We start from the raw sequence: 54,288 nt of genomic DNA on the forward strand, positions 1-54,288 counted from the left end.
CCCGGTTCGACGACCATCTCGCCGCCCAGCTGCTCGCGCAGCGCATCGTGCTGCTCGGCACGCAGGTCGACGAGGTGTCGGCCAACCGCGTGTGCGCGCAGTTGCTGCTCCTGTCCGCCGAGGACCCGCGCACCGACATCAGCCTGTACATCAACAGCCCCGGCGGCTCCGTGCACGCGGGCCTGGCCATCTACGACACGATGCGGCTGATCCCCAACGACGTCTCGACCCTGGCCATGGGCTTCGCGGCCAGCATGGGCCAGTTCCTGCTCTGTGTCGGGACGCCCGGCAAGCGTTACGCCCTGCCGAACGCGCGCGTCATGATGCACCAGCCGTCGGGGGGCATCGGGGGCACCACCGCCGACATCGAGATCCAGGCGGAGAGCCTGGAGTTCACCAAGCGGACCATCGAGCGGATCACCGCCGAGCACACCGGCCAGACCCCGGAGACCGTCTCCCGGGACGGCGACCGGGACCGCTGGTTCACGGCCGAGCAGGCCAGGGAGTACGGGATGGTCGACCGGGTGGTGGAGTCGCTCGACGACGTCCGCCCGGTCGCCGCCCGGCCCAGGATGGGGCTGCGGTGATGGGGACGTACACGATTCCGAACGTCGTCGAGCGCACCCCGCAGGGCGAACGGTCCTACGACGTGTTCAGCCGGCTGCTGGCCGAGCGGATCATCTTCCTGGGGACGGAGATCGACGACGGGGTCGCCAATGTGGTCATCGCGCAGCTCCTCCATCTGGAGTCGTCGGCCCCGGAGAGCGAGATCGCGGTCTACATCAACTCCCCCGGCGGCTCGTTCACCTCGCTGATGGCGATCTACGACACGATGACGTTCGTCCGGGCGCCGATCTCGACGTTCTGCGTCGGGCAGGCGGCGTCCACGGCGGCCGTGCTGCTGGCCGGCGGGGACCCGGGGCGGCGGTTCGTGCTGGAGCACGCGCGGGTGCTGCTGGGGCAGCCGGCCACCGGTGGAACGCGCGGCACGGCGTCCGACCTGTCGCTGCGGGCCAAGGAGATGGTGCGGATCCGTTCCCAGGTGGAGGAGGTGCTGTCCCGGCACACGCACCACGACGTGGCGACCCTGCGGGCCGACATGGACCGCGACAAGGTGTTCACCGCCGAGGAGGCCGTGGCGTACGGCCTGGCCGACGAGGTGCTGGCCCGGCGCCTGGTGGGGGTGTAGGGCGCCGGGCGCCGGTCACGCGGCCAGGCAGAGCCCGTTGTGCGCGGAGCCGGAGACACCCCGGGCCGTGGTGGCGGTCCGCCGGCCGGTGACGCGGACCAGCTCTCCGTGGGCCCGGGTCAGCAGGTCGCCGAGGCCGAGACCGAGCGCCTGGGCGGCGGCCGCGAGGACCTCCGACGATGCCTCCTTGCGGCCCCGCTCCACCTCCGAGAGGTAGGGCATGGAGATCCGGGCCGTGTCGGCGACGTCCTTCAGCGTCCGTTCCTGGGCGAGCCGCTCCCTGCGGAGCACGTCGCCGACGAGGTCGCGCAGCAGCGGCTCTCTGGGCGCGGGGGCCGGGTCCGGCGGCGGGCCGGGTCGCAGGGGGATGACGCGGGCACGGTTCGGCGCTGGGGTGGTCACCTCTTGATTGGTCACCTCCTCAGCCTAGGAATTCCGCTCGCCAGGGGAAGGGAGCGGAGTTCCGCCCTGAGTGAAGGCGCTCCGGGGGCGTGGCCGGGACTGCCGCACGGGCCGCGTGGCCGTACCATCGGACGTACGAGTGACGACCGGTGCGCACCGCGGTTTCGAACCTTTCGGAACATGGTGGGCATGGGTTCGCGTGACCTGGGTACCCGCAGGGCTCAGGCACATGTCGGCCGTGACGTCCGTGGGGAGAGGTAATGAAGACCGCCGTGATCCGGTCGCAGGCGCAGGCCGCGGAGAAGCGCACCGAGGCCGGGACGGGTGACGGGATTCTGCGGGAAGTGGCGGATCCGCGCGCCGTCGCCCCGCGCGACGCCAGGGAGCTGTCCCGCCAGTTCTTCCGTCGCATGGCGGAGCTGGAGGAGGGCACGCACGAGTACCAGTACGCGCGCAACACCCTCATCGAGATGAACATGTCCCTCGTCCGGTTCGCGGCCGGGCGGTTCCGCGGTCGCGGCGACGACATGGACGACGTCGTGCAGACCGGCATGATCGGCCTGATCAAGGCCATCGACCGGTTCGAGCTGTCCCGCGAGGTCGAGTTCACCTCCTTCGCGCTGCCGTACATCGTCGGTGAGATCAAGCGTTTCTTCCGGGACACCACGTGGGCCGTGCATGTACCGCGCCGGCTCCAGGAGCTGCGGGTCGAGCTGGCGAAGGCCCGCGAGGAGCTCGCCAGCCGGCTGGACCGGGAGCCCACGGTGGGCGAGCTGGCCACGCTGATGAACATCACCGAGCAGCAGGTCGTCGAGGGGCAGATCGCCGCGAACGGGTACAACTCCTCGTCGCTGGACGCCGCCCTCACCGGTGACGGCCCCGAGTACGGCGAGGCCGTCCTGGCCGACTTCATCGGCGTCGAGGAGGAGGGCCTGCGCCTCGTCGAGGACTTCCACTCGCTCGCTCCGCTGATGGCCGAGCTCAGCGAACGCGACCGGGAGATCATCCACCTGCGGTTCGTGGAGGAGGCCACCCAGGCGGAGATCGGCGAGCGCCTCGGCTGCTCGCAGATGCACGTGTCCCGCCTGATCAAGCGGATCATCACCCGTCTGCGCGAGGGCATGCTGGGCGAGCTCGGCTGCGCCTGACGGCCTGACGGGACGGGCCCGCCGTGGCCGGTCAGCCGGCGTCGAGGTGCAGCACCGCGCACACACGCTTGCCGACCGGCACGCGTTCCACACGGACGTCCCGCGCCAGCGCGCGGACGATCTCCAGACCGTGCCGGCCGACACGATCGGGGTTGCGGGGGAAGACCCGGGGCAGGCTGGCGCTGCTGTCGTAGACCGACACCGTGAGCGAGGTGTCCGTGCCCTCCAGCTCCAGGATGTACGGCCCCTCGCTGTGCCGGTCCGCGTTGGTGACCAGTTCGCTCACCACCAGCAGCACCGCGCCGTCGGCCCGCTCGTCGATCGTGGCGCACCATTCGGTCCTGAGCTGCTGGAGGAAGTGCGCGGCGAACCTCCGCGCCTCCGCGATGCATCCCGGCTCGCCGGTGAAGTGTGCCGCCCGCCGCAGCGGTTCCACGGGTACGTCGAAACCAGTCGGTACCACTGCCCCGTCCAGGTGATGGGTCATGCTCGTTTCTCTCCGCGAAGCCGGGCCGGCCGGACGAATCTGCACCAGTCCTGGTACCCCGACTCCCGCGACACAGTCCACCTGATCGGTGTTCGCTCCGTGGGGCGGGGAACCCGGGTTCTTCCGGGGTTCGGCGGAAGGGGCGCCATGAACGGACTGACGGCGGTGCGGAGCCTGACGACACTGCCCGTGGTGACGCTGGGCGGCGATGCCGTGGCGCACGTCAAGGACACGGTCTTCGACACGGCGGCCGGGCGGATCGCGAGCTTCACCCTCACCGGCCGGACCCTGATGTCGGGCCCGCTGCCGCAGGATCTGCCCTGGCAGGCGGTGCACTGCCTGGGCCGTCACGCGGTGATGGTCCGCGACGAGGGGGCGCTGTGCGACCTGCCCCGGTCGGTGGCGCGCCGTGACGCCCTGCGCGGACGGCTGCTCGGGGCGCAGGTGCTGACCGACGGGGGCGACATGGTGGGCACAGTGCTCGACGTGCTGGTCGAGGGCGGCACCAGCGGCCGGCTCGTCGCGTTCCGGCTCGCCGCGCACCGGGAGCTGGTGCATGGCTCCCGGCACCGACGGCACCAGGTGTACGTGCCGCGGGGCGAGGCCCTGAGCCTCTCCGGCCGGACGCTGGTGATCCCGGCCCACGCGACGACCTACGTCACCGACGATCTGCCGGCCTTCGCCGCCCGTGACGGCGTCCGCCACGGCCGCGGGAGGGGCGCGGTCCGATGATGCTGTTCTCACGGGTGCGCGGGCTGCCCGTCCTCACCCCTGGCGACGCGGACCGGGTCGGGGCGGTGCGCGCGCTGACGGTCGACGCGGCGTCCGGGGAGGTCACGCATGTCCGGATACGGCGCGGACGACTGCGCAGGGAGGCCGTGGTGGCCTGGGCCGACCTGGGCGCGGTCGGCCCGGACATGCTGATCGCGCGCCCGGTCGGCGACCCGGCCGATGTCCCGCCCCACCGCGACCTGGTGGGGAGCAGCGTGCTCACCGAGTGCGGCGAGGCGCGCGGCACCGTGCTCGACGCGGCGTTCGATCCGGCCACCGCCCGCATCGAGGCGGTCCTGACGACGTTCGGCGAGCTCCCGGCCGACCGCCTGCTGGGCCTCGGCGACCACGCCCTGGTGATCCGGACGGGCCAGGGGCATCACGGTTAGGAGATGTCGTTGGGATCTTGCCGGGGGCGCGGGGTCCGGCACGCACCGGACCCCGCCCGGCTCGGCTGTGAGGCGCCGTCGCCCGAAGCCGGCCTGATCCAAACGACACCCCCCAGGGGCTCTCGGCGGGCGGGGCGGGCCGGGGCTGCTTAGCGTGCAGACGTGAGCTCACGCACCCCTTCCGGCCGTCCGGTCGCCCGTCACGGCTGGGCGCAGGCCCTCGCCACGGTACTCGGCGCGCTGATCGCCATGGGCGCGGTGGCCGCGTCGGGACTGTGGGCGGCCGGCGCCGCGGACCTCCCGGCCGGTTCCTTCCCCCAGGTGGTCGCGGCGACCGTGGTCACGGCCGTCGGCGGGACGGTGGAGCTCTCCGGGGACGTCGGCGGCCTGGCCGGTACGGAGGGCGGTCTGACGGTCATTCCGCTGTCCGTCACCCTCACCGGGGCGCTGGTCATCGGCTGGGGCTTTCTGCGCCCTCTGCGGCACCGGGCGGTCGCCGGCGCGCCCGAGCTGGCCGGGTGGGCGGTGAGGATCGCCGCGCTGTGGCTGCTCGCGCTCCTCGGTCTCGCGCTCGCCGCGCGGCACACGTACGAGCTCTCCCTCGGGGACGGCCCGCTCGGCGACCTGGGTGACCTGTTCGGGATCAGGCCGGTGGTGGGGTTCTCCACCGACGTGCCGCCGACCGTCCTCATCGGCCTGCTCTGGCTGGCGGGCGTGCTGCTGGTGTCGTTGCTGGTGTCCCGTGGCGCCCCGCTGCCGGCCGGGCTGCTGCGCTTTTGGACGTCGGTGCGTCCCGCGGCGCACGCGATGGCGCTGCTGTTGTCGGCCGCCGTCGTCATCGGCCTCGTCATCGCGCTGGTCGTCGCCGCCACCCGGGGGCATCCGGCCGAGACGTTCGCCGTGATCCTGCTGGGGCTGCCCAACGTGGTCTGGCTGGCGCTGACGATCGGGCTCGGTGCCACCTGGGACGGCAGGGTGGAGGGGCCCTTCGGGCTGCCCATGCCGCATGTGCTCGACGAGGTCCTGCGCACACCGGACGTCTCCACCCTGAACCTGGGCACGCTCACCGAGCACGACGGCGGGAGGTGGTGGTGGCTGCCGGTGGTGGTCGCGGTGCTGCTGTGGGCCACCGCGTTCGTGACGGCGGCCCGTTCCCCGGCCCGGGCCTGGCGGCACGCCGTGCACATGGCGGTGGCGCTGGCGCTGACCGTGCTGATGATCTGCCTCATGGTCCGGATCTCCGCGCGGTTCGGCCTGTCCGTACTCGGCATCGGCGATCTGGGCGAGGGCTTCTCCGGCCAGGTGCTGCTGAGGCCTCGCCTGTGGAGCGCCCTGGGGCTGGCGCTGCTGTGGGGTCTGGTCACCGGGTTCGCGGGGGCGTTGGCGGCGCGAGTGGTACGCCGGCGGGGCAGCACCGTGACCGACCGCTGACCTGGTGACGCCGGCGGCCCCGGCACCGGCCGTGCGCCGGGGCCGGCACAGGCCGTCAGGTCCGGCACGGCGCTCTCGTGCGTCTCGTCGGGCCGCCCGCCGGCGAGGCGTGGCGGTGGGTCGTCGAGGACGCTGCCGCTCAGCGGGGCGCCGCGACGTGGTGTCCGTCCGGATGCCCGGCGTGGCCGGGGCGGAGGGTGTGGTCAGGCGACCGGGACGCCGAGGACGCGGGCGGCGCGCTGCATGCGCAGGGCGTCCACGGACTCGGCCAGCAGTTCGTACTCGGTGGTTTCGTCACCGGTGGCGACGCGTACCATCCGTCCGGCGGCGAGCGTCTCGGCCACCTCCTCCTGCCGGGCGACGTCGCCGCACCAGGTGCGCAGTACGGCGGGTACGTCGGGCACGTCGTCGGCGACGGGGACGAGCGCCCCCTGCGGTAAGTGCTCGGCGTCGGGCTGCGGGTCGAGGCGCTCGGCGATCCAGAGGGCACGGTCGCGCAGCCACCACAGGGCGAGGGCGAGGGTGGGCGCCCGGTAGGTGCCGAGCGGTACGCCGATGCGCCGGCCGTCGCAGACTCCGTACGCGGTGACATGGCACAGGAATTCGTCGTGCACGTTCCCTCCCCCGCTGCGTTGCTCGCCCGCCGGGTCGGGCCGGCTGCCCGCCTCGTGGCTCGCGTGCTGTGCGTGAGGGCGCCGTAGCGCGGTGTGAAGCGCTCTCGCTGTCGAGTATGTTCACCGCTGAAACACTGTCACCATGTGTTTCCGGCCAGTCTCCTGGCATATTCACGGCCGTCGCTGGCCGAAATGGTACGGGTGTGGCCGACGGGCCGCACATGACCTCGGAGGTAATCGACCGCGGCCGGGCGGCGCGGGCAGGATGCGTGTACCGGGTCGCCACGACCGGGATCCACTGTCCGGCCAGCAGACACGACCTCCCTGGGGGAATTCGCCATGACCACAGCCGCCCACCGCTACGACGCCGTCGTCGCCCGTTACTTCGAGGCCTGGAACGCCGATGGCGCCGAGGCGCGTGCCAAGGCCGTCGCCGACGTGTGGACCGCGGACGGCCGTTACACCGACCCGCTGTCCGACGCCGTCGGCCACGAGGCGATCACCGCGGTGATCGCGGCGACGCACGAGCAGTTCCCCGGCTTCGCCTTCCGGCTCGTGGGGAACGTCGACGGCCACCACGACACCGCGCGTTTCTCCTGGGAGCTGGTGAACCGGGCGGACGGCTCGGCCCCCGTCGCCGGCTCGGACGTGATCACGCTCGACGCCGAGGACCGTGTCCGCGCCGTGTACGGCTTCCTGGACCGGGTGCCCGAGGGGGCGTGACCCGGCGGGCCGGGCGGCACCACGGCGCCCGGCCCGCACCGGTGCCGCTACTGCTTGACGACCGCGTCGATGCGGGCCAGCTCCTCCTCGCCGAAGTCGAGGTTCCGGGTGGCCGCGACGCTGTCCTCGAGCTGCTGCGGGCTGCTCGCGCCGACCAGGGCGGAGGTGAGGCGACCGCCGCGCAGCACCCAGGACAGCGCCATCTGCGCCAGGGTCTGGCCGCGCGAGGCCGCGATCTCGTCGAGCGCGCGCAGCCGGCCCACCAGGTCCCCGGTGACGGCGTCGGTGTTCAGGAAGGGGCTGTCGCTCGCGGCCCGGGAGTCCTCGGGGATGCCGTCGAGGTAGCGGGCGGTCAGCAGACCCTGCTCCAGCGGGGAGTAGGCGATGGAGCCGACCTGGAGCTCGTCCAGGGTGTCCATCAGCCCCTCGTCCTCCGGACGGCGGTCGAGCATCGAGTAACGGGGCTGGTTGATCAGCAGCGGGGTGCCCAGCTCACCGAGGATGCGGGCGGCCTCGCGGGTCTGCTCGGCCGAGTAGTTGGACACGCCGACGTACAGCGCCTTGCCCTGCTGGACCGCCGAGTGCAGCGCGCCCATCGTCTCCTCCAGCGGAGTCTCCGGGTCGAAGCGGTGCGAGTAGAAGATGTCGACGTGGTCCAGGCCCATGCGGCCCAGGCTCCGGTCCAGCGAGGACAGCAGGGACTTGCGCGAGCCCCATTCACCGTACGGGCCCGGCCACATCAGGTAGCCGGCCTTGGTGGAGATCACCAGTTCGTCGCGGTACCGCCCGAAGTCCGACTTCAGCGCCTCGCCGAGGGCGGACTCGGCCGCGCCCGGCGGGGGCCCGTAGTTGTTGGCGAGGTCGAAGTGGGTGACGCCCAGGTCGAAGGCGCGGCGCAGGATGGCGCGCTGGGTCTCGGCCGCACGGTCGGGACCGAAGTTGTGCCACAGGCCCAGCGAGAGCGCGGGGAGCTTCAGGCCGCTGCGTCCGGTGCGCCGGTAGGGCATGTCCGCGTAACGGTCGGGGTGTGCGGTGTACAACACGACTCCAGAGGGGGTTGGCACACGTCTCGGCGGTTCCGTCGAACCGCCCGTCCACTCTGTCGTGACCTGCGGGCAGTGGTCCAACAGAAGAATCCGATGGGATTCAGCGGATACGCTTCTCAATCATGGAACTGCGTCACCTCCAGCACTTCGTCGCCGTGGCCGAGGACCAGCACTTCACCCGCGCGGCGGAGCGGCTGATGGTCTCCCAGTCGGGCCTGTCCGCCTCCATCCGCGCCCTGGAGCGCGAGCTGCAGACCCCGCTGTTCGTCCGGACGACCCGCAGGGTGACGCTCACCGAGGCCGGCCGGGCGCTGCTGGCGGAGGCCGAGCGGATCCTCGCCCAGGTGCGGGCCGCGCACGAGGCGGTGGCCGCGGTGCAGGGCGTGCTGCGCGGCACCCTCGCGCTGGGCACCGAGCAGTGCATCGCCGGGGTGAACGTGGCGGAGCTGCTCGCCACGTTCCGGCGGCTCCACCCGGACGTGGAGATCCGGCTGCGCCAGTGGGGCTCGGCCGCGTTGGCGGAGGAGGTCGCCGCGGGGCGGCTGGACCTGGCCTTCGCCTACCGGACGGAGGCGGACCCGGAGCAGCTGCGGTCCGTGCCGCTGACCAGCGAGCCGATGACGGTGCTCTGCCACCCCGGCCACCGTCTCGCGCGCGCCGGGGCGCCGCTGACCCCGCGCGATCTCGGCGACGAGGTCTTCGTCGACTTCCACCCGGACTGGGGTCCGCGCCGCGCCACCGACGCCGCCTTCGCCGCCGCGGGCGTACGGCGCACGGTGGCACTGGAGGTGAACGACGTGCACAGCCTGCTCGACCTGGTCGACGAGGACCTGGGCGTCGCCGTCGTGCCGCGGCACTTCCGGCACAAGCGGGAGGCGCTCACCGCGCTCCCGCTGAAGGACACCGGGGAGGCGGTGTACGAGACGGTCGCCCTGGTGCCGTCACCGCGGGCGACGAGCCCGGCGGCGCGGGCGCTGATGACCCTGTTGGATCTGGACGACGGGGGCGCGTGAGGCGCGCGGATGCGCGAGGGTGGAGGCATGCATGCCAAGGACATCCTCATCGACGGCTTCGGCCGCGTCCGGGAAGAGGTCCACGCCGCCGTCGAGGGCCTCGGACCCGGCGAGCTCGACGCCCGGCCCGGCCCCGACGCGAACTCCGTCGCCTGGCTGGTCTGGCACCTCACCCGGGTCCAGGACGACCACGTCGCCGACGCCTTCGGGCTCGATCAGGTGTGGCTCTCCCAGGGCTGGGAGAAACGCCTGGACCTCGGCCTGCCCCGCCACGACACGGGGTACGGCCACACCTCGGCGAAGGTCGCCGAGGTGCGGGTCGACTCCGGTGACCTGCTGACCGGCTATCACGACGCGGTGCACGAGCAGACCCTGGGGGCGCTGCGCGCACTGGCCGCGGGGGACCTGGAGCGCGTCGTCGACGAGGGCTGGGATCCTCCGGTGACCCTGGGCGTACGGCTGGTCAGCGTCCTGTCCGACGATCTGCAGCACGTCGGACAGGCCGCGTACGCGCGGGGGCTGATTCAGAGCACGCGCTCGTAGCCGGGCAGGACGACGTCCCGGATGAGCGCGTTCCGCTCGTCGAAGGGGAGGAACGCGCTTTTCACGGCGTTCACCGTGACCGTGCGCAGATCCTCGGCCGTCCAGCCGGCCTGCTCGACCAGCAGGGACATCTCCCGCGTCATGGTGGTGCCCGAGACGAGACGGTTGTCGGTGTTGAGGGTGACGCGGAAGCCGAGGTCCTTCAGCGCGGTGATCGGGTGCCCGGCGATCGAGGTCGCGGCGCCGGTCTGGAGGTTGGAGGTGGGGCACATCTCCAGCGCGATCCGGCGGTCGCGGACCCAGCCGGCGAGGCGGCCGAGCTTGCCGTCCACGATGTCCTCGGTGATGCGCACCCCGTGCCCGACGCGCTGGGCGCCGCACACCTGGAGCGCCTGGTGGATGCTGGGCAGGCCGTGGGCCTCACCGGCGTGGATGGTGAACGGCACGCTCTCGCGGCGCAGGTGCGCGAAGGCGTCGAGGTGGTCGGCGGGCGGGAACCCGTCCTCGGCGCCGGCGATGTCGAAGCCGACGACACCGGCGTCCCGGAAGGCGACGGCCAGATCGGCGGCCTCGCGGACGCGGTCGAACATCCGCATGCCGCAGAGCAGGGTGCCGACCCGGACGGGCGTCCCGGCGGCGGCGGCCTTGGCCATGCCGGCGGCGAGGCCCTCCTGGACGGTCTCCACGACCTCGCTCATCGTCAGCCCGCCCCTGGTGTTCAGCTCGGGGGCGTAGCGCACCTCGCCGTAGACGACCCCGTCGGCGGCCAGGTCGAGCACGTACTCCTCGGCGGTGCGCAGCAGGCCCTCGCGGTTCTGCATGACGGCGAGGGTGTGCTCGAAGGTGGCGATGTAACGGACCAGGTCACCGGAGTTCGCGGCCTCGACGTACCAGGCGGCGAGCTCGTCGGGGTCGGTGGTGGGCAGGGTGTGACCGACGGCCTCGGCCAGTTCCACGACGGTCGCGGGACGCAGACCGCCGTCGAGGTGGTCGTGCAGCACCGCCTTGGGGAGGCGGCGGAGAGCTTCGGCGTCTATGCGCGTAGATGACATGTGCGGTCGTTCCTCAGCGGATCGTTCGGCGAGAGGGCGGGGCAGATCAGGGGGTGACGGGCTGGAGCAGGTCCCAGCGGTTGCCGTACAGGTCCTGGAAGACGGCGACCGAGCCGTACGGCTCGTGGCGCGGCTCCTCCAGGAAGGTCACGCCGGCGGCGGTCATGCGCGCGTGGTCGCGGGCGAAGTCGTCGGTGTGCAGGAAGAAGCCCACGCGCCCGCCGGTCTGGTCACCGACCCTGGCCCGCTGGGCCTCCCCTTTGGCGCGGGCGAGCAGCAGCCCCGTGCCGGTGTGCCCGGCGTCCGGCTCGACGACGACCCAGCGGCCGCCGTCCGGCCGGGGCGCGTCCTCGGCGAGCCGGAAACCGAGCGCCTCGGTGTAGAAGCGGATCGCCTCGTCGTAGTCGTCGACGACGAGGGTGACCAGGGGGATGCGTCTCATCGTGACCTCTCGAAAGGGGATTGACCGGAGAGGTTATACGTAAAACCACCGGGTTCGCCAGTCCCGCTCCGAGGAGGCTCCCGGAGCGGGACCGGCGAGGCGGCTACGGATACGCGTAGGTGTTCAGGGCGGTGACGGCCGCCGCCGGGTCGCCGAGGTCGTAGCGGTCCACGGCGAGGTAGTTGGGCTTCTTGCGGGCGGCCGGCCGGCAGAACCGGCGGGCGCGGTCGGCGAGTTTGGAGTTGTCCGTGCCGGCCGTGGAGGCGATCGCGGTGTCCCGGAAGTGGTTCATGACGAACAGGGGGCGGAAGCCGGGTTCGGTGCGGGTCAGCGGGATGTTGGTGCCCGCGTCGTACCACCGGCTGTAGCAGGACCAGTCGGAGGCGCCGACGCCCGGGCCCATGGACCAGTGGTTCTCGACGGTCCACTCGCGCTGGTACATCACGCCGAAGGTGTCCCGGGTCGTTCCGGCGGCCCGGTCGGCGGCACGGCTGTGGTCGGTGAGGATCAGCAGCCGGTGTCCGGCGGCGGTCAGCTCCCCCATGGCCGGCCAGCCGCGCTCGCGGACACCGGTGCGGTCCGGCCGGTAGAGCACGTCCGACAGCCCCTGGACGCGGGCGAGTTCGGCGCGCAGGACGCCCGGGTCGACGTAGTCCTCCAGGAAGACGGTGACGAACTGATCGGGGTGGGCGCGCAGGAAGTCGACGATCCGCTGGAGGTCCACCCACAGGGCGACGGGCCTGCTGACCAGGGTGCAGCTGTTGTGGCAGAGGATCGCACCGTCCGGGGTCTGATGGATGTCCAGCATGAATCCGCGGACACCGTCGGCGAGTTGGCGCTCGATACCCCGGTTCTGGTTGGGGAAGAGATCGATGAAGGGCGGGGCGAAGCCGCCGTCGACGCCGTTGGCGTAGGCGTTGTGGGCGGTGAGGAAGGTGACCTGGTCCAGGGTGCGCCGGTCCTGCGGCGGCAGGGGACGGGTCACCGGGTCGACCGGGGTCAGGTACCAGGTGGCGAGGTCGTCCGTGCCGCTGCCGACGGCGAGCGGGGCGGGATGGTTGGCACCGGAGGGTTTCGGGGCGACGGCGAGGCGGCGGTCGGTGCCGGGGACGGTGAGCGTGAACCGGTCCGCGCCCACGGAGGTGATCTCCCAGCGTGCCTCCGGGCTCGCGCAGGCGACGGTCCGGGCCCGATCGCCGGTGCGGCCGAGGCAGGTGCCGGGGCTGTCGGTGTTCTCCAGGGTGCCGTCGGCGCCCAGGTTCCACTGCTGACGGTCCTCGTCGCCGCGCGGTCTGTGCTGCTCGACCGCCCCGAAGATATCGGCGGCGTTCAGCCCCGTCGTCGCGCTCTGGACGTAGTAGGCGCCGGGCGACGGAGCCGCCGCGGCGGGAGCGGGTGCCACGACCGTCGCGGCCAGCGCGGCGGCCGTGACGGTCGTGGCGAGCAGGGCGTGGGGGGTGCGCATGGTGGCTGCCCTTCGTCCGAGGGACGGCCCGCGCACGTGCGGTGCGCGGGCCGCGGCCCGGGGGGTCCTAGGTCAGGTGCATGACACCACGCCGAGCGGCCGGACGTCAGCAGTACAGGTTGCCGCCGGGTGACGTTCCGAGGATCTGGGTGAACTGCTGGTACTTGCTCACCCTGCTCTGCACCTGCGCCGGGTTCCGGCCGTCGCACTCGAGGGAGCCGTTGATGCTGCGGATCGTCTGGCCGAAACCGGCCTGGTTGACCATGGCGTTGTGCGGGGTCATGCTGCCCGGGCCGGACTGGGTGTTCCAGTACCACAGGGCCGTCTTCCAGGCCACGGCCGCGTCGTTCTGCACCAGCCAGGGGTTGCCCAGGAGGTCGATGCCGAGCGCGTCGCCCGCCGCCTTGTAGTTGAAGTTCCAGCTCAGCTGGATCGGCCCGCGCCCGTAGTACGCGGCCTGCCCGGCCGGACAGCCGTACGGCTGCCCCCAGTCGCAGTAGTGCGGGTAGTTGGCGGTGTTCTGCTCCACCACGTGCACCAGACCGCCGGTCTCGTGGCTGGCGTTGGCCAGGAAGGCGGCGGCCTCCTGCTTCTTCACCGTGTCGCTGCCGGTGTTGGCGAAGCCGGGGTAGGCGCTCAGCGCGGCGGTGAGCCCGCTGTAGGTGTAGAAGGGGTTCCGGTTCGGGAACATCTGGTTGAACTGCGCCTCGGTCACGACGAAATTGCCGACGGGCGCCCCGGGGCCGTTGTCACAGGCGTACGGCTCCCAGTACCAGGTGCTGATGATCGGGTCGTAACCCGGGTTGGCGTGCTCGGCCCGGTACGCCCTGCCGTCGGTGTAACGCACGATGTCACCGGCGTTGTACGACTTCCCGGCCACCCAGTTCGGATAGCTGGAGCAGGTGGCGGCGGAGGCGGTGGCGGCGGGGAGCAGCACCGGCGCGCTGCCGGCGAGGACGAGGGCGGCGGTCACGGCGGCGATGCGTCTTCTCGACAAGGGAACAACTCCTTTGCGGAACACGGCCGCTCCCGGGCGAGGACATGCCCGAGCGGGGCCTCGCCCGCACATGCCGGCGGGGCCGGTCACGGCAGTGGGGGCGGCCGTGGTGGGGGGTGTGGAGGCACACTCAACCGCTTTGGTCTGTACCAGTCAAGGGTTTAGACCAGTCACCGTGACGCGGGCGCGCAGGCCGGCCCGCGGCGGTCGGCGCCGGGACGGAATCCGGGACCGCGGGGAACCCGACGGATCCCGCGTCGGGGCACGGACGCGCACCCCCGCGCGCGACACGGGGAGGGCGCTGCGGCGACACCGGAGGACGGCATCGGACCGGACCCCTCCCAAGCCCTACACATAAAGGGGAAATAAGGGCAGAATGAACTAACGCGGCTCTTACCGCATACCGCACCAGACGCGGTCAGGCCTGCTAGTCAAAGGAGACGACTCATGGCCAACGTCTCGCACCCGCGCGGTGACATCACGAGCCACCCCGATGCTCCCGAGATGCGGGAACGGTACGACCGTATGCTCGGCGGTCGTGACGTGGCCCTCGTGGACGGACCGGTGTTCCTGCTCGGTCTCTACTGTGCGGTGTCCCCGTGGATACTCCACTACACGACGAGCCAGCCCGCGCTCGTGGCCCACAACCTGATCGTGGGCATCGCGATCGCTCTGCTCGCCATGGGGTTCACCGCGGCCCCTGCGCGCATGTACGGCCTCAGCGGGGCCATGTGCGCCCTGGGTCTGTGGATGATCGTCTCGCCGTGGATCGTCGGCACCAACCCCGACGCCGGCGTCATCTGGAACAACATCGTCATCGGCGCCCTCACCCTGATCCTGGGCACGGCCTGCGCCGCCACGGCCGCCAAGAGCTCCCGTCGTTCATAGGAAGGCCACGAAAGGAGCCGAGCGCCGGTCCGCGTCGAGCGCGGGCCGGCCCTTTCGTGTCCGGGCGGGACTGTCCCGGCGGCCGGGGGGCATACGCAGTGCAGCGGAGGCCATGAGAAGAGGGGCGAGATGGAGATCGACGGCATCATCAGCGCCATCGTCATCGGTATTGTCATCGGCATCCTGGGCCGGCTCGTGGTCCCGGGTCGTCAGCGCATCGGAGTCCTCTGGACGATTCTCGTCGGCATCGCCGCCGCGCTGATCGGTTCGGCGATCGCGACGGCCTTCGGGGTGGCCGACACCAAGGGCGTCGACTGGGTGGAGTGGCTGATCCAGATCGGCCTCGCCGCACTGGGAGTGGCCGCGCTGGACCGCGCGAAGACCGGCCGCTGACGGGAATCCGGCGGGCCGCGCGGCCCGCGCCGACACCGCTCGCCGGGTGCCGTCGTACCGCTTCGCCCTATCGCACGGGCGCGTACACGTACGGCGTGGTCGTGGTCAGAGGGGTGAAGCCGAGGCGTTCGAGGATGGGCCGGCTCTGGCCGGAGGCGTCGACCTGGAGGTAGCGGTAGCCCCGGTCCGCGGCGACGCGGGCCCGGTGGGCCACCAGCGCACGGTAGATCCCCCGCCCCCGCCAGTGCCGTACCGTGCCACCGCCCCACAGCCCGGCGAACGGAGTACCCGGCACCAGCTCCATACGTGCCGCGCTCACCGGTTCGTCGCCCGCCAGGGCCACGACGGCGACGACGGTGCCGGGGTCGGCGGTGAGCCGGTCGAGCAGTTGCCGGCGAAACCGTGAGGCGTCGGCGCCGAACGCCTTCCCCTGCACATCGGCCACCAGGTCGACGCCCGCCCGGTCGGTGACGGGCACGATACGGATGCCCTCGGGCGGCTCGGTGTCGAGGGTGAGGCCGGTGACCTCGCCGACCATGAGCGTCTCGGCCGGCTCGGGGGTGAACCCGGCCGCCACGAGCCGCTGCCCGAGATCCACCGGCAGGTCGTGTCCGTACAGCTTCCACTCGAACTCGCGGCCGAGCCCGGTGAAGTACGCGACCTGCTCCGCGATCGCCGCGTCCGCGTCCGCCGTCCCCAGGGCGGACCAGACGACGCCGTTCCAGCCGTGTGCGGGGCCCTTGTGGCGCACCACGGCGCCGACGCGCTCGACCTCCGCACCGGGGCCGTCGGGCCGCGCCCCCTCGCGCATCTCACGGTCGAACAGGGTCAGTACAGCAGCTTGATCCATGTACCGGACTCCATCATGGAGGGATACCCGGGGCAACGGGATTACCGTTGCTCTCGGTCAAGCGTGGCGAGGAGGCCGGACCATGGTCGTGCGGGACGAGGAACTGCCGTATCTGCGGCGCTGCGTGGAACTGGCGGCCGAGGCGCTGGAGTCCGGTGACGAGCCGTTCGGTTCGGTGCTCGTGGCCGGGGACGGCACCGTGCTCGCCGAGGACCACAACCGCGTGGCCTCCGGGGACCGCACCCGGCACCCCGAGTTCGAGCTGGCGCGCTGGTCGGCGGCCCGCATGTCCCCCGCAGAACGGGCCGCGGCCACGGTGTACACCTCCGGCGAGCACTGCCCGATGTGCGCCGCCGCCCACGCCTGGGTGGGCCTCGGACGCATCGTGTACGTCGCCTCCTCCGAGCAGTTGGCGTCCTGGCTCACCGAGCTGGGGGTGCCCGCCCCGCCGGTGCGGACACTGCCCGTCACCGAGATCGCCCCGGGCGTGACCGTGGCCGGACCCGTCCCCCGGCTGGCGGACGAGGTCAAGGAGTTGCACCGGCGGTTCCACCGCGGACGCGGCTGACCCGCGGGGCCGATCGTTTCTCCGGGCGGTTCAGCCGTACGTCCACAGGCGGGCGCGGCGGTACAGGGCGACTCCGCCCAGGAAGAGCGCGGCACCGGTGCCGAGGACCGGGAGCGTCCGGTCGGCGCCGGTGTCGGCGAGGGCGGCGGTGTGCGGCGGGGCGGCGTGCGGCGCCGGGTCGGGGAGGGTGCGCGGCGGCGCGGCGGGCTCGGGTCCGGCCGGGCGGTCGGGCCGCTCGCCGGAGGTGTTCGTGGAGGTGTTGCCGACCGACGCGTTGCCGGCGCCGACCACGTTCACGCTGTTCCCGCTGACCTCGACCGGAAGATCCACCGGCAGCTGCACCCCGTTGCCGGACACCACGCCCGGCGAGTCGTACGTCCCGCTCCCGGCCGTCGCGCCGGCGGAGGACTCCGTGGACGCGGCCTGCCCGGCCGTGTCCTCGTTGACGCAGGTGTTGCCCGCGGCGGGGTTGAGCAGACCCGCCACGTTCACGGTGTTCCCGCACATGTTCACCGGGACGTGCACCGGAAGCTGGATGGTGTTCCCGGACGCCACGCCGGGCGAACCGGCCGCGACGCCCTCCGCCCCGGCATCGGCGTACGCCGGCACCGCCACGGCCATCGCGCCCGACGCCGCGGCGACGGCGATCACACCGTTTCGGGTAACCCGTCTCATCGGTTCCCTGCCTTCCGGACATGGTCGCGGGCGTTCGCCCGCACCGGACAGAACGCGGTTGTGGCATCCGGGTTATGGCTCATCCGTATGCCACGGCCGGTTCACCCCATCGGGCGTCCCGGCGCTCGAACCCCGGGCAAAGGCCGCCGAACTCGTGGTGGCCGAACACCGGACCGGGGCGCCCGGCGGGCCGTCGCGGGGCCGACGGGCGGGAGCCCGGGGGCCCGCTTATGGTGAGCGAGGGCGCCGGTCGGGGCGTCCCTGGAGGCATCGATGCTGGCCAAGTTGTCCAAGCGACCCTCGGTCCGGCGCTGTGCGGTGCGGCCCTCGGTCCGGCGCTGCGCGGCCACCGGGGCGGTCGGGCTGGCCCTGCTGGGTACGGGGCTGACGGCCACCGGCCGGGCGGATCCCGACCTCGACCGGTTCTACGACCAGAAGATCACATGGGCGGCCTGCGAGAGCGCGGACCTGCCGGAGGACATGCAGTGCGGGACGGTCACCGTGCCGCTCGACTACGCGAAGCCCGACGGGGGCACCCTCGAACTGGCCCTCGCCCGCTACCGCGCCTCCGGCGACCCGCGGGGCTCGGTGCTGCTGAACTTCGGCGGCCCGGGCGGTTCGGGGGTGATGGGACTCGCCGGCGGCCGCGAGGACTTCCTGGGCCTGACCGAGGACTACGACGTGGTCTCCTTCGACCCGCGGGGCGTCGGCCGTTCCGCACCGGTCAGCTGCGGCACCGACGCCACCGGTCAGGCGCTGGAGGCCACCGACGGCGAGGAGACGGCGGATCCGCGCGACACGCTGCGCAAGCTGCGCGAGGTGGCCGCCGAGTGCGCCGGGCACTCGGGCCCGGTCCTCGAGCACATCGGCACCGTGGACGTCGCACACGACCTGGACGTGATGCGCCAGGCGCTCGGTGACAAGAAGCTCAACTACCTGGGATTCTCGTACGGGACCCGGCTCGGCGCCGTGTACGCCGCCCGGTTCCCCGAGAAGGTCGGCCGCATGGCGCTGGACGGCGTGGACACGTTGACCGAGCCGCTGGCCGAGCAGGGGCTGGCCAGCGCCCGGGGCCAGCAGACCGCGCTGGACAACTTCCTCACGTGGTGCACCGAGGAGCTCGCCTGTCCGTTCGGGCAGGACGCTCGCGCGGCCCGCCCGCAGGTCGTGGAGCTGGTCGACTCGCTCGACGAGAACCCGGTGCCGACCGATTTCGGTTACGAGTTCACCGGTCAGGACCTGGCCGGCGCCATCGGGCAGGGCCTCTACACCAAGGAGATGTGGCCGCTGCTGCAGCGGGCGCTCGCCCAGCTGATGGAGGACGGGGACACGCGCGGGGTGGAGGCCCTCGCGACCGGAGGGGTGACGCTGCCCGTGCCGCAGCGGGCCGACCACCCCCTCGTCGACGAGGAGGAAGTGCCCCTGGACAACCTGCCGGCGGCGCTGATGGCGGTGAACTGCGCGGACGACCCCGACCGTCCGGACGCCGGACGGCTGACCCGGGACCTGGCCCGGCTGCGCAGCGCCTACGAGGAGGCCTCGCCGGTGTTCGGCCCGTACCGGCTCGCCCAGGTGGTGCTCTGCTACGGCCGCCCCAAGGGGACCGACTACATCCGCGAGCAGGTCAAGGACCTCGACACGCCGAAGATGCTGCTGGTCGGCACCCGGGGCGACCCGGCCACGCCGTACCGCTGGACGGTGGAGACGGCCGAGCGGCTCGGCCCCTCCGCCGTGCTGCTGGACAACCGGGCCGAGGGACACACCGGCTACGGGGTGTCCGAGTGCGTCCACCGCAAGATCGACGACTTCCTGCTCTACGGCTCCCTGCCGCGCAGCGGCAGTTCCTGCGGATCCGAGGACGACGGCCGCGTCTGAGCGGCCGCCCGGGCCCCGGAGACGCGCGGACCCCTTTGCCCCGAATGCCCTATTGGCGAATTCGCCCTATGGTGCTGTCGTGACTCCGCTCCCCCACCTGAAGGAGGGGGGCTCCCAACCCGAGGGTTGCGGTCCAGCCCGAACCGGTCCCTTCCGGGACGAAAGGAACGTAACAGGCCAGGGAAGCGATTCCCCCACCGGCTGAAACCGGTGGTCCCCTCACTAGGAGACTGATGGAGCACGATCTGAGTCCCGCGGCCCTTGCCGAGCTTCGCCGCCCGCGCCCCTACCCCGCGGTGTCCGTGCTGACACCGACGCACCGGCGCGAGCCCCTGAACACCCAGGACGCCGTCCGGCTGCGCAACGCGGTGGCCGAGGCCAAGAAGAAACTGGAGGCCGATCCCGCGGTCACCCGGGACCGGCGCACCGACGTGGCCCTGCAGCTCGACCGGGCCCTGACCGAGGTCGACCTGGCGCACTCCGAGGACGGCCTGGTCATCTTCGCCGCGCCGGGCGAGCACCAGGTGTGGTCGCTCGCCCGCACCGTGCCCGAGCGCATCGTCCTCTCCGACACCTTCCTGACCCGCAACCTCGTCTCCGCCCACACGGCGGAACGGCCGTTCTGGGTGCTGTCCGTGTCCGCCGACCGGGCCACCCTGTGGAGCGGCGGCGTGGACCGGGTCACCGAGGAACGTGCCGGCGGCTTCCCGCTGATCCGGGAGGAGCGGAACTTCGACCCCGAGCGGCAGGAGCAGGTCGGCGACCAGCCGAGCAACTTCCGGGACGAGGACACCCGCCGGTTCCTGCGCGACGCGGACACCGCGATGGCCAAGCTGCTGCGCGGCCACCCGCGGCCGCTGTACATCACCGGTGAGCCCGCCGCCCTGTCCCTGCTGGGCGAGGCCGGCAGTGTGGCCAAGGACGCCGTGCAGGTTCCGCACGGCGGGCTCGCGCACGGCACGCCCGAGGCGGTGTGGCAGGCGGTGCGGCCGGTGCTGGAGGCCGAGGGGCGCAGGAGCACCGAGGACGTGGCCCGGTCGCTGGAGTCGGCCCGGGGGCGCAAGGAGTTCGCGGCCGGGGTCGACGAGCTGTGGCAGAGCGCCCGGGAGGGCCGGGTCCGGCTGCTGGCCGTGGAGGAGAACTACCGGATCACGGTGCACGACGCCGGCGACCACCTGGTCATCGCCGAGGACGGTGACCTGGACGCCCGCGCGGACATCGTGGACGAGATCGTCGAGCAGTGCCTGGAGACCGGCGCCGAGGTCCGCTTCGTCCCGGACGGCGCGCTCGGGGACGCGGACGGGATGGCTGCGGTGCTGCGCTACTGAGGACGGGGCGACCCACCGGTCACCTGCACGCAAACACTTGTCCGTCGAACGCGCGAGTGGGTGGTGGCAGGTGACCGACGGGGTGCCATATCACTTGCGTACCATGGGAGTTGAGACGTCGATAGCGCCTCTGACGTATTCCTCCCGGTAACCCGGTGAAGACGGTGGCATATGCCGTAGGCACCGCCTTATCGTGTGTCGCCGAATCCCTTACAGGCCGTCGCGGGCTGTGCCACAGTCGTAACGGTCCCTCCCTCCGCCTGAAGGCCGTACCGTCCCCGCATCGGAGTGCGTCATGCCGTCCCACCTCTCCGCGGACCACCCAGCCGCCCAGCCGCCAGGACGCGGCCCGGTCGACGCGCTGATCTCGCAGACCCGGCGGCTCAAGGGCGACGTGGACGCCGTACGCCGTGACGCACCGGCTGACGCGGCGGACCCGCGGGAACGCTGGCGGCGAGCGCTGTACGACCTGGCGCTGCATCAACTGGACGATCTGAGCGGGCACTTGACACAGCTGCGGGACGATCCACTGCCCGCGCCGCGGCACGACCCCCTGCTCGGCCCGGTCGGCAGCGCGGAATGGGACCTGCTCACGGACGAGGTGCGCTGGTCGGGGGAGCTGTACCGGATCCTGGGCCGCGACCCGGCCGCCGCCCCGCTCACCCTCGACGAACTGCCCTCGCTGGTGTTCGAGGAGGACCGGCCCAGGCTGACCGCGATGGTCACGGACTGTCTCGTCGACGCCCGGCCCATCGACGGGGAGTTCCGCGTCGTACGCCCGGACGACGGCGTACGGACCGTGCACATGATGGGCGAACCGGTATTCGGTGCCGACGGCAGCACCGCCTCGATGTGGGCGGTGCTGCGCGACGTCAGCGAACTGCGCCGCTGCCGGCGGGCGGTGAGCGAGACCCGTGACTCGCTGCACCACCAGCGGTACGCCGCCGCGCGGACCGAGCACCGGCTCGCGGTCGAGCTGCAGGAGGCCGTGCTGCCGACGTGGCACGGCCCCCTGCGGCTCCCGCAGACCGGCCCGGGGACCCTCGACCTCGCCGCGGCCCACCTGCCGCCGTCGACGCACGCGCGGATCGGCGGCGACTGGTACGACGCCCTGGAACTGTCCGACGGCACGACGCTGCTCAGCGTCGGCGACCTGACCGGGCACGGTGTCGGCGCGGCCTCGGGCATGGCGATGCTGCTCGGCGCCGTGCGCGGCATGGCGATGACCGGCACCGCGCCGGGACCGCTGCTGGCCTGCCTCAACCGGTTACTGGACACCACCGCGCAGCCGGCCCTGGGCAGTGCCGTCTGTCTGCGCTACCGGCCCGAGACCCGCTCACTGCTGTGGGCGCAGGCCGGGCACCCCGCCCCGCTGCTGTTCCGCGGCGGGACGGGGCAGGTGCTGGACGCGCCGGACGGGGTACTGCTCGGCGCCACCTCGGGCGCCTCCTACGGACAGGCCGAGGAGGCCCTCGAAGCCGACGACGTACTGCTGCTGCACACCGACGGGCTGGTGCCCGGGCAGGCCGGAACCGCGGCCGTACACCGTCTGCTCGAACTGGCCCCGCGCTTCGCCGCCGCCCGCACCGCACAGGACTGCGTCCGGGCGGTCGCGGAGGAGTTCGGCGAGCGGGAGCGCGACGACGCCGCCTGTGTGCTCGTCGCCCGGGTCGCCCCGTAACGGGCCTCGCGGGACCGGGCCGCCCTCACGCCCGGGCGCTGCCGCCCTTGCCCCGGGGCCTGGGCAGCACCAGTTCGATCTCCTCCCTGAGTTCCTGGATCCTCGGGTACGAGGCGTACTCGGCGGTGAGCCGGTACATCTGGCGCAGCCGGTCCCAGGTGCGGCGCGAGGAGTTCTGCCCCATCGACACCAGGGCCAGACGCGCGAACCGGTCCGCCTGTTCGGGATCGTCGGCGATGAAGCACGCGGAGGCCATGGACAGGAAGTCGAAGATCTTCGACCGCTGCTGTGCCTCGACCCGCAGCGCCAGCGCCTTGTCCGCGTAGTGCCGGGCGTGCGTGGCCGCGTCCGGCTCGAACTCCGCGAGCGTCCGGTACGCCAGGGCCTGCATGCCGTACAGGTCCGCCTCGTTGAACAACTGCATCCAGTTCGGCGGAGGCACGTCCCCCCTGTCGGAGACGAAGAGGTCCTCCGCCTGTCCCAGGGTGCGGCGCATCGCCTGGCCCTTGCCCATGGACGCCTGCGCCCAGGCCTCGATGGTGTGGAACATGGCGCGGGTGCGCGGCAGCACCTCCTCGCCCGAGCCGGACTGGGCGAGCTTCATCAGGTCCAGCGCCTCGTCGGGCCGGTCCAGGTGCACCATCTGGCGGGCCGCCCGGGACAGGGCCTCACCGGCGCGCGGCCGGTCACCGCCCTCCCGGGCCGCGTGGGCGGCGATCACGAAGTACTTCTGGGCCGTGGGTTCCATGCCGACGTCGTGCGACATCCAGCCGGCGAGGACGGCGAGGTTGGCGGCGACGCCCCACAGGCGCCGCTGGAGATGGGGTGGGTGGTGGTAGGCGAGCATGCCGCCCACCTCGTTGAGCTGTCCGACCACCGCCTTGCGCTGGAGACCGCCGCCCCGGGCGGCGTCCCAGGCGCGGAACACCTCCACGGAGCGCTCCAGTTCCTCGATCTCCTGCGAGCCGATCGGGGCGGCCTCGTACCGGTCGAACGAGGCGGAGTCGGCGCGCAGGGGGTCGTCGAGTCGGGGAGCGTCGGCGGTCAGGGCCGGATCGGTGTGCAGCCAGTCGTGCATGGCGCTGCTGAGTGCGGAGCCCGCGGTGAGCGCGGCACCCGCGCCCACCAAGCCGCGTCGGTTGAGCATGAGGTCCATTCCCGTGAATTCGGTGAGGACCTCGGCTGTCCGCTCGGGCGCCCACGGCACTCCGTCGGGATGTTCCGCACTCCCGGGGCGTGGCCGTTTCCCCGTACGCCCGTGCCGGACCAGACCGAGATCCTCGATGGTCACGACACGGCCGAGACGCTCGGTGAACAGAGCCGCCAGCACCCGCGGTACGGGATCGCGCGGGATCTCTCCCATGTCGATCCACCGCCGCACCCGGGAGGTGTCGGTCGCCAGCTGGGGGTGGCCCATGGCCGCCGCCTGCCGGTTGACCAGCCTCGCGAGTTCACCCTTGGACCAGCCGGCCAGGCCGAACAGGTCCGAGAGCCGGGTGTTGGGTTGTCCGCTCACGTCAAGCCCCCAGGTTCTCGGCTGAGTTGACAGTAGCCCGGTGCGGGTTGCCGGGCGACTATTCGCCAGGGTTCGCCAGGGTGCGCCAGATGGTGTGCCAGGGGGCATCGGGTGTCGAGTAGGAACGCGCCACCACGACCCCGTCGCCGCAGGGACATTCCCCCAGGGTGCGACCGGGCGGCAGGGCCGGGTGGTGCGTTGACGTCGCAGGCACACGAAGGGATCTGTATCACCCATGTACGCAGCATCGTCCTCCGTGTCCGCCCCGCCCCGGCCGCTGCGCCCCCGTCCGTCGGACAGCGGCCCCTACCTCGCCCCCGCGCGCCCGGCGAACCCCGTGCTCGGCGCGGGCAACGTACGGCGCACGGCGGGACCGGGCACCCAGCCGCTCAGCGGGAGGCTCGACCTGTCCGGCCCGCAGGGCGCCCAGCTGCGCACGGCGATCGCGTCGGTGCACCGCATCTGCCCGGAGTTCGCTCCGGTCCAGGTGCTGCGCCGCTCCGGCCGGTCCGTCCTGCTGGTCGGTACCACCGGCCGGAGCACCGCGGTCGCGAAATGCTTAGTGGACCACTCCCCCGCGTGGAGTGAGCGGATCCGTCACGAAATAGCGGCATACCGCTCGTTCGTCCGGCACCGCCCGCCTGTGCGGGCGCCCCGGCTGATCGCGGCGGATCCGGACAACGGCACGCTGGTGATCGAGCGGTTGCCCGGCAGGGTGGCGGCGCTCCAGCGGCACCCGGTGGAGGCACCGCCGCGGGCGGACATCAGGGCGGCGCTCGGCGCGATCTGCCGGCTGAACTCGTGGCGGCCGCCGGCCGGGACGTTCGACGCGCCGCTGGACTACGCGGCCCGTATCTCGCGCTACCACGAGCTGGGCCTGCTCACCGACCGGGACCTGGGCGACCTGCAGAAGCTGCTGCACGGCATCGCGCTGGCGGCCGGGCGGCAGGGCATGGGCCAGTTCTGCCACGGCGACGCCCTGCTGTCGAACATCCTGATCTCACCGACCGGTCCGGTGCTGGTGGACTGGGAGCACGCGGGCTGGTACCTGCCGGGCTACGACCTGGCGACGCTGTGGTCGGTGCTGGCGGACGCGCCGGTGGCGCGGCGTCAGATCAGCCAGATCGCCCAGTCGGCGGGGCCCGCCTCACGGGACGCCTTCCTGGTGAACCTGATGCTGGTGCTGACCCGGGAGATCCGTACCTACGAGACGGCCGTACAGCGCTCGATGCAGGACACGTCCCCCACGGTCCCGTCCGGCGAGGAACACCGCCTCCTCCTCCGCCGCCTCCACGACGACTGCCAACTGGCCCGCCAAGCCGTACGAGCAGCGGTGGGCACCCGCTGACCCGGCTGCGGGCAGTCGTGCCTCCCCCGGTGCCCGAACGGCCCGGGAGGTACCCCCAGGGCGGCACGGGTGGGCGCAGCGGCACCCCGCAAACGCCGGGCTGCGCAACACCCCCGCCCCGCACCATTGGCATACACCACTGACGCACCGCAGGCCCCGGCCTCACCGCCACGAAACTCCCGCACACCCCGATTGACAAGGTAATTCACGCCTCCCTGGGCATGATTGACGGATTATCGGCCGACCGGTACGACTGACGCACCGCTCGGCCCCATCCGGCGCCCCGTGCCCGATCGTCCCAGGAGGCTGCATTGCGAGAACCCGCCACCGAGCCCGGCCGCGCGGCCGGGCCGTCGAGACGCGCCACCCGTGGTGCCCTCTGCGCCCTCGCCGCAGCCGCGCTGACGCTGCCGCTCCTGGGCGCCGCACCCACCCCGGCCCCTCCGAGCAGCACCCGGCTGCAACACGCGTTCGCCACCGCCGCCGCCCGGTACGACGTACCGCAGAGCGTGCTGCTCGGCGTCTCCTACCTCCAGTCCCGCTGGGACGCCCACGGCGGCGCACCGAGCGTGACCGGCGGCTACGGGCCGATGCACCTCACGGACGCCCGCACCGCACTCGCCGCCTCCGACCACCACGCCTCCGGCGCGGAGGACCCGCGCGGTGACGAGGCCCGCCCGCCGAAGCATCCCGGGGCACGAGCGGTACGGACCGAAGAGCTTCCGGGCCGGCTCACCACGCTGCCGGAAGCCGCCCGCCTGACCGGCCTCAGCCCCGAACGCCTGCGCGAGGACCCGGCCACGAACGTGGCGGGCGGTGCCGCCCTGCTGGCCGAGGCCCAGCGCCGGCTGGGCGGGCCGAAGAGCGACGACCCCGCGGACTGGTACGCGGCGGTCGCCCTCTTCTCCGGCGCGGACGACACCGCGTCGGCGGCGGCGTACGCCCATGACGTGTACGAGGTGATCCGCGCCGGCGAGGCACGGGTCACGGACGCCGGACAGCGGGTCGCCCTGGACGCCCGCCCGGGTCTCGCACCCGACACCGCGGCGCTGGAGCGCGCCGGACTGCGCACCGCCTCCGCCGCCGGCACGGAGTGCCCGAAGACGGTGTCCTGCGAGTGGATCCCGGCGCCGTACGAGGAGTTCGGCGACGGCGACTACGGCAACCACGACCTGGGGAACCGGCCCGCCTCGCAGCGCATCCGGTACATCGTCGTCCATGACACGGAGGGCGCCTGGGAGGGCGTCCTCGACATGGTGCAGGACCCCACCTATGTGTCCTGGCAATACAGTCTGCGCTCCACGGACGGCCACATCGCCCAGCATGTGAAGGCGAAGGACGTGGCCTGGCACGCGGGCAACTGGTACGTCAACGCGGGGTCGATCGGTCTGGAGCACGAGGGATTCCTGGCGGATCCCGACGCCTGGTACACCGAGGCGATGTACCGGTCCTCGGCCCGGCTGGTGAAGTACCTCGCCAAGAAGTACGACATCCCGCTGGACCGGCAGCACGTCCTCGGCCACGACACGGTGCCGGGGACGACCACCGCCACCATCCCGGGCATGCACACCGACCCCGGACCGTACTGGGACTGGCGGCACTACTTCGAACTGCTGGGCAGGCCCTTGAAGGCCACGGCCGGCAAGCACGCGGGCGTCGTCACGATCCGGCCCGACTACGCCGCCAACCGGCCGGTCCTCACGGGCTGCGAGACCGCGGGCGAGCCGTGCGCCACACACGGGTCGAGCGCGGTGCGACTGTACTCCGACCACGACGAGAACTCCCCGCTGATCAGGGACATCGGTCTCGGCTCCGCCCCGACCACCGGGGTGAACGATCTCTCCTCCCGGGTCTCCACGGGCCAGCAGTACGCGGTCGCCGACCGCTGGGGCGACTGGACCGCCATCTGGTACCTCGGCCAGAAGGCCTGGTTCGAGAACCCGGAGAAGCACCCCACCGCGGTGCCCGCGAAGGGCAAGGTCGTCACCCCGAAGAAGGGCCTCGGTCCGGTGCCGGTGTACGGGAGGGCGTACCCGGAGAAGGCGGCCTACCCGGAGGGCGTGCCGGCCCAGGCGGTGTCGCCGCTGCCGTACACGGTGCTCGAGGGCCAGGAGTACGTGACCGGGGGCAAGGTACCCGGTGAGTACTACTACGCGGTGACCTTCGACGAGGCGTCCCACCGGGTGGTGCGGGGCAAGGACCTGTACTACGAGATCCAGTTCGGCCACCGGGTCGGCTTCGTCCGGGCGGCGGACGTGACGGTGAAGTCCTCGTAACGGCGCGGCGGACGTGACGAGAGGGCCGGGTTCCCCAGCACGGAATCCGGCCCCTTGTGTCAGCCCTGCTGGAACAGCTCCGCGGGGAGCGGCTTGAGGAGGGCGTACAGGTCGTCGGTGATGGGGCGGTCCCAGGCGGCGATGGTCACCAGGACGTTGTCGCTGCGGTCGAACTGCACGCAGGAGATCCGGCCCTCGGAGAGTTTCACGCGGCGCACGATCAGCAGGTTGTCGCCCTGCATCACCGGCACGTCCTCGGTGCCGACGACGGTGATCTCCTCGTCGTTCTCCAGCGCCAGCAGCAGCTGCCCGACCTCGAAGGGGATCTCGCCCTCCGGGATGTCCCGGGCCGGGGAACCCTCGGGCAGATTGCCGATGACCATCGCGGGGCCACGGCCGCCGAACAGGTCGTAACGCAGGAAGACGCCCTGGCAGCTTCCGTCGGGGGCGGGCAGCAGTCCGGCACCCAGATTGCCGGGCCAGTCGCCCGGGTCCATGGCCAGAACGTCGAAGTCGGGCCCGGCGGGCGTGGCACTGCGGCGGCGGAGGAACGACATGCCGCCATGGTACGTGCCCGGACCCGGGTACGGACGGTCGGGCGACACCCGCCCCGGCTACCCGGACCGCCGGTTCCGCTCGTGGTGGCGGGCCACCCGGGCGCGGTTGCCGCAGGAGGGCTTGCACCACTCCTGACGCGGGTGTTCCTTCAGGAAGTAGCGCACACAGCGGGGGGCGTGGCAGGCGCGCAGGCGCTCGCGGTCGGGGCTGGTGAGGAATGTGATCGCGGCCTGGGCGAGTACGGCGGTCAGGTCGTGCCCGCCGTCCGGGACGGGCCACCGGCGGATGACGGGCCCGGCCCCGTCGGCCCATCGCAGGACGGGGACGGTGGGGGTACGGGCGGCCGCCGCGTTCAGCCGGCGCAGGGCTTCGGGGACGGGCAGGAGGCGGGTCGCGTCCGCGGGGCTCGGTTCGTCCGGGCGGACGGCGTGCGCGAACAGGGTGCGGACGGCGGTGCGCAGGTCGCGGACGGCGGTGAGGTGCCGGGCGTCGGCGGCGAAGTGCTCCGCACCGGGGAACGTGTCCGGGTGCGCGCGCACCCAGCCGGTGAGTCCGGCGGGCTCGGTCAGGTCGTCGGTGACTCCGCCGTTGCCGTCGTGACGGATGGTGAGGACCAGGTCCAGGGCGAGCCGGGCGTCCGTGGTGATCGAGTCCCGCATGCCACTAATGATAGGGCCGCCCGCACCCATTAACCCCCAGCTGCGGGCAGTCGTGCCTCCCTCAGTGCCTGAACGGCCCGGGAGGTGCCTCCAGGTCGGCCCGGCCGCCGGCACCCCGGGCCGCGTCCAGGGGGCGTACCGGCCCACGTGCACGATCCGCAGCAGGGCCTCGCGCCGGCGTGCGGCGTCGAGGGCCCGCTCCAGGGCGCGCAGACCGTCGTCCGAACCGTCGACCGCCGCGACGACCGGCTGGATGTCCATGGTTCCCCGCCTCCGGGACACGGCCTTCGGCCTTCGCCCCCGGCCGGCCTGACTCAGGTGCGGGCCGGGCCGGGGCGGCGCTTCGGATCGCGTATCCGGAAGAACGCGCGGAACACCCCCCCCCGCGGCGGCGACGCCGCTCACGTCAGGTCGAACTCCCCCTCCCGCGCTCCCGACACGAACGCGCCCCACTCGGCGGGGGTGAAGATCAGGGAAGGGCTCTCCGGGCTGCCACTGTTGCGCATGGCGATGAAGCCCTCCACGAAGGCGATCTGGACATCGCCCAGGCCTCGGCTGCTGGACTGCCACTGCGCGTTGCTGAGGTCCAGGTCCGGCTTGTCCCAGCCCCTGAGCGGGCGCTGCTGGGTGGTGCTCTCGGCCACGTCCGTGCTCCTCCCGATTACCGTCGTCCGCGGGCCAGCCTAGCGATCGGCCCCCGCCCCCGACAGGCCGCGAAGAGTACCTTTCCGCGAGGACGCCGGGGCGGGCGGAGCAAACCGGGCCGGCGCGCTTTGAACCCACGGCGGCGTGCCGACGTACTGGTGTGGGCGGGCCCGCTCACCGGGCCCTGTTCGCCATGCCATCGCAGGACCGCACGGAAGGACCCTCCGGGTGTCGCTCTTCATTCGCCCCCGCCGGCTGCCGGACACCACCGAGGGCGGAGCGGACCGGGGCGGCGACCCGGCCGCGCCCGAGGAGAGTGCCGGGAGCGCACCGCCGGTCGTCACGCCACCGGGCTGGTTCGGCTGGCGGCACCGGTGGCCTCGTACGGCGCGCGGTGTCACCGTCGGAACGACCGTTCTCGCCGGGGCGCTGGTGCTCTTCGCGCTTCTCGTGCCGAACCGGGTGGAACGCGTCAACGTCAACGCGTTCGTCCGGCTGCCCGTCGAGGGCATCCTGCTCGTCACGCTGCTGCTCGCGCTGCCGGCGAGGCGGCGGCGGATCGCGGCGGGGGTCTCGGGCGTCCTGCTCGGCCTGCTGACCGTCCTGAAGTTCGTGGACATGGGCTTCTACCAGGTGCTGGCCCGGCCCTTCGACCTGGTGCTCGACTGGATCCTGCTGGACGACGCGACGGACTTCGTCCGGGAGTCGTTCGGCCGGGGCGGACAGGTGCTCGCCGTGGCCGGGGTACTGGTGCTGTTCGTGGCCCTGCTGGTGCTGATGACGCTGGCGACGGTGCGGCTGACCGGTCTGATGACCCGTCACCGTCCCGTCGCCGTCCGGACGACGCTGGTCCTGGGTGTCGCGTGGGTCACCTGTGTCACGCTGGGCGTGCAGATCACCGGTGTGCCGGTCGCCACCAAGGGCACCGCGGAGATGCTGGGCAACCGGGTGGAGGCGGTGCGGGCGGGACTGCGCGACGCGCGGGTCTTCGAGGAGGAGGCCGCCGTCGACGCCTTCGCGAGGACGCCGCCCGAGCAGTTGCTCACCGGGCTGCGCGGCAAGGACGTCCTGTTCACCTTCATCGAGAGCTACGGCCGGGTCGCGATCGACGACCCGGCGATGGCGGGCCCGATGGACGCGGCGCTGAAGGACGGCACCCGGAGGCTGGCGGACGCCGGCTTCGCCTCCCGCAGCGGCTGGCTGGAGTCCCCGGTGACCGGCGCCGGCAGCTGGCTCGCGCACTCCACCTTCCTGTCCGGGCTGTGGATCAAGAACCAGCAGCGCTACCGCAGCCTGACCACCAGTGACCGCACGACCCTGACCAAGTACTTCCGCGAGACCGGCGACTGGCGGACCGTCGGCATCGTTCCCGGGGTGCGGCGGGCCTGGCCGGAGGGCCGGTTCTTCGGCCTGGACCACATCTACGACTCCGAGCACCTCGGCTACCACGGCCCGTACTTCAGCTGGACCCCCGTGCCCGACCAGTTCAGCCTGGAGGCCTTCGAGCGCCTGGAGCACGGCAGGAAGGACCGCGAGCCGATCATGGCGGAGATCATCCTCGCCTCCAGCCACAACCCCTGGTCCCCCATCGCGCACATGATCGACTGGGACGACCTCGGCGACGGCTCGGTGTTCCACGGGGTCAAGAAGGAGGGCACGAACCCGACGGAGGTCTGGAAGGACCCGGAGAAGGTGCGCACCGAGTACCGGCGGGCCGTCGAGTACTCGCTGAGCAGCCTCACCGAGTGGGTCGAACGGTACGGCGACGAGAACACGGTCCTGGTCTTCCTCGGCGACCACCAGCCGGTGCCCACCGTCACCGCCGGGAGCACCAGCAGGGACGTGCCGGTCACGATCGTCGCCAAGGACCCGAAGGTGCTGGACCGGGTGGCCGGCTGGAACTGGACCGACGGCCTCAAGCCCGCGCCCGACGCGCCGCGCTGGGGCATGGACGAGTTCCGCGACCGCTTCATGACGGCGTACGGACCACAGGGCGGAGGCTCCGCCACGCCGGCCCCGTGAGGCACGCCGACGCGGGGAAAGTACAGGCCGTGCTCTTGCCCCGCAAGGCGTGGCCTGACTTACTGGTCCGGGTGGATCGACCGAATGATCGGTCGCCCGGATTGACGTGGTTGCTCGACCGGTGAGGAGAACGTCCTGATGACGGAGGCGGCGGAGCTGCTGGACCCGGCGGAACGGCTCGACCTCGAGGGCCTGCGGGCGCTCCAGCTGGAGCGGCTGCGGAGCTCGTTGCGGCACGCGTACGAGCGGGTGCCGTTCTACCGGGAGTCCTTCGACCGGGCGGGCGTCCACCCGGACGACTGCCGTTCGCTGTCCGATCTGGCCCGTTTCCCGTTCACCACCAAGGCGGACCTGCGGGAGAACTACCCGTACGGCATGTTCGCGGTGGACCGCGACCGGATCCGTCGTCTGCACGCCTCCAGTGGCACCACCGGACGCCCCACGGTCGTCGGCTACACGGAGGGTGACCTTTCCATGTGGGCCGACATGGTGGCCCGCTCCATCCGCGCGGCGGGCGGGCGGCCCGGGGACACCGCACATGTGGCCTACGGCTATGGTCTGTTCACCGGTGGCCTGGGCGCCCACTACGGCGCCGAGCGGCTCGGCTGTACGGTGATCCCCGCGTCCGGCGGGATGACGTCCCGCCAGGTGACGCTGATCCAGGACCTCGAGCCCGAGATCATCATGGTGACCCCGTCCTACATGCTCACCCTGCTCGACGAGTTCGAGCGGCAGGGTGTCGACCCGCGCTCCACCTCGCTGCGGGTGGGAATCTTCGGCGCGGAGCCGTGGACGGAGCGGATGCGGCAGGAGATCGAGGAGCGGTTCGCGATCGACGCGGTCGACATATACGGGCTGTCGGAGGTGATCGGACCGGGCGTCGCGCAGGAGTGCGTGGAGACCAAGGACGGTCTTCACATCTGGGAGGACCACTTCTTCCCGGAGGTCGTCGACCCCTTCACCGGCGAGGTCCTTCCGGAGGGCGAGCGGGGTGAACTGGTCTTCACCTCGCTCACCAAGGAGGCGATGCCGGTCGTCCGGTACCGGACACGGGACCTGACCCGTCTGCTGCCGGGCACCGCCCGGGTGTTCCGGCGGATGGAGAAGGTCACGGGCCGCAGCGACGACATGGTGATCCTGCGCGGGGTGAACCTCTTCCCCACGCAGATCGAGGAGATCGTGCTGCGCACACCGGGCGTGGCGCCGCACTTCCAGCTCCGCCTCACCACCGAGGGCCGTATGGACTCCCTCACCGTCCGCGCGGAGGCCCGTCCCGGCGCGGACGCCACGACGCGGGACGCGGCCGCCCGGTCGATCGTGGCGGCCGTGAAGGACGGCATCGGGGTTTCGGCGGGCGTGGAGATCGTCGACCCGGAGACGCTGGAGCGCTCGGTGGGCAAGATCCGGCGGATCGTGGACCTGCGCGAGAACCGGGGCTGAGAACCGTCCGGACTACTCGGCGGCCACGATCCGCTCGACCGCGGCCGTCACCAGCCGTTCGCGCTCGTCCGGGGTGAAGACGTCCGGCAGGGTGAGCTGTTCGACGATCAGCCAGTTCAGCGCCAGGTACAGCAGCTTGACGGCCATGGCGTCGCCGGGGAGACCCGTCCCCTCGTGGTAGCGGACGTTGGCCTCGATGTCGGCGTGGACCCGCTCGGTGAGCACCTCGCGGAGTTCGGGGCGGCGGGTGGCCTCCAGCCGGAGTTCGAGCAGGGCGAGGTATCCGGTGCGGAAGGCGGCGACACGGCCGACCACTTCCCGCATCAGCCCGGCGTAGACCTCCCGGTCGCGCCCGGCGGCCCGCTGCCGGGCGATGATCTCCTCGTCGGGCTGGAGCCGCTCGTAGACCCGGGCGCCGGCCTGGGTGAGCAGGTCCTCGCGCGAGGCGAAGTAGTTCGACGCGGTGCCGACGGGTACGGCGGCCTCGGTGTCCACCGCCCGGAACGTCAGCCCCCGGGCGCCCTCGCGGGCCAGCACCTCGATCGCGGCGTCCACCAGGGCGGCCCGCCGCTGCTCGTTCCGTCTGACCACTGTCATCACTCCGCTCGCAGCACACCCCACCACACCACTTCAGTCAGAGTACTACGCCTGGAGTCATCCGGTGGCGCGTCACGCCTCCCCGGTCTCCAGCACCGCCATCGCCGCGTTGTGTCCCGGCACGCCGCTCACCCCGCCGCCACGGACGGCGCCGGCGCCGCACAGGAGGACATTGGCGTGCCGGGTCTCCACGCCCCAGCGGCCGGTGCCGTCCTGGGCGTGGAGCCAGGACAGATCGCGGTGGAAGATGTTGCCGCCGGGCAGTCCGAGGTCGCGTTCCAGGTCCAGCGGGGACCGGGCCTCCAGGCACGGGCGGCCGTCGGCGTCGGTGGCCAGGCAGTCCGCGAGGGGTTCGGCCAGATGGGCGTCGAGCTGGGCGAGCGTCGACTTCAGGAGTTCCTCGCGTACGGCGTCGTTGTCCCGCTCGAACAGCCGCGCGGGGGTGTGCAGTCCGAACAGGGTGAGGGTCTGGTAGCCCTGGGCGGCCAGGTCCGGGCCGAGGATCGTGGGGTCGGTGAGCGAGTGGCAGTAGATCTCGGAGGGCGGGACGTCGGGCAGCTCACCGGCGGCGGCCCGGGCGTGCGCGGCGGCCAGTTGGCCGTACCCCTCGGCGATGTGGAAGGTGCCGGCGAACGCCTCGCGCGGGTCGACGGAGCTGTCGCGCAGCCTGGGCAGCCGCTTGAGCAGCATGTTCACCTTGAGCTGGGCGCCCTCGGCGGGCGGCGGGGGCGTGTCGCCGGTGAGGGCCGCCAGTTCCCGCGGGGAGGCGTTCACCAGGACGTGCCGCGCGGCGGCGACGCCCTCGCCGTCGGCGGTGCGGTGGGTGACCTCGGCCGTGCGGCCGTCGGTGTCGATGCGCACCGCCCGGTGGCCGGTGGCGATGACCGCGCCGGCGGCGCGGGCGGCGTCGGCCAGGGCGTCGGTGAGGGCGCCCATGCCGCCGACGGGGACGTCCCAGGCGCCGGTGCCGCCGCCGATGACGTGGTAGAGGAAGCAGCGGTTCTGCTTCAGCGTGGGGTCGTGGGCGTCGGCGAAGGTGCCGATGAGGGCGTCGGTGAGGACGACGCCGCGCACCAGGTCGTCGGCGAAGCGCTCCTCGACGGCGATGCCGAGGGGTTCTTCGAACAGGGTCCGCCAGGCCTCCTCGTCGCCGACCGTGCGGCGCAGTGCGTCGCGGGTGGGCAGCGGTTCGGTGAGGGTCGGGAAGACGCTGCGGGCGACGCGGCCGGTCATGTCGTAGAAGCGCCGCCAGGCCCGGTACTCGCCGTCGGAGCCGGTGAGCCGGGCGAACGCCTCACGGGTACGCCGCTCGCCGCCGCCGACGAGCAGCCCGGTGGGCCGTCCGTCGCGTTCGACGGGGGTGTACGAGGAGATGGTGCGGGTGATCGGCCGGAAGTCGAGCCCAAGGTCCCGGACGATCTTCCGGGGCAGCAGGCTGACCAGGTACGAGTACCGGGACAGGCGTGCGTCGACGCCGGTGAACGGGCGGGTGGACACCGCCGCCCCGCCGGTGTGGTCCAGCCGCTCCAGCACCAGCACGGAGCGCCCGGCCCGGGCCAGGTAGGCGGCGGCGACGAGGCCGTTGTGGCCTCCGCCGACGATGACGGCGTCGTACGTCCGGGTTCCCTCGGGTGCGGTCATGGTTCTTGGTAACACGCGCCGATCCGCACCGGCCAGACGCGGGCCGGGGTCTCACGCCCCGCCGGCCGCCCCCTGCTGCCGCAGTGCCGCCACCCGGCGGTACAGCCCGGCCGCCTCCGCGCCGCGGCCCAGCCGCTCCAGGCAGTGGGCCTCGTCGTTGCGGGCGGCGAGGGTGTCGGCGTGATCCGCGCCGAGGACGCGCTCACGGGCCTCGGCGACCCGCCGGTACTCGGTCAGCGCGTCCGCCCAGCGGCCCAGCCAGCCCAGCCCGACGGCCACCTCGCGGCGGCTGACCAGGGTGTCCGGGTGGTCGGCGCCGAGGACCCGCTCGCGCAGCGCGCACACCTCACGGGACTCGGCGAGGGCGTCCACCCAGCGGCCGAGCCGGCCGAGGTTGACGCCGATGCCGTGCCGGGCGCGCAGGGTCTCGGGGTGGGTGGGTCCCTGGACGCGGGTGCGGTCCTGGACCAGGGCGCGGTAGAGGTCGAGGGCCTGGGCACTGCGGCCGAGCCGGCCCAGGCTGATCCCGGTCTCGTAGCGGGCGGCGAGGGTGTCGGCGTGGTCCGGGCCGAGGGCCCTGGCGCGGGCCTCGGCGACCTTGCGGTAGGTCTCCAGGGCCTCGGTCCAGCGGCCCAGCTGACCGAGGGTGTAGGCGACGTCGTACCGGGTGACGAGGGTGTCGGGGTGCTCGGGTCCGAGCACGCGGGCGCGGGTGGCGGCCACCTCGCACGCCATGCCGTACGAGTCCTCCAGGCGGCCGAGCCGGCTGAGGTTGAAGGCGAGGTTGTGGCGGCAGCGCAGGGTGTCGGGGTGATCGGGCCCCGTGGTCCGCTCCCGGGCGGCGAGCACCGACAGGTAGACCTGGTGGGCGTCGAAGGGGCGGCCCAGCTGGGCGAGGACGTACGCCATCTCCTGGCGGGCGGCGAGGGTGTCGGGGTGGTCGGCGCCGAGCGCGCGGATGCGGGTCTCGGCGACCTGCTTGTAGGCGCGCAGCGCGTCGGCCGCGCGGCCGGTGCGGCTGAGGGTGAACGCGACCTCGTAGCGGCTGGCGAGGGTGTCGGGGTGGTCGGTGCCGAGGAGGTGCTCGCGCTCGGCGGCGACCGCGCGGTGCACCTCCCCCGCCTCCGTCCAGCGGCCGAGGCGTCCCAGGCTCAGGCCCGCGTTGTGCCGTCCGGCCAGGGCGGTCAGCGCCTCCGCCGACGGGGCGGGCGGCTCGTCCGGTGCGGGCTGCGCGCGGGAGCCGGTGGCGGGGCGGGCGATCCACTCGCCGGACAGGCCGGCCGCCGGGTCGGAGGGTGTGGTGCGCGGTCCGGCGCCGGCCGCCTTGTGTCCGGTGGTCATGCCACGGGTCCAGGACGGCAGCCGGACCGCGCGCCCCACCGGCTCGGGCTCCTCGAAGCGGTGCGGAAGGACCGCGCCTCCGGTCGCGCCGGACGGGCCCGCGAGACCCGCGCCGACTGCCACCGCGGCCGGCGCGGCCCGCAGCGCGCCGACCCGGCGGGCCAGTTCACGGGCGCTGTCCGGCCGCCCGTCGGGCTCCTTGGCCAGCAGGTCCAGGATGATGCGCTCCAGCCGCTCGGGCAGTTCGGCGCGGTGGCCGCGCGGCGGGCGGGGCGGGGTGTCGCGGTGGCCGACGAGGATCGCCCAGGCGTCGTCGAGGTCGAACGGCGGTACGCCGGTGGCGATCTCGTAGAGCACGCAGCCGAAGGAGTACAGGTCGCTGCGCCGGTCCACCTCCGAGCCGCTGATCTGCTCCGGTGACATGTAGTGCGGGGTGCCCATGGCGACGCCGGTGCCGGTCAGCCGGGACGTGAAGCCGATGTCGTGGCCGAGGCGGGCGATGCCGAAGTCGCAGATCTTCACCGTGCCGTCGTCCAGCCGCACGATGTTGGCGGGCTTGAGGTCCCGGTGCACGACGCCCTGGTCGTGGGTGTAGGCGAGGGCCGCGGCGACCTGCTCGGCGACCTCCACCACCTCGTCGACCGGCAACGGATGCTGCTTGTTGTCCTCCAGGAGCCGGCTGAGGTCACGGCCCTGGAGCAACTCCATCACCAGATAGAGCACGCCCTCGGACTCCCCGAAGTCGTGTACGACGGTGATTCCCCGGTGCTGCAGCGCCGCGGCCACCCGGGCCTCCCGGCGGAAGCGCTCGCGCAGCACCCGGCCGAACGACCGGTCCTGCTGCGGGCCGACCGGTTTGAGGCACTTCACGGCGACCTGCCGCCCCAGTGACTCGTCCCGTGCCCGCCACACCTCCCCCATGCCGCCGCGTCCGATCCGGTCGATCAACCGGTACCGGCCATGGATCAGCCTGCTGTCCCCCATCTCCTTCGCCCGCCCCCGTCGCAGTCCGCCGCGCCCTCCCCTGGCTCGTCCAGTATGGCGACAACTCGCCCGAGTTTGTACGGTGCCGCGACGCCCGGTCCGCATCCGCTCACCGGCGGGTCAGTTCAGGGTGGCGAGGAACTCCGTGCAGGCCCGTGCGCAGACGCGGCACGCCTCGGCCGTCTGTTCCGCCCCGGAGTAACCGTCGAACACCTGCGCGCTCTCCAGGCACACCTGGCGGCACCACTCCACCTGGACGCGGATGGTCGCCTCGTCCACCTGGTTCTGCTCGGACAGCACCCGGCAGGTCGCGTCGCATACCTCCGCGCACATGATGCCCTTGCGTCGTACGAGTTCCTGGTTCTCGGTACCGTCCGGGTCCACGAGGCTCGCCCGCGTCGCGCAGGCCCGCGCGCATTCGGTGCATGCCTGGGCGCACGCGAAACGGTCCTCCAGGAACCGGAACAGCTCTTCCTGGGATGTCGTCGTCACACCGCGCGGGTAGCCGCCGGTCCGGCGGTCAAACCCGGCGCCCGCAAGGGTTCCGCACGGCCAGGTGAGCAGGTTGGCGCCCGGGACCGGGGGTACCCGCGAGCCATGATGAACACCGCGTGGATGGAAACGGCCGACCTCGCCGCGGGCCGCGGCGCCCTCGGTGCGGGGCTCGTGGTGGCGGGGGTGGTGGTCGTGGCGCTGCTGATCGGCATGTTCGCGTTCGGCAGCCGCCGGGTCAGGGACAGCAGGGTGCGCCGGCCCCGCCCGGAGGAGCAGCCCCGGATGCCCGAGGGCGGCCCCGTCCGTGAGGCACGGGAGCAGCGCGAGGCCGACGAGGTGCCCAGGAGCGACGAGCGCCTGCTGCCGCACGAGCTGAAGGGCCACGGCAACGCCGGCAGCCGCACCAGCGCGTCGCAGGAGCGGCCCCGCTGGGACGGGGGCAGCAGCGGGGCGTTCGGCAGCGGCGGACCGGGCAGCCACTGACCGTTCCGCTCCCCCGGCGGCCCGCCGCCGGCAACGTCGTACACAGGGAAGAGGGAAGTGAGAACCATGGCAGATCCCACCCGTGGCACCCTGCCGTTGCCCGATTACGACCACCTGCCCATCGGCGGCCTGGAGAGCCGGATCCGCTCGCTGTCCGCGGGCGAGGTCGGGGAACTGCTGGCCTACGAGCGGTCGCACGCCGACCGGGTCCCGGCGACCCAGCTGTTGACGGCCCGGCTGGAGCAGCTGAACGCGGGCGCCGAGCCGACGTCCGGCGACCCGGGCGCGCTCCGTCCCGAGCAGGGCGCCGGACGGGCCGGGTCCCCGGTCTCGCCCGCCACCTCGCCGCAGCCGTCCAGCCCGCCGCCGCACGGCACCCCGGACCAGCGGGGCAAGCCGAAGGGCGACCGTACGTAGGCAGGACCGGCCACCGCCCCGGGGGCGGGTCGTACGTCCGTCGACCGCTGTGACGCGGTCATGGGCGTACGGCCCGCCCTTTCGCGTGTGCGAGGTGGGCGGTCCGGGGCGAGGCGCTTTCGAAGTGAGGTGTATCACAGCACTTGGGTGCATCGTTTCGCCGGGCCATGAGTCTTTGTCTCAGGTGTAAGGGGTTGTTCGGACACGGGGCGGTGGGGATGGAGCGGTTTCGGGTGGACGGCTTCGACGAGTTCGTGGCTGCCCGCTGGTCGGCGCTGCTCCATGTCGCGCGTCTGCTCACCGGCGGCGACCGGCAGCGGGCCGAGGACCTCGTCCAGGAGGCTCTGGTGAAGCTGTGGTTCGTCTGGCCGAGGGTCGCCGAGCAGGCCCCGGAGGCGTATGTGCGCCAGGTGCTGGTGCGGATGGCGGCCCGTTCGGCCCGGCGGCGCTGGTGGGGGGAGCGCCCGGTGGGCGAGCTGCCCGACCGGGCCGGGCCGGGCGACGTGTCGTCGGCCGTCGTGGAGCGCTCGCGGCTGGAGGCCGCGCTGGCGCTGCTGCCGCCCCGGCAGCGGGCCGCGGTGGTGCTGCGCTACTGCGAGGACCTGCCCGAGGGCCAGGTGGCGCAGGCCCTCGGCTGCCCGGTGGGCACCGCGCGCTCCCACGCGTCGCGCGGGGTGGCGCGGCTGCGGCAGATCCTGTCCGACACCGTCAGGCCCGTGGGATGAGGGGAGAAGCCATGGACGACTTCGAGCGTGAGCTGACGCGCCTGATGCGCGACACCCGGCAGCCGGCTTCCTTCCGGTCCGAGCACCAGGAGCGTCTGTACGAGGGCATCCGGGTCCGCCGCCGGACCCGGATGCTGTGGCGGGCCGGCGGCTCGGCCCTCGCGGTGGCCGGGCTGAGCGTCGGGCTGGCCCTGCTGCCCGGCGCCGACTCCCGGTCCCTGCCCGCCGACCGCGGGCCGCTGCCGGTGACCGGTCCCACGCCGCCCCCGGTGTCCCCGGTGCCGGCGACGTCCCCCCCGAGCACGGATCCGAGCGTGTCGCGGCCCCTGACGAACACGTCCGGGACCACGAGCGCCGGCACCACGTCACCCGGGTACGGCGGCACTCCGACCTCTCTCCCGCCGCCCGCCTCGACGGACGCGACCGGGCGGGACTCGACGGCACCACCACCGGCCACCACCGCGCCGGCGACCGCCCCGCCGCCCACACCACCGGCGCGGTCGCCCTCCCCTTCGGTCGACGAGGAGCCGCCCGGCAGCGGTTAGAGCGCATCGCCGTCCCGCCCGGGGCGATCCCGCCCCCGGGCCGTGTCCCCGACCATCACTCGGGCGCATCCGGCATGGCCGTACCAGGCCCCATGCCGTACGCCGGAAAGAGACCGTGAATCCGTCATGAGAACCGCGAGACGGTCGGCACCGACCGACCGCCGCTCAGCCGCCGCGTCCGCGGCGCAGGTGGCGCTGCCGCGCCGGGCGCCGCTGTCGGCGCACCATCCGGAACCCGTCCTCGACGTGGTCGTACCCGTGCACAACGAGGAGAACGACCTCGAGCCCTGTGTCCGGCGGCTCCACGCGCACCTCGCGGAGACCTTCCCCTACACCTTCCGGATCACCGTCGCCGACAACGCCAGCACGGACCGCACCCCGGCGATCGCCGCGCGGCTGGCCCGGGAACTGCCGGGGGCGGAGTGGATACGGCTGGCCGAGAAGGGCCGCGGCCGCGCCCTGCACACCGCCTGGTCCCGGTCGTCCGCGCCGGTGCTCGCCTATCTGGACGTGGACCTGTCCACCGACCTCGCGGCCCTGCTGCCACTGGTGGCCCCGCTGATCTCCGGGCACTCGGACATCGCGATCGGCACCCGTCTGGCCCGCGGCTCCCGGGTGGTGCGCGGACCGAAGCGGGAGATCATCTCCCGCTGCTACAACGGGCTGCTGCGCGGCACCCTCGCCGTGCGGTTCTCCGACGCCCAGTGCGGTTTCAAGGCGGTACGGCGGGACGTCGCCGAGCGGTTGCTGCCGCTGGTCGAGGACCGGGAGTGGTTCTTCGACACCGAGCTGCTGGTGATAGCCGAACGCGCCGGGCTGCGCATCCACGAGGTGCCGGTGGACTGGGTGGACGACCCCGACAGTCGGGTCGACATCCTGTCCACGGCGCTGGCGGACCTTCGCGGCATGGCCCGGCTGGGGCGTGCGCTGGCCGGCGGCCGGCTGCCGCTGGCCGCGCTGCGCCGCCCCGAGGAACTCGACGGAGCGGCCGGCCTGCCGCCCGCGCTGGTCCCGCAGCTGATCCGCTTCGCCGCGGTCGGAGTGGCCAGCACCCTGTTCTACCTGCTGCTGTACAGCCTGCTCCGGCCCGCCGCGGGCGCCCAGGCGGCCAACGCGCTCGCCCTGCTGGCCAGCGCCGTCGCCAACACCGCCGCGAACCGGCGGCTCACCTTCGGGGTGCGTGGCCGGACCGGGGTGCTGCGCCATCAGCTCAAGGGGCTGGCGGCGTTCCTGGTCGGCCTCGCCCTCACCAGCGGTTCGCTGGCCGTGCTGCACCGCACGGCCCCCGGGGCCGGGCCCCGGGTGGAGCTGCTGACGCTGATCGTCGCCAACCTCGCCGCGACCCTGCTGCGCTTCCTTCTCCTGCGGGCCTGGGTGTTCCCCGGCCGGCGCCCCCGCCGTACGACAGGATCCTCCGACTCATGACCACCGCCCCGACGAGCCAGGCCGGTCCGGTCCCCGCACCCCGGCCCGGCGGCGCCCCGCCGGCCGCCCCGGACCCGCGCGAGCGGCTGCGCCGCGCCGCCGCGCACTACGGGCCCGTCCTCGCGATGTACGGCGTGCTGAAGCTGGTGGGCTTCGCCGTCTTCATGTTCCTGCTGGACTCGGCCGGCGACTTCCGCGAGAAGAATCCGCGCTTCGGCGGCGGCGCCCACACCTGGGACGTCCTGGGCAGCTGGGACGGCTGGTGGTACCAGCAGATCGCCATGCACGGCTACGACCCGGCGCTGGAGCCGATACCCGGCGCCACCGGGCTGATCACCCTCAAGGGCAACTCGGCGGCGTTCTTCCCGCTGTACCCGGCGCTGATGCGGATGGTCTCGGAGGTCACCGGGCTCGGCCCGTACGGCGCCGGCATGACCGTGTCGGTCGTCTTCTCCTTCGTCGCGGCGCTCGGCATCCACGCCGTCACGGCCCGGCTCGGCGGGCGCAGGGCCGGTCTGGTCGCCGTGGGGCTGTGGGCCGTGTGGCCCGGTTCCGGCGCGGAGTGGGCGGTGTACTCCGAGTCCGTGTACACGGCGCTGGCCGCCTGGACCTGCTACGCCGTGATGACCCGTCACTGGCTCACCGCCGGGGTGCTGACCTTCACCGCCGGGCTCGCCCGGCCCACCGCCGTCACCCTGGTCGCCGCACTCGCCGTCGCCGGGCTGCTCGCGGTGCGGCGCCGCGAGGAGGGCATCGGCCGCCCGCTGATCGCGGTGGCGATCGCCCCGCTGGGTGTGGCCGGCTACCTGGGCTGGGTCGGCTACCGGATGGGCGACCTGGGCGGCTACAACAAGCTCCAGGACGGCGCCTGGGCCCACAAGTTCGACTGGGGCCGGCACAGTCTCGACGTGCTGACCTCCGTACCCGTCGGGCACTTCGACTATCGGTTCGCGATGCCCGTGGAGGACCTGATCGGGGTCGGGGTGGTGCTGCTGGTGCCGGTGCTGACGGTGCTGCTGATGCGGCTGCGCCCGCCCGCCGTCCTCGTCGTGTACACGGTGCTGTCGTACCTGATGGTGATGGCCACCCAGCAGTACTTCGGCAACGTCTCCCGCTATCTGCTCCCCCTGTTCCCGCTGTTCGTCCCGCTCGCCCTGGCCATGCGCCGGCTGCGGTGGCCCTCGCTGGCCACGGTGCTGGGCACGGCCGCCCTGGCCTCCGGCTCGTACGCGGGATACGTACTGTTCGAACTGGGCGTGCCGTAGTCCTACGGTGGAGGCATGGGCGCCGGGACGGTGACGCTGTTCCTGTGTGGGGACGTGATGCTCGGGCGTGGAGTCGACCAGGTCCTCCCGCACCCGGGCGATCCCGCGCTGCGGGAGGACCGCGTCCGGGACGCCCGCGGCTATGTGGAGCTGGCGGAGGCCGTGAGCGGTCCGGTTCCCCGCCCGGTCCCGTTCTCGTGGCCGTGGGGCCGGGCGCTGGAGGTGATCGAGGAGGCCGCCCCGGACGTGCGGATCGTCAACCTGGAGACCTCCGTCACGCGGAGCGACGCGTTCGCGCCCGGGAAGGCCGTCCACTACCGGATGAGCCCGGCCAATGTGCCCGCCGTGGCGGTGGCGCGGCCCGACGTGTGCGTCCTGGCCAACAACCACGTGCTCGACTTCGGCCGCCCGGGGCTGCGGGAGACACTGGACGTGCTCCACGGCGCGGGTCTGAGGACGGCGGGCGCGGGACGGGACGCCGACGAGGCGTACGCGCCGGCGGTGGTCCCCGTCGACGGCGGCCGGGTGCTGGTGTTCGCCCTGGGGACGATGTCGAGCGGCATCCCGCCGAGCTGGACGGCGACGGCGGAGCAGTCCGGGGTGGCGTACCTCGCGGAGCCCTCGGCCACCACGGCGGAGGCGGTCGTCCGGCGGGTGCGCCAGGCGAAGCGTCCCGGTGACCTCGCGGTGGTGTCCGTGCACTGGGGCTCGAACTGGGGCCACCATGTCCCGCGGAGCCATGTCGGTTTCGCCCACACACTGGTCGACGGGGGTGTCGATGTCGTCCACGGCCACTCCTCGCACCACCCCCGCCCGGTCGAGGTGTACCGCAGCCGGCTGATCCTGTACGGCTGCGGCGACTTCGTCGACGACTACGAGGGCATCGCCGGCTACGAGGAGTACCGCGACGACCTGCGGCTCGCCTGTCTGCTGTCGGTCTCCCCGGACGGCGGGCGGCCGTCCGGGCTGCGCATGGTGCCGCTGCGGGCGCGGCGGATGCGGCTGGAACCCGCCGCGGACGAGGAGCGGGCCTGGCTGCGCGAGACGCTCGAAAGGATCAGCGACGTGGGCATCGCCCTGGACTCCGACGGCACCCTCGCGCTCGCGTCGTGGACCGGTGGGCGTCCGCAGGAGAACCCTGTCGCACCGCCTTGACACATGACGGCCCGTCACCCGGCCGCAGCCGGCCACCGGGAGCCTCGATGTGGAAGCGCAGGAAGCACGCACGGCGTTCCGAGACCCTCCCGCTGGAGCTGTGCGACCTCTGCGCGAGGACCTTCCCGGCCGGTGAGGCGGTGAGCGGACGCGTGGCGGATGCGTGGCGGACTCCTCCTCCGCCCACCCCACCGACGGCCGGTGCGACGGCCTGCGGCGGGTGACCGCCTGCGGCGAGGCGCACCTCGACGTGATCCGTGAGGCGTACCGGCGTCGCCCCTTCGTGCAGGAGGAGCTCTGGGCGGCCGGGATCACCCGCGTGCCGGCGTCCGGCCCGCCGGTGCTCACCATGGAGCAGCGGCGGGCCGGACCGGACTGCACGAGCCGGACATCCGGCGGGCCGTCGCCCGTCGTGCCGGGCGACGGCCCGCCGGATGGACGGGTGACCGGGGCCCGGCCCGTGGCGGGTCTATGCCGCCTGTGGCTGCAGGAAGCGGGCCAGCAGGTCGTCCAGGCTCACCATGCCGGTGAGCCGCCCGGAGCCGTCGCGGACCACGGCCAGCGAGGCCCGGCGGCGGCGCAGCAGGTCGATCGCGTCGGCCACCGTGGCGTCGTCCGCCAGCTCGGGCACCGGGCGGGCCAGGGCGCGGGCGCCGGCCGCCCGTCCCCGGGCGCGGGCCACCACGGCGTCACGGGCGTGCACCGAGCCGAGGACCGTGCCGTGCTCGCGGACCAGGAGCCGGGTGCGGTCGCGCTCCGCGGCGACGCGCAGGATCTCGTCGACATCGGCGCTGCCGTCCACCGAGACGATCTCGGACGCCGGCACCTGCAGCTCCCGCACCGGGGTCTGCGGTTCGGTCAGCGAACGCGTCAGCAGCTCCGAGTCCGTCTCACTGATCAGGCCGAGCCGCTCGGACTCCGCCACCAGACGGGTGAGCTGCTCCCGGTTGTGGACGGAGGCCAGCTCGTCGCGCGGGGTGACCCGGCACAGCCGTACAAGTGCGTTGCTCATCGCGTCGAGCAGCCGGATCAGCGGCCGTACGGCCTTCACCACGGCCCGGAAGGGCGGCGAGAGCAGCATCGCGGACCGCTCGGGATGGGCGATGGCCCACGACTTGGGGGCCATCTCCCCGACCACCATGTGCAGGAACACCACCACGATCATGGCGACGGCGAAGGCGACGCCGTAGCTGACCGCATCGGGCAGGCCCAGCTTGTGCAGCAGCGGGTCGAGTTCGTGGGAGATCGCGGGCTTGGACACCGATCCCAGGCCCAGTGTGCACACGGTGATGCCCAGCTGGGCCCCGGCCAGCATCAGGGACAGCTCACGCATACCGGCGAGGGCGGCCCCGGCGCCCGGCCGGCCCTCGGCCGCGGCCTTCTCCAGGCGGTGCCGCTTGGCGGCGACCAGCGCGAACTCGGCGGCCACGAAGAATCCGCTGCCGATCAGCAGCAGCACGGTGACGAAGAGCGCCATCGGGAAACTCATGCCTGCTCCTCCGTCTCGCGGTCCTGCCGCTGGATCCGCACGCGGTCGGGTACGTGCCGGTCGAGGGTGTGTACGTCGATCACGGCGGTGCCGTCGGGCAGCCCGACCGCGAGCCGGTCCCCGATGGCGGGGAAACGGCCGAGCCGGTCGACGATCAGGCCGGCCACGGTGTCGTAGTCCTCCTCCTCGGGCAGTTCGACGCCGGTGGCCTCGGCCACCTCGTCCAGCCGGCGGCCCGCGTCCACCAGCCAGCCGTCACCGTCCGCGACGGCGACCGCGGTGACGGTGTCGGTCTCGTCCGCGATGTCGCCGACGAGTTCCTCGGCGATGTCCTCGTAGGTGACGATGCCGGCCACACCGCCGTGCTCGTCCAGGACGACCGCGAACTCGTCGGCCCGCTCCCGCATCTGGGTCACGGCGTCGGGCAGCGGGAGGGTGTCCGGCAGGAGCAGGGGGCGCCGGGCGAGAGCGCCGGCCGTGGTGGCGGTGAGGCGGTCCGCGGGCAGGAGCATCAGCTCGGCCACGCCGAGGACGCCGCCGACGTCGTCGGGGTGGTCGCCGAGCACCGGGTAGTTGGAGTGGCCGTACTCGGCGATGAGGTCGACCGCTTCGGCGGCGGTGGCGTCCTTGCGGACGAAGACGGCGTCCACGCGGGGCACCATCACCTCGTCCAGCGTACGGTCGGAGAACTCCAGGGCGTGGTCGAGCAGCGCGGCGGTGTTCCGTGGCAGCGCGCCCTGCTCGTGGGACTCGCCGATGAGGTGGCCGAGCTCCTCCAGGGTGGCGCCGTGGTGCAGCTCCTCCACCGGTTCGATGCCGACCCGGTGCAGCAGCCTGTTCGCCGCCCCGTCGAAGACCCGCACGAGGGGGCCGACGACCTTCAGATAGGCCAGCGTGGAACCGGCCAGCGCCTTAGCCAGCCGCTCCGGTACGGCGATGGCCAGGTTCTTCGGGGCCAGCTCGCCCAGCACCATCTGTACGACCGTGGCCAGCGCGAAGGCCAGCACGACGGAGACGCCGCTCGCGGCCGCGCCGGGGATGCCCATGCCGGACAGCACGGGCCGGAGCAGGGCGGACACCGAGGGCTCGGCGATGAAACCGACGGCCAGTCCGGTCACGGTGATGCCGAGCTGGGCGCCCGACAGCATGAAGGACAGCCGCTCCAGCACCGTCAGGGCGCGGGCGGCCTTGCGGTCCCCGGACTCGGCCTCTCGTGCCAGGGCGAGGCGGTCGGCGGAGACGTAGGCGAATTCCTGGGCGACGAAGTATCCGGTGCCGGCGGTCAGGACGAAGACGGCCAGCAGGCCCGGGAGGGCGTTCGCGGCACTCATCGGCGTGCTGATCGCGAGGGGGCGTCCCGCCGTGTGCCGTGCCCGGGAAATGCGTGGCGGGATGGTCGGGGACCGTGCCCCGAGGGGTCCGTCGGTCTGGCGGACAAGTACGTGCTCCTTCTGTGGGTGTGCGGATGCATAACGGTCCCGGCCGGAATCGTGTTCCCGGCGGCGGTGGTCAGGTGGTGGCCGGGGCGGCCGGTCCGACCAGTTCGGACAGTACGTCCTCCATGGTCACGAAGCCGAGGACCGTGCCGCTCTCCCCCACGACGGCGGCGAGGTGGCTGCCCTCGGCGCGCAGGGCGGTGAGGGTGTCGTCCAGCGGGGTGTCGATGCGCACCCGGGTGACCTTGTGCAGCGCGCCGCGCGGGAAGGGCCGGTCGCGGTCGGTGACGCCGAGCGTGTCCTTGATGTGCAGGTAGCCCAGGACGGCGCCGTCGGGGGCGGTGACCGGGAAGCGGGAGAATCCCGCCTCGGCGGCGAGGCGTTCCAGCCGGGCTGGGGTGATCGTGTGCGCTGCGGTGCGCATCCGGGGCGCGGGGACGAGGATCTCGCCGACCGGACGGGTGCCCAGCTCCAGCGCGTCGCGCAGCCGCTCCCCGTCGGCGGGGCCGAGCAGCCCGGCCTCGCTGGAGTCGACGACCATCCGGGCGAGCTGGTCGTCGGTGAAGACGGATCCGACCTCGTTCTTCGGCTCGACGCGCAGGAGTTTCAGCAGGACGTTGGCGAAGGCGTTGATGCCGAAGACGAACGGCCGCAGCGCCCGGGTCAGCGCCACCAGCGGCGGGCCCAGCAGCAGGGCGCTCGGCACCGGCGCGGCGAGCGCGATGTTCTTGGGCACCATCTCGCCGATCAGCATGTGCAGGTACGTGGCGAGGGTCAGGGCGATGACGAACGCGATCGGGTGCACCAGAGCGTGCGGCATGTGCACCGCCGCGAAGGCGGGCTCCAGCAGGTGCGCGATGGCGGGTTCGGCGACCGCGCCGAGCACCAGGGAGGAGACGGTGATGCCGAGCTGGGCGGTGGCCATCATCGCGGACAGGTGCTCCAGCGCCCACAGGGTCATCCGGGCCCGCTTCTCGCCGGCCCCGGCGCGCGGTTCGATCTGACTGCGGCGCACCGAGATCAGGGCGAACTCGGCGCCGACGAAGAAGGCGTTGGTCAGCAGGGTCAGGGCGCCGATGGCGAGCTGCAGGGCGGTCATCGGGCTCCCTCCACGGTCCGGGCCGGCCGCGGTACGGCCGGTGCGGTGATGCGTATGCGGTCGGCGCGGTGGTGCTCGACCTCCAGCACGTCGAGCCGCCAGCCGTCGAGGTCCACCGCGTCCCCCGGGGCGGGGATGCGGGCCAGGCGGGTGGCGATCAGTCCGGCCACGGTCTCGTACGGGCCCTCGGGCGCGGTGAGTCCCACGTCCGAGAGCCGGTCGAGGCGGACGCTGCCGCCGGCCTGCCACACCGCGCGCCCGTCGGCCGTCGCCGGGGCGGGCGCCAGGTCGGGCAGCTCCAGGGGGTCGTGCTCGTCGCGGACCTCGCCGACGACCTCCTCGACGATGTCCTCCACGGTGGCCACGCCCGCCGTGCCACCGTACTCGTCGATGATCACGGCCATGGTGCGGTGCGCGCGCATCCGTTCCAGCAGCCGGTCGGCGGGGAGGCTGTCGGGGACCAGCAGGGGCGGGGCGGTCAGGTCGGTGACGGGTGTGCCGGCCCGCTTCTCCGGGTCCAGGGCGAGCACGTCGCGGATGTGGACGGTGCCGACCACCTCGTCGAGGCTGTCGCGGTAGACCGGGAAGCGGGAGAGACCGGTGGCGTGGCTGAGGGCGGCCGCGTCGGCGGCGGTGGCGTGCGCCTCCAGGGCCCTGACGTCGACCCTCGGCGTCATCACGTTCTCGGCGGTCAGCTCGCTCAGGTGCAGGGTGCGGACGAAGAGTTCGGCGGAGTCCGCCTCCAGGGCGCCCTCGGCGGCCGAGTGCCGGGCCAGCGCGCCCAGTTCCTCGGCGGTGCGGGCGGAGGCCAGTTCCTCGGCGGGCTCCAGGCCGAAACGCCGTACGAACCGGTTCGCGGTGCTGTTCAGATGGCCGATGAACGGGCCGAACGCGGCGGTGAAGGCGCGCTGCGGGCCGGCGACCACCTTCGCGACCGCGGCCGGCCGGGAGATCGCCCAGTTCTTCGGCACCAGCTCACCGACCACCATCAGCACCACCGTGGACACCAGCACGCCCAGCACGGTGGCCGCCGTCGGGGCGGCGCCGCCCAGACCGGCCGCCCGCAGCGGTCCGCGCAGCAGCGCCGCGAGGGACGGTTCCGCCAGCATGCCGATCACCAGCGAGGTGACGGTGATGCCGAGCTGGGCGCCGGACAGCTGCAGCGTCAGCTGCCGTACGGCGGCCAGCGCGCCCTCGGCGCCGCGCTCGCCGGCCTCGGCGGCACGCTCCAGGTCACCGCGCTCGACGGTGGTCAGGGAGAACTCGGCCGCGACGAACACCGCGCACGCCAGGGTCAGCAGCAGGGCGAGCAGGAGCAGCAGGACCTCGGTCACCGCGCCACCCCCGCTTCCTCGGTGGCCGCGAGGCCCGGACGGCGGGAGGTGGCACGGCTGCTACTGGGAGGATCACCCATCGGGGGACCGTCGCTCCTTCTCGAACGCGTGGGAAGAGATGTGTGGAAGCAGGATGTCCCGGCTCCACACCTACTGTAAAGGAGACGCAAAGTCCCTCCCGGACCATCCCCCATGCTTCTACTCGCTTGTAGAAGTCATATCGCGCGCCGCCCTGTGCGCGGCACCCCCTTCACGGAACACACACGCTCAAGGAGCGGACGCCACCATGGCGTTCGAACGGCTGCTCGGCCCGCTCGGCGTGAGCGGTCCACCGCCGACTTCGCCTTCGGCGGGGTGAGCGTCCTGCAGGAGGTCGCCGAGGCGAGGAAGAAGCCCGCCGAGGCGCGGGCGGTGATCCGGATCGGGATCGTCATCGGCGGCGCCGACGGCGACTTCGACAAGGACGAGCGGGCCGTGGTCCGTGAGGCGTGCTACGCCCTCGGCCTGCCGCCGCACGAGTTCGGCCTGCGAGCGGGCCCCGGCCCCGCGGCGGGCCTGCCCGCCGCGGGGTCAGAGGGGCGTGGCCGCGTACAGGATGAGGACCATCGTCACGGCGGAGTTCGCGGACGACATCGCGGAGACGGCGGTCCCCGCGGCGGCGCCCCACACCGCCAGGCCGGCCAGGGTGAACAGCGACGGCAGGCGGCGCGCCGCCGGAGCGGGCCCGAGCAGGGCCGCCACCCGGCGCGGCACCGGGCCCGCCGCCGCGAGGCCCGCCAGCGTGGCCACCGGGGTGCCGCGCGACACCAGGGCCGCCTTGCCGATCGCCCGGGCCACGGTACGGCGGCTGCCGACCGTCCGCGCCGCGTCCTCGTCCGCCCACCGCTCCGCCGTGTACGCCACCGCGGTGCGCAGCGGCCGCAGGAAGGGGTTGGCGCGCGCGGCCAGCTGTACGGCGAGCAGGAAGCGGTGGTGGCGGGCGGCGAGGTGGGCCCGTTCGTGGGCGAACAGCGCCCGGCGCTCGGCCGGTTCCAGCCGTTCCAGCAACGCCGTGGTCACCACGACACGGTCCCGTCGGCCGCCCGGCAGCGCGTAGGCGTAGGGCACGTCGTCCGGCAGGACCGCGGCCTCCGTCCCGCGCAGCCCGGCCAGCGCCCGGTGGGCACGGCGACGTACCCGTCCGTGCCGCCACAGCGTCCGCCCGCACGCCACCAGCACCGCGCACAGGGCGGGGATCGCGACCTTGCCGGCCACCTCGTCGTAGGGCACCGCCGCGCGCACCTCGGGGTCCGACCAGCCGTCGGGCAGCGGGTTCCCGGGGAGCTGGGCGGTGCCGGCCACCATCAGCAGCCCCAGGCACACCGTGCTGCACACCGCCATCACCGCGGCCACCCCGGTCAGCAGCCGGGTCGCCGTGCGCGGATGCAGATGCTGCTCGGCGAGGCGCGCGATGGGCCACGCCGTCAGCGGCAGCACCAGCGGCAGCAGGACGAACACCCCCATGGCGGTCTCAGTCCTCCCCTTCGTCCCCCGACTGGCCCAGCAGCTCCCGCAGGAGGCGTTCGTCGTCCGGTCCGAGGCCGGTGACGAAGCTGGCCAGCACCGCCTCCCGGTCGCTCTCGGCGTCCAGCACCCTGCGCATCCGGTGGGCGGCCAGGCCCGCCTGGTCGGACGCGGACGTCCAGGTGAAGGACCGGCCCGTGCGCTCCCGGGTGACCACGCCCTTGGCCAGCAGCCTGGTCAGGATGGTGATGACGGTCGTATAGGCGAGGCCGCCGCCCAGGCGCTCCTGCACCCAGCCGGCCGTCGCCGGGCCGTCCGCCTCCCGCAGCGCCGCCAGGACCAGCGCCTCCAGCTCGCCCTGCCCCCGACGCCGGGCACCCTCCCGCTGCTCCGCCACGCCCCGCCTCCCTTCCGCCGCCTGTTCGCCGGGCAGACATCGTATAGACGCCCTCGGCCCCCGCACGCCACCCCACTCCTCTCTACAGTGATGTAGATTCCGCCTGGGCCGTCCGTGCCACGAAGAAGGAGCATCGCACCCATGTTCGGACTGAGCGAGCTGGCCGTCATCCTGATCGTCGTCATAGCCGTCCTCGCCGCCAAGAAGCTCCCGGAACTCACCCGCTCCGCGGGCAAGTCGGCCCGGATCCTCAAGGCCGAGGCCCGTGCGATGAAGGAGCAGGAGGGCAACGCGCCGAAGGCGCCCGCGACCCCCCGGATCATCCAGGGGGAGACACTGCCGCCCACCCCCGGATCCGAGCGGGCCGGGCGCACGGGTGACACGCCGCCCGAGGGCCGGCCGACCCGCTGACGGGGACGCCCCGCTCACCGATGGGGCCGAAGGTCCCTCGGAAGGGGCCGGGCGGCCCGTGGCATCTCCTACCGGCCGGGCACACGCTGATTGCGGGGGCCCCGAAGTCGCCGTTCCGCTGTGGCGGCAGGCACGGAAGGAGACGGAGCGATGACATCCACCACCACTCTGACCGCAGGTCTCCCGGCGGCGCACCGTGAAGGGCTGATGCGGCACGCCCGCGAGGTCTCCTTCGCGGCCGGGGTGCGCCTGTTCGAGGAGGGACGGCGCGCCGACCGGTTCTGGATCGTCCGGACCGGAACCGTCGCCCTCGACCTGCAGGTACCCGGTCACCGCGCGGCCGTGATCGAGTCGCTGGGCCACGGCGAGCTGATCGGCTGGTCCTGGCACTACCCGCCGCGCATGTGGCACCTGGGCGCCGAGACCACGAGCCCGGTGCGGGCCTGGGAGTTCGACGCGGAGGCCGTACGGACGCTGTGCGCCGAGGACCCCGAGTTCGGCCGCATGATCGCCGTGTGGGTCGGCCGGGTGGTCGCCCAGCGGCTGCACGCCACCCGGGTCCGGCTGCTCGATCTGTACGCCCCGTACGGCAGCGGAAGCAGGTGACGGCCGTGAACGGCAGCCCGCACACCGTGAGCGACGTCATGACGCGCGCCGTCGTCGCCGTCGGCCGCGACACCCCGTTCAAGGACGTCGTCCGGCTCATCGAGGAGTGGCAGGTCAGCGCGCTGCCCGTACTGGAGGGCGAGGGCCGGGTCGTCGGCGTCGTCTCCGAGGCCGATCTGCTGCTCAAGGAGGAGTTCCGCGACAGCGACCCCGACCGGTTCACCCAGCTGCGCCGGCTCTCCGACCTGGCCAGGGCGGGGGCGCTGACCGCCGGAGAGCTGATGAGCACCCCCGCCGTCACCGTCCACGCCGACGCCACCCTCGCGCAGGCGGCCCGCGTGATGGCCCAGCTCAGGCTGAAGCGGCTGCCCGTCGTCGACGCCGAAGGCCTGCTCAAGGGCGTCGTCAGCCGGGTCGACCTGCTGAAGGTCTTCCTGCCTCGGTCCGGGCGTGCGCGCCGCCGAGGTCCGCGGCGGTCAGGAACTTGCCCGGGGTGTACGTGTCCGGCTCGTCCTCGTCCTCGTCCAGGGCCACGAGGAACGGCAGGTCCGTGTACCGCTTGACGTAGTCGGTGAAGTACGGGGTCTCCCGGTCGGCGAAGAACTCCTTGAGGACGACGTGTCCCATGGCCATCGCCAGCGCGCCGTCCGTGCCGGGCTGGGCGGGCAGCCACTCGTCGGCGAACTTCACGTTGTCCGCGTAGTCCGGCGACACGGCGACGACCTTCTGGCCCCGGTAGCGGGCCTCGGCCATCCAGTGGGCGTCCGGGGTGCGGGTCACCGGCAGGTTGGAGCCCCACATGATCAGATACCCGGCGTCCCACCAGTCCCCGGACTCCGGTACGTCGGTCTGGTCGCCGAACACCTGCGGCGAGGCGACGGGCAGGTCGGCGTACCAGTCGTAGAAGGAGAGCATCACCCCGCCGAGCAGGGAGTAGAAGCGGGCCCCCGCGGCATGGGAGACCATCGACATCGCGGGGATCGGGGAGAACCCGGCCAGCCGGTCGGGGCCGTATTTCCTGATGGTGTGCACGTGCGCGGCGGCGGCCATCTCCGCCGCCTCGGTCCACGTCGCCCGCACCAGACCGCCCTTGCCGCGGGCCCGCTTGTAGCGGCGGGAGCGCTCGGGGTCGTCGACGATGTCCGCCCAGGCCGCGACCGGGTCGCCGAGGCGGGCCTTGGCCTCGCGGTACATCCCCAGCAGCACTCCGCGCACATAGGGGTAGCGCACACGGGTGGGCGAGTACGTGTACCAGGAGAAGGCTGCCCCCCGGGGGCAGCCGCGCGGCTCGTACTCGGGGCTGTCCGGGCCGACGGACGGGTAGTCCGTCTGCTGGGCCTCCCAGGTGATGATGCCGTCCTTGACGTACACCTTCCACGAGCAGGAGCCGGTGCAGTTCACTCCGTGGGTGGAGCGCACCACCTTGTCGTGCGACCAGCGGTCCCGGTAGAACTCGTCCGCCTGGCGGCCGCCCTTGCGGTGCAGCGAGCGCAGGTCCTTGGAGACCTCGGCCTTGGTGAAGAAGCGGCGGCTGCGCACCAGCGCCTCCGCCAGCCCGCCGTCCATGCCCGCCCGTGTCCGTGCCGCGCCGGTCTCCGCGCTCACCGTGCCACTCCGTTCCGGGCAGCGCTGCCCGTTCGATTCGTGATCGGTTACGCCGCACATGACTGTACGACCGGGGTCCCCCGAAAGGTCAACAGCAACACCAGGAACGCGGAAAGGGACTTGGCCGGGCCGGATGCGCCCGGCCGGGTGGTAGGGCCGGGTGGTAGGGCCGGTCGGCCCTACCGGCTCGCCGGACCCACGGGGACGATGGGGGAATGTCCCATGACGATGCCTTTCGCGCGCTCGACCGGCAGGAGTGCCTCCGCCTGCTGGCCAAGGTGCCGGTCGGCCGTGTGATCTACACCCGGCAGGCCCTGCCCGCGGTCCTGCCCGTCAACTTCTCCCTGGACACGGACGCCTCCGTGCTCCTGGCCACCTCCCCGGACTCGGACCTCGTACGCGCCGTCGACGGCACCGTGGTCGCCTTCGAGGCGGACGAGTTCCACGCGGAGACCCGCTCCGGCTGGAGCGTGATCGTCACCGGACGGGCCACCGTGGTGACCGGTCCGGCCGAGCACGAACGGCTCGCACGGACCGGCCCGACCTCGTGGATGCCGTCGCGGGAGACGGTGTTCGTGCGCATCGAGGCCGAGATGGTCACCGGCCGCGAGCTCAGGGGAGCCACGGCCGGGCAGTGAGCCGCGTGCCGTCAGCGGCCCTCCTGCCTCAGCCGGTCCTGGACCTGGGTGGCGATGACGGCGGCCTGGATGCGGCGCTCCACGCCGAGTTTGGCCAGCAGCCGGGAGATGTGGTTCTTGACCGTCTTCTCGGCCAGGTACAGCCGCTGGCCGATCTGGCGATTGGTCAGCCCTTCACCGATCAGGGCCAGGATCTCGCGCTCCCGGTCGGTCAGCCCGGGCAGCGCGTCCGGCTGCTCCTCCTCCTTCTGCTGTCCGCCGCG

The 54,288-nt window shown here is 73.0% G+C and carries 55 protein-coding genes and 3 pseudogenes (2 of these 58 running past the window's edge); 31 read left to right on the forward strand and 27 right to left on the reverse strand.

What is annotated here, in order from left to right; all coding sequences use genetic code 11:
• Positions 1-587, forward strand: the 3' portion of a protein-coding gene (locus tag ACH4VX_RS05280) for an ATP-dependent Clp protease proteolytic subunit (RefSeq protein ID WP_398365989.1). The gene continues 70 nt to the left of window position 1, outside the view; the window shows 587 of its 657 coding nt (coding positions 71-657); its start codon lies off the left edge, out of view; the stop codon is at positions 585-587.
• Positions 587-1,189, forward strand: a complete 603-nt coding sequence (locus ACH4VX_RS05285; protein ID WP_398365990.1) for a ClpP family protease — start codon at positions 587-589, stop codon at positions 1,187-1,189. The genes ACH4VX_RS05280 and ACH4VX_RS05285 overlap by 1 nt, the downstream gene beginning before the upstream one ends.
• 15 nt (positions 1,190-1,204) lie before the next feature.
• On the opposite strand, the gene ACH4VX_RS05290 is transcribed toward ACH4VX_RS05285, so the two are convergent.
• Positions 1,205-1,591 carry a helix-turn-helix domain-containing protein gene (locus tag ACH4VX_RS05290; RefSeq protein ID WP_398366297.1) on the reverse strand — a complete coding sequence of 129 codons (387 nt, stop codon included), beginning with the start codon at positions 1,589-1,591 and terminating at the stop codon, positions 1,205-1,207.
• Between the two features lie 260 nt (positions 1,592-1,851).
• Between ACH4VX_RS05290 and ACH4VX_RS05295 the strand changes: the two genes are divergently transcribed.
• Complete coding sequence (locus ACH4VX_RS05295; RefSeq protein WP_398365991.1) at positions 1,852-2,739, forward strand: RNA polymerase sigma factor SigF; 888 nt, start codon at positions 1,852-1,854, stop codon at positions 2,737-2,739.
• Positions 2,740-2,770: 31 nt separating this feature from the next.
• On the opposite strand, the gene ACH4VX_RS05300 is transcribed toward ACH4VX_RS05295, so the two are convergent.
• Entirely contained in the window at positions 2,771-3,226 is a 456-nt protein-coding gene (locus tag ACH4VX_RS05300; RefSeq protein WP_398365992.1) for an ATP-binding protein, read from the reverse strand.
• A gap of 147 nt (positions 3,227-3,373) precedes the next feature.
• Between ACH4VX_RS05300 and ACH4VX_RS05305 the strand changes: the two genes are divergently transcribed.
• From ACH4VX_RS05305 to ACH4VX_RS05315, 3 genes are all read left to right on the forward strand, one after another.
• Positions 3,374-3,958, forward strand: a complete 585-nt coding sequence (locus tag ACH4VX_RS05305; RefSeq protein WP_398365993.1) for a PRC-barrel domain-containing protein — start codon at positions 3,374-3,376, stop codon at positions 3,956-3,958.
• Complete coding sequence (locus ACH4VX_RS05310; RefSeq protein ID WP_398365994.1) at positions 3,955-4,386, forward strand: PRC-barrel domain containing protein; 432 nt, start codon at positions 3,955-3,957, stop codon at positions 4,384-4,386. The genes ACH4VX_RS05305 and ACH4VX_RS05310 overlap by 4 nt, the downstream gene beginning before the upstream one ends.
• Before the next feature lie 162 nt (positions 4,387-4,548).
• Entirely contained in the window at positions 4,549-5,817 is a 1,269-nt protein-coding gene (locus ACH4VX_RS05315) for a streptophobe family protein (protein ID WP_398365995.1), read from the forward strand.
• A gap of 203 nt (positions 5,818-6,020) precedes the next feature.
• On the opposite strand, the gene ACH4VX_RS05320 is transcribed toward ACH4VX_RS05315, so the two are convergent.
• Positions 6,021-6,431, reverse strand: a complete 411-nt coding sequence (locus tag ACH4VX_RS05320; RefSeq protein WP_398365996.1) for a hypothetical protein — start codon at positions 6,429-6,431, stop codon at positions 6,021-6,023.
• Between the two features lie 339 nt (positions 6,432-6,770).
• Between ACH4VX_RS05320 and ACH4VX_RS05325 the strand changes: the two genes are divergently transcribed.
• Positions 6,771-7,154 (forward strand): nuclear transport factor 2 family protein, encoded by a 384-nt coding sequence (locus ACH4VX_RS05325; RefSeq protein ID WP_398365997.1) that lies wholly within the window; start codon positions 6,771-6,773, stop codon positions 7,152-7,154.
• Between the two features lie 47 nt (positions 7,155-7,201).
• Here the strand turns inward: ACH4VX_RS05325 and ACH4VX_RS05330 are convergent, their stop codons facing one another.
• Positions 7,202-8,194: an aldo/keto reductase gene (locus tag ACH4VX_RS05330; protein ID WP_398366298.1), complete on the reverse strand. Its 993-nt coding sequence runs from the start codon at positions 8,192-8,194 to the stop codon at positions 7,202-7,204.
• Positions 8,195-8,322: 128 nt separating this feature from the next.
• Here ACH4VX_RS05330 and ACH4VX_RS05335 point away from each other — a divergent pair, with 128 nt between their 5' ends.
• Both ACH4VX_RS05335 and ACH4VX_RS05340 read left to right on the forward strand, forming a co-directional pair.
• Positions 8,323-9,213, forward strand: coding sequence for a LysR family transcriptional regulator (locus tag ACH4VX_RS05335; RefSeq protein ID WP_398365998.1), 891 nt, complete (start codon positions 8,323-8,325; stop codon positions 9,211-9,213).
• Positions 9,214-9,240: 27 nt separating this feature from the next.
• The gene (locus tag ACH4VX_RS05340; RefSeq protein WP_398365999.1) at positions 9,241-9,756 is read left to right on the forward strand and encodes a DUF664 domain-containing protein; all 516 of its coding nucleotides are present in this window, start codon (positions 9,241-9,243) and stop codon (positions 9,754-9,756) included.
• On the opposite strand, the gene ACH4VX_RS05345 is transcribed toward ACH4VX_RS05340, so the two are convergent.
• The 4 genes from ACH4VX_RS05345 to ACH4VX_RS05360 form a co-directional block, all read right to left on the reverse strand.
• Positions 9,738-10,808, reverse strand: a complete 1,071-nt coding sequence (locus ACH4VX_RS05345; protein ID WP_398366000.1) for an adenosine deaminase — start codon at positions 10,806-10,808, stop codon at positions 9,738-9,740. The genes ACH4VX_RS05340 and ACH4VX_RS05345 overlap by 19 nt on opposite strands.
• A gap of 46 nt (positions 10,809-10,854) precedes the next feature.
• Positions 10,855-11,250, reverse strand: coding sequence for a VOC family protein (locus tag ACH4VX_RS05350; protein WP_398366001.1), 396 nt, complete (start codon positions 11,248-11,250; stop codon positions 10,855-10,857).
• 103 nt (positions 11,251-11,353) lie between these two features.
• Positions 11,354-12,715: a PI-PLC domain-containing protein gene (locus ACH4VX_RS05355; protein ID WP_398366002.1), complete on the reverse strand. Its 1,362-nt coding sequence runs from the start codon at positions 12,713-12,715 to the stop codon at positions 11,354-11,356.
• 106 nt (positions 12,716-12,821) lie between these two features.
• Positions 12,822-13,712 (reverse strand): glycoside hydrolase family 19 protein, encoded by an 891-nt coding sequence (locus ACH4VX_RS05360; RefSeq protein ID WP_398366003.1) that lies wholly within the window; start codon positions 13,710-13,712, stop codon positions 12,822-12,824.
• A gap of 447 nt (positions 13,713-14,159) precedes the next feature.
• Here ACH4VX_RS05360 and ACH4VX_RS05365 point away from each other — a divergent pair, with 447 nt between their 5' ends.
• Both ACH4VX_RS05365 and ACH4VX_RS05370 read left to right on the forward strand, forming a co-directional pair.
• Positions 14,160-14,600 (forward strand): SPW repeat protein, encoded by a 441-nt coding sequence (locus ACH4VX_RS05365; protein ID WP_398366004.1) that lies wholly within the window; start codon positions 14,160-14,162, stop codon positions 14,598-14,600.
• A 129-nt stretch (positions 14,601-14,729) separates the two neighbouring features.
• Positions 14,730-14,993, forward strand: coding sequence for a GlsB/YeaQ/YmgE family stress response membrane protein (locus ACH4VX_RS05370; protein WP_398366005.1), 264 nt, complete (start codon positions 14,730-14,732; stop codon positions 14,991-14,993).
• 67 nt (positions 14,994-15,060) lie between these two features.
• Here ACH4VX_RS05370 and ACH4VX_RS05375 read toward each other — a convergent pair whose 3' ends face one another.
• Positions 15,061-15,843, reverse strand: coding sequence for a GNAT family N-acetyltransferase (locus ACH4VX_RS05375; protein WP_398366006.1), 783 nt, complete (start codon positions 15,841-15,843; stop codon positions 15,061-15,063).
• An 82-nt stretch (positions 15,844-15,925) separates the two neighbouring features.
• Between ACH4VX_RS05375 and ACH4VX_RS05380 the strand changes: the two genes are divergently transcribed.
• Positions 15,926-16,411, forward strand: a complete 486-nt coding sequence (locus tag ACH4VX_RS05380; protein ID WP_398366007.1) for a nucleoside deaminase — start codon at positions 15,926-15,928, stop codon at positions 16,409-16,411.
• Positions 16,412-16,441: 30 nt separating this feature from the next.
• Here ACH4VX_RS05380 and ACH4VX_RS05385 read toward each other — a convergent pair whose 3' ends face one another.
• Positions 16,442-17,062, reverse strand: a complete 621-nt coding sequence (locus ACH4VX_RS05385; RefSeq protein ID WP_398366008.1) for a chaplin — start codon at positions 17,060-17,062, stop codon at positions 16,442-16,444.
• A gap of 297 nt (positions 17,063-17,359) precedes the next feature.
• Here ACH4VX_RS05385 and ACH4VX_RS05390 point away from each other — a divergent pair, with 297 nt between their 5' ends.
• From ACH4VX_RS05390 to ACH4VX_RS05400, 3 genes are all read left to right on the forward strand, one after another.
• A complete protein-coding gene (locus ACH4VX_RS05390) occupies positions 17,360-18,961 on the forward strand; it encodes an alpha/beta hydrolase (protein ID WP_398366009.1) in 1,602 nt (533 codons plus the stop codon).
• A gap of 233 nt (positions 18,962-19,194) precedes the next feature.
• On the forward strand, positions 19,195-20,289 hold the full coding sequence (locus tag ACH4VX_RS05395) for a chemotaxis protein (RefSeq protein WP_398366010.1): 1,095 nt from the start codon (positions 19,195-19,197) through the stop codon (positions 20,287-20,289).
• 295 nt (positions 20,290-20,584) lie between these two features.
• Positions 20,585-21,970, forward strand: coding sequence for a PP2C family protein-serine/threonine phosphatase (locus ACH4VX_RS05400; protein WP_398366011.1), 1,386 nt, complete (start codon positions 20,585-20,587; stop codon positions 21,968-21,970).
• 25 nt (positions 21,971-21,995) lie between these two features.
• On the opposite strand, the gene ACH4VX_RS05405 is transcribed toward ACH4VX_RS05400, so the two are convergent.
• A complete protein-coding gene (locus ACH4VX_RS05405) occupies positions 21,996-23,486 on the reverse strand; it encodes a hypothetical protein (RefSeq protein WP_398366012.1) in 1,491 nt (496 codons plus the stop codon).
• A gap of 235 nt (positions 23,487-23,721) precedes the next feature.
• On the opposite strand from ACH4VX_RS05405, the gene ACH4VX_RS05410 reads away from it, so the two are divergent.
• Both ACH4VX_RS05410 and ACH4VX_RS05415 read left to right on the forward strand, forming a co-directional pair.
• A complete protein-coding gene (locus tag ACH4VX_RS05410; RefSeq protein ID WP_398366013.1) occupies positions 23,722-24,834 on the forward strand; it encodes an aminoglycoside phosphotransferase family protein in 1,113 nt (370 codons plus the stop codon).
• A 311-nt stretch (positions 24,835-25,145) separates the two neighbouring features.
• The gene (locus ACH4VX_RS05415; RefSeq protein WP_398366014.1) at positions 25,146-27,110 is read left to right on the forward strand and encodes an N-acetylmuramoyl-L-alanine amidase; all 1,965 of its coding nucleotides are present in this window, start codon (positions 25,146-25,148) and stop codon (positions 27,108-27,110) included.
• Positions 27,111-27,169: 59 nt separating this feature from the next.
• Here ACH4VX_RS05415 and ACH4VX_RS05420 read toward each other — a convergent pair whose 3' ends face one another.
• From ACH4VX_RS05420 to ACH4VX_RS05435, 4 genes and pseudogenes are all read right to left on the reverse strand, one after another.
• A complete protein-coding gene (locus tag ACH4VX_RS05420) occupies positions 27,170-27,667 on the reverse strand; it encodes a hypothetical protein (protein ID WP_398366015.1) in 498 nt (165 codons plus the stop codon).
• A 57-nt stretch (positions 27,668-27,724) separates the two neighbouring features.
• On the reverse strand, positions 27,725-28,327 hold the full coding sequence (locus ACH4VX_RS05425; protein ID WP_398366299.1) for a CGNR zinc finger domain-containing protein: 603 nt from the start codon (positions 28,325-28,327) through the stop codon (positions 27,725-27,727).
• A 129-nt stretch (positions 28,328-28,456) separates the two neighbouring features.
• Positions 28,457-28,588: pseudogene (locus tag ACH4VX_RS05430) on the reverse strand (universal stress protein); the annotation flags it as partial.
• A gap of 140 nt (positions 28,589-28,728) precedes the next feature.
• Positions 28,729-28,971 (reverse strand): DUF397 domain-containing protein, encoded by a 243-nt coding sequence (locus ACH4VX_RS05435; RefSeq protein ID WP_371241451.1) that lies wholly within the window; start codon positions 28,969-28,971, stop codon positions 28,729-28,731.
• A gap of 229 nt (positions 28,972-29,200) precedes the next feature.
• On the opposite strand from ACH4VX_RS05435, the gene ACH4VX_RS05440 reads away from it, so the two are divergent.
• Positions 29,201-30,994: a sulfatase gene (locus tag ACH4VX_RS05440; RefSeq protein ID WP_398366016.1), complete on the forward strand. Its 1,794-nt coding sequence runs from the start codon at positions 29,201-29,203 to the stop codon at positions 30,992-30,994.
• A 138-nt stretch (positions 30,995-31,132) separates the two neighbouring features.
• Entirely contained in the window at positions 31,133-32,434 is a 1,302-nt protein-coding gene (gene paaK / locus ACH4VX_RS05445; RefSeq protein WP_398366017.1) for a phenylacetate--CoA ligase PaaK, read from the forward strand.
• A gap of 12 nt (positions 32,435-32,446) precedes the next feature.
• On the opposite strand, the gene ACH4VX_RS05450 is transcribed toward paaK, so the two are convergent.
• The 4 genes from ACH4VX_RS05450 to ACH4VX_RS05465 all read right to left on the reverse strand — a co-directional run bounded on the left by ACH4VX_RS05450 (position 32,447) and on the right by ACH4VX_RS05465 (position 37,489).
• Positions 32,447-33,025 carry a TetR/AcrR family transcriptional regulator gene (locus ACH4VX_RS05450; RefSeq protein WP_398366300.1) on the reverse strand — a complete coding sequence of 193 codons (579 nt, stop codon included), beginning with the start codon at positions 33,023-33,025 and terminating at the stop codon, positions 32,447-32,449.
• 78 nt (positions 33,026-33,103) lie between these two features.
• Complete coding sequence (locus ACH4VX_RS05455) at positions 33,104-34,672, reverse strand: phytoene desaturase family protein (protein ID WP_398366018.1); 1,569 nt, start codon at positions 34,670-34,672, stop codon at positions 33,104-33,106.
• 51 nt (positions 34,673-34,723) lie between these two features.
• Complete coding sequence (locus ACH4VX_RS05460) at positions 34,724-36,997, reverse strand: tetratricopeptide repeat protein (RefSeq protein WP_398366019.1); 2,274 nt, start codon at positions 36,995-36,997, stop codon at positions 34,724-34,726.
• A gap of 120 nt (positions 36,998-37,117) precedes the next feature.
• Positions 37,118-37,489, reverse strand: a complete 372-nt coding sequence (locus ACH4VX_RS05465; RefSeq protein WP_398366020.1) for a ferredoxin — start codon at positions 37,487-37,489, stop codon at positions 37,118-37,120.
• A 108-nt stretch (positions 37,490-37,597) separates the two neighbouring features.
• Here ACH4VX_RS05465 and ACH4VX_RS05470 point away from each other — a divergent pair, with 108 nt between their 5' ends.
• The 7 genes from ACH4VX_RS05470 (at position 37,598) to ACH4VX_RS05500 (ending at position 43,507) form a co-directional block, all read left to right on the forward strand.
• Positions 37,598-37,975, forward strand: a complete 378-nt coding sequence (locus ACH4VX_RS05470; protein ID WP_398366301.1) for a DUF6479 family protein — start codon at positions 37,598-37,600, stop codon at positions 37,973-37,975.
• Between the two features lie 66 nt (positions 37,976-38,041).
• On the forward strand, positions 38,042-38,392 hold the full coding sequence (locus tag ACH4VX_RS05475; RefSeq protein WP_398366021.1) for a hypothetical protein: 351 nt from the start codon (positions 38,042-38,044) through the stop codon (positions 38,390-38,392).
• Positions 38,393-38,610: 218 nt separating this feature from the next.
• On the forward strand, positions 38,611-39,117 hold the full coding sequence (locus ACH4VX_RS05480) for a SigE family RNA polymerase sigma factor (RefSeq protein ID WP_398366022.1): 507 nt from the start codon (positions 38,611-38,613) through the stop codon (positions 39,115-39,117).
• Positions 39,118-39,128: 11 nt separating this feature from the next.
• Positions 39,129-39,662: a cellulase gene (locus tag ACH4VX_RS05485; protein ID WP_398366023.1), complete on the forward strand. Its 534-nt coding sequence runs from the start codon at positions 39,129-39,131 to the stop codon at positions 39,660-39,662.
• A 126-nt stretch (positions 39,663-39,788) separates the two neighbouring features.
• Complete coding sequence (locus tag ACH4VX_RS05490; RefSeq protein ID WP_398366024.1) at positions 39,789-41,087, forward strand: glycosyltransferase; 1,299 nt, start codon at positions 39,789-39,791, stop codon at positions 41,085-41,087.
• Positions 41,084-42,352 (forward strand): hypothetical protein, encoded by a 1,269-nt coding sequence (locus ACH4VX_RS05495; RefSeq protein WP_398366025.1) that lies wholly within the window; start codon positions 41,084-41,086, stop codon positions 42,350-42,352. The genes ACH4VX_RS05490 and ACH4VX_RS05495 overlap by 4 nt, the downstream gene beginning before the upstream one ends.
• Positions 42,353-42,367: 15 nt before the next feature.
• Positions 42,368-43,507 (forward strand): CapA family protein, encoded by a 1,140-nt coding sequence (locus tag ACH4VX_RS05500; protein ID WP_398366026.1) that lies wholly within the window; start codon positions 42,368-42,370, stop codon positions 43,505-43,507.
• 469 nt (positions 43,508-43,976) lie between these two features.
• Here ACH4VX_RS05500 and ACH4VX_RS05505 read toward each other — a convergent pair whose 3' ends face one another.
• From ACH4VX_RS05505 to ACH4VX_RS05520, 4 genes are all read right to left on the reverse strand, one after another.
• Positions 43,977-44,996, reverse strand: a complete 1,020-nt coding sequence (locus ACH4VX_RS05505) for a hemolysin family protein (RefSeq protein WP_398366027.1) — start codon at positions 44,994-44,996, stop codon at positions 43,977-43,979.
• Positions 44,993-46,327 (reverse strand): hemolysin family protein, encoded by a 1,335-nt coding sequence (locus tag ACH4VX_RS05510; RefSeq protein ID WP_398366028.1) that lies wholly within the window; start codon positions 46,325-46,327, stop codon positions 44,993-44,995. Before ACH4VX_RS05510 ends, ACH4VX_RS05505 begins: the two co-directional genes overlap by 4 nt.
• 178 nt (positions 46,328-46,505) lie before the next feature.
• Positions 46,506-47,531, reverse strand: a complete 1,026-nt coding sequence (locus ACH4VX_RS05515) for a hemolysin family protein (protein WP_398366029.1) — start codon at positions 47,529-47,531, stop codon at positions 46,506-46,508.
• Complete coding sequence (locus ACH4VX_RS05520) at positions 47,528-48,865, reverse strand: hemolysin family protein (protein WP_398366030.1); 1,338 nt, start codon at positions 48,863-48,865, stop codon at positions 47,528-47,530. The genes ACH4VX_RS05515 and ACH4VX_RS05520 overlap by 4 nt, the downstream gene beginning before the upstream one ends.
• A 330-nt stretch (positions 48,866-49,195) precedes the next feature.
• Between ACH4VX_RS05520 and ACH4VX_RS05525 the strand changes: the two are divergent.
• A pseudogene (locus ACH4VX_RS05525) lies at positions 49,196-49,393 on the forward strand (tellurite resistance TerB family protein); the annotation flags it as partial.
• Between the two features lie 42 nt (positions 49,394-49,435).
• Here ACH4VX_RS05525 and ACH4VX_RS05530 read toward each other — a convergent pair.
• Together ACH4VX_RS05530 and ACH4VX_RS05535 are read right to left on the reverse strand one after the other, a co-directional pair.
• A complete protein-coding gene (locus ACH4VX_RS05530) occupies positions 49,436-50,368 on the reverse strand; it encodes a M56 family metallopeptidase (protein ID WP_398366031.1) in 933 nt (310 codons plus the stop codon).
• A 7-nt stretch (positions 50,369-50,375) separates the two neighbouring features.
• Positions 50,376-50,765: a BlaI/MecI/CopY family transcriptional regulator gene (locus tag ACH4VX_RS05535; protein WP_398366032.1), complete on the reverse strand. Its 390-nt coding sequence runs from the start codon at positions 50,763-50,765 to the stop codon at positions 50,376-50,378.
• A 141-nt stretch (positions 50,766-50,906) separates the two neighbouring features.
• Between ACH4VX_RS05535 and ACH4VX_RS05540 the strand changes: the two genes are divergently transcribed.
• From ACH4VX_RS05540 to ACH4VX_RS05550, 3 genes are all read left to right on the forward strand, one after another.
• Positions 50,907-51,176, forward strand: a complete 270-nt coding sequence (locus tag ACH4VX_RS05540; protein WP_398366033.1) for a twin-arginine translocase TatA/TatE family subunit — start codon at positions 50,907-50,909, stop codon at positions 51,174-51,176.
• Positions 51,177-51,326: 150 nt separating this feature from the next.
• Positions 51,327-51,782 carry a Crp/Fnr family transcriptional regulator gene (locus ACH4VX_RS05545; RefSeq protein WP_398366034.1) on the forward strand — a complete coding sequence of 152 codons (456 nt, stop codon included), beginning with the start codon at positions 51,327-51,329 and terminating at the stop codon, positions 51,780-51,782.
• Positions 51,783-51,787: 5 nt separating this feature from the next.
• Complete coding sequence (locus ACH4VX_RS05550) at positions 51,788-52,345, forward strand: CBS domain-containing protein (RefSeq protein WP_398366035.1); 558 nt, start codon at positions 51,788-51,790, stop codon at positions 52,343-52,345.
• Positions 52,346-52,433: 88 nt separating this feature from the next.
• On the opposite strand, the pseudogene ACH4VX_RS05555 reads toward ACH4VX_RS05550, so the two are convergent.
• Positions 52,434-53,447, reverse strand: a pseudogene (locus ACH4VX_RS05555) (molybdopterin-dependent oxidoreductase); the annotation flags it as partial.
• 155 nt (positions 53,448-53,602) lie between these two features.
• Here ACH4VX_RS05555 and ACH4VX_RS05560 point away from each other — a divergent pair.
• Positions 53,603-54,025 (forward strand): pyridoxamine 5'-phosphate oxidase family protein, encoded by a 423-nt coding sequence (locus ACH4VX_RS05560; RefSeq protein WP_398366036.1) that lies wholly within the window; start codon positions 53,603-53,605, stop codon positions 54,023-54,025.
• Between the two features lie 11 nt (positions 54,026-54,036).
• Here the strand turns inward: ACH4VX_RS05560 and ACH4VX_RS05565 are convergent, their stop codons facing one another.
• Positions 54,037-54,288: the end of a response regulator gene (locus tag ACH4VX_RS05565; RefSeq protein ID WP_383617484.1), read on the reverse strand. It continues 444 nt past the right edge of the window; only the last 252 of its 696 coding nucleotides appear in the window; its start codon lies off the right edge, out of view; its stop codon occupies positions 54,037-54,039.

It is taken from the genome of Streptomyces sp. NPDC020731, from assembly GCF_044334705.1.
In the GTDB taxonomy this organism is placed as follows: Bacteria; Actinomycetota; Actinomycetes; order Streptomycetales; family Streptomycetaceae; genus Streptomyces.

Bases quoted from the DNA above. Each gene is read 5' to 3' on its own strand.
- ACH4VX_RS05285 (WP_398365990.1), top strand. From the start codon at position 587: ATGGGGACGTACACGATTCCGAACGTCGTCGAGCGCACCCCGCAGGGC.
- ACH4VX_RS05295 (WP_398365991.1), top strand. From the start codon at position 1,852: ATGAAGACCGCCGTGATCCGGTCGCAGGCGCAGGCCGCGGAGAAGCGC.
- ACH4VX_RS05300 (WP_398365992.1), bottom strand. From the start codon at position 3,226: ATGACCCATCACCTGGACGGGGCAGTGGTACCGACTGGTTTCGACGTA.
- ACH4VX_RS05305 (WP_398365993.1), top strand. From the start codon at position 3,374: ATGAACGGACTGACGGCGGTGCGGAGCCTGACGACACTGCCCGTGGTG.
- ACH4VX_RS05310 (WP_398365994.1), top strand. From the start codon at position 3,955: ATGATGCTGTTCTCACGGGTGCGCGGGCTGCCCGTCCTCACCCCTGGC.
- ACH4VX_RS05325 (WP_398365997.1), top strand. From the start codon at position 6,771: ATGACCACAGCCGCCCACCGCTACGACGCCGTCGTCGCCCGTTACTTC.
- ACH4VX_RS05335 (WP_398365998.1), top strand. From the start codon at position 8,323: ATGGAACTGCGTCACCTCCAGCACTTCGTCGCCGTGGCCGAGGACCAG.
- ACH4VX_RS05340 (WP_398365999.1), top strand. From the start codon at position 9,241: ATGCATGCCAAGGACATCCTCATCGACGGCTTCGGCCGCGTCCGGGAA.
- ACH4VX_RS05345 (WP_398366000.1), bottom strand. From the start codon at position 10,808: ATGTCATCTACGCGCATAGACGCCGAAGCTCTCCGCCGCCTCCCCAAG.
- ACH4VX_RS05350 (WP_398366001.1), bottom strand. From the start codon at position 11,250: ATGAGACGCATCCCCCTGGTCACCCTCGTCGTCGACGACTACGACGAG.
- ACH4VX_RS05355 (WP_398366002.1), bottom strand. From the start codon at position 12,715: ATGCGCACCCCCCACGCCCTGCTCGCCACGACCGTCACGGCCGCCGCG.
- ACH4VX_RS05365 (WP_398366004.1), top strand. From the start codon at position 14,160: ATGGCCAACGTCTCGCACCCGCGCGGTGACATCACGAGCCACCCCGAT.
- ACH4VX_RS05370 (WP_398366005.1), top strand. From the start codon at position 14,730: ATGGAGATCGACGGCATCATCAGCGCCATCGTCATCGGTATTGTCATC.
- ACH4VX_RS05375 (WP_398366006.1), bottom strand. From the start codon at position 15,843: ATGGATCAAGCTGCTGTACTGACCCTGTTCGACCGTGAGATGCGCGAG.
- ACH4VX_RS05380 (WP_398366007.1), top strand. From the start codon at position 15,926: ATGGTCGTGCGGGACGAGGAACTGCCGTATCTGCGGCGCTGCGTGGAA.
- ACH4VX_RS05390 (WP_398366009.1), top strand. From the start codon at position 17,360: ATGCTGGCCAAGTTGTCCAAGCGACCCTCGGTCCGGCGCTGTGCGGTG.
- ACH4VX_RS05395 (WP_398366010.1), top strand. From the start codon at position 19,195: ATGGAGCACGATCTGAGTCCCGCGGCCCTTGCCGAGCTTCGCCGCCCG.
- ACH4VX_RS05400 (WP_398366011.1), top strand. From the start codon at position 20,585: ATGCCGTCCCACCTCTCCGCGGACCACCCAGCCGCCCAGCCGCCAGGA.
- ACH4VX_RS05410 (WP_398366013.1), top strand. From the start codon at position 23,722: ATGTACGCAGCATCGTCCTCCGTGTCCGCCCCGCCCCGGCCGCTGCGC.
- ACH4VX_RS05420 (WP_398366015.1), bottom strand. From the start codon at position 27,667: ATGTCGTTCCTCCGCCGCCGCAGTGCCACGCCCGCCGGGCCCGACTTC.
- ACH4VX_RS05425 (WP_398366299.1), bottom strand. From the start codon at position 28,327: ATGCGGGACTCGATCACCACGGACGCCCGGCTCGCCCTGGACCTGGTC.
- paaK (WP_398366017.1), top strand. From the start codon at position 31,133: ATGACGGAGGCGGCGGAGCTGCTGGACCCGGCGGAACGGCTCGACCTC.
- ACH4VX_RS05455 (WP_398366018.1), bottom strand. From the start codon at position 34,672: ATGACCGCACCCGAGGGAACCCGGACGTACGACGCCGTCATCGTCGGC.
- ACH4VX_RS05460 (WP_398366019.1), bottom strand. From the start codon at position 36,997: ATGGGGGACAGCAGGCTGATCCATGGCCGGTACCGGTTGATCGACCGG.
- ACH4VX_RS05470 (WP_398366301.1), top strand. From the start codon at position 37,598: ATGAACACCGCGTGGATGGAAACGGCCGACCTCGCCGCGGGCCGCGGC.
- ACH4VX_RS05475 (WP_398366021.1), top strand. From the start codon at position 38,042: ATGGCAGATCCCACCCGTGGCACCCTGCCGTTGCCCGATTACGACCAC.
- ACH4VX_RS05480 (WP_398366022.1), top strand. From the start codon at position 38,611: ATGGAGCGGTTTCGGGTGGACGGCTTCGACGAGTTCGTGGCTGCCCGC.
- ACH4VX_RS05485 (WP_398366023.1), top strand. From the start codon at position 39,129: ATGGACGACTTCGAGCGTGAGCTGACGCGCCTGATGCGCGACACCCGG.
- ACH4VX_RS05490 (WP_398366024.1), top strand. From the start codon at position 39,789: ATGAGAACCGCGAGACGGTCGGCACCGACCGACCGCCGCTCAGCCGCC.
- ACH4VX_RS05495 (WP_398366025.1), top strand. From the start codon at position 41,084: ATGACCACCGCCCCGACGAGCCAGGCCGGTCCGGTCCCCGCACCCCGG.
- ACH4VX_RS05500 (WP_398366026.1), top strand. From the start codon at position 42,368: ATGGGCGCCGGGACGGTGACGCTGTTCCTGTGTGGGGACGTGATGCTC.
- ACH4VX_RS05505 (WP_398366027.1), bottom strand. From the start codon at position 44,996: ATGAGTTTCCCGATGGCGCTCTTCGTCACCGTGCTGCTGCTGATCGGC.
- ACH4VX_RS05510 (WP_398366028.1), bottom strand. From the start codon at position 46,327: ATGAGTGCCGCGAACGCCCTCCCGGGCCTGCTGGCCGTCTTCGTCCTG.
- ACH4VX_RS05515 (WP_398366029.1), bottom strand. From the start codon at position 47,531: ATGACCGCCCTGCAGCTCGCCATCGGCGCCCTGACCCTGCTGACCAAC.
- ACH4VX_RS05530 (WP_398366031.1), bottom strand. From the start codon at position 50,368: ATGGGGGTGTTCGTCCTGCTGCCGCTGGTGCTGCCGCTGACGGCGTGG.
- ACH4VX_RS05540 (WP_398366033.1), top strand. From the start codon at position 50,907: ATGTTCGGACTGAGCGAGCTGGCCGTCATCCTGATCGTCGTCATAGCC.
- ACH4VX_RS05545 (WP_398366034.1), top strand. From the start codon at position 51,327: ATGACATCCACCACCACTCTGACCGCAGGTCTCCCGGCGGCGCACCGT.
- ACH4VX_RS05560 (WP_398366036.1), top strand. From the start codon at position 53,603: ATGTCCCATGACGATGCCTTTCGCGCGCTCGACCGGCAGGAGTGCCTC.